This is a genomic window from Arthrobacter glacialis, assembly GCF_002909415.1.
Lineage (GTDB): Bacteria > Actinomycetota > Actinomycetes > Actinomycetales > Micrococcaceae > Specibacter > Specibacter glacialis.
Genome location: NZ_PPXB01000002.1, coordinates 230687 through 288357, shown reverse-complemented (window position 1 = coordinate 288357; position 57671 = coordinate 230687). Strand labels below are relative to the sequence as shown.

The 57671-nt window shown below is 56.8% G+C and carries 45 protein-coding genes and 4 pseudogenes (2 of these 49 running past the window's edge); 14 read left to right on the top strand and 35 right to left on the bottom strand.

Features of this window, described 5'->3' with window-relative positions:
- The 3 genes from CVS28_RS03230 to pssD all read right to left on the bottom strand — a co-directional run.
- Nucleotides 1-394, bottom strand: the beginning of a protein-coding gene (locus CVS28_RS03230) for a sulfite exporter TauE/SafE family protein (RefSeq protein WP_103464424.1). Its footprint begins 545 nt before the window's first position; only the first 394 of its 939 coding nucleotides appear in the window; it begins with the start codon at nt 392-394; its stop codon lies off the left edge, out of view.
- Between the two features lie 190 nt (nt 395-584).
- On the bottom strand, nt 585-1154 hold the full coding sequence (locus tag CVS28_RS03225; protein WP_103480614.1) for a glycosyltransferase: 570 nt from the start codon (nt 1152-1154) through the stop codon (nt 585-587).
- Complete coding sequence (pssD, locus tag CVS28_RS03220) at nt 1151-1591, bottom strand: PssD/Cps14F family polysaccharide biosynthesis glycosyltransferase (protein ID WP_103464425.1); 441 nt, start codon at nt 1589-1591, stop codon at nt 1151-1153. The genes CVS28_RS03225 and pssD overlap by 4 nt, the downstream gene beginning before the upstream one ends.
- An 805-nt stretch (nt 1592-2396) precedes the next feature.
- On the opposite strand from pssD, the gene CVS28_RS03210 reads away from it, so the two are divergent.
- The 4 genes from CVS28_RS03210 (at nt 2397) to cysN (ending at nt 7053) form a co-directional block, all read left to right on the top strand.
- Complete coding sequence (locus CVS28_RS03210; protein WP_103464289.1) at nt 2397-3989, top strand: sugar transferase; 1593 nt, start codon at nt 2397-2399, stop codon at nt 3987-3989.
- A gap of 72 nt (nt 3990-4061) precedes the next feature.
- Entirely contained in the window at nt 4062-4886 is an 825-nt protein-coding gene (locus tag CVS28_RS03205; RefSeq protein ID WP_103480612.1) for a 3'(2'),5'-bisphosphate nucleotidase CysQ, read from the top strand.
- Nucleotides 4883-5803, top strand: a complete 921-nt coding sequence (gene cysD, locus CVS28_RS03200; protein WP_103480611.1) for a sulfate adenylyltransferase subunit CysD — start codon at nt 4883-4885, stop codon at nt 5801-5803. Before CVS28_RS03205 ends, cysD begins: the two co-directional genes overlap by 4 nt.
- Complete coding sequence (gene cysN / locus CVS28_RS03195; RefSeq protein WP_103480610.1) at nt 5803-7053, top strand: sulfate adenylyltransferase subunit CysN; 1251 nt, start codon at nt 5803-5805, stop codon at nt 7051-7053. The genes cysD and cysN overlap by 1 nt, the downstream gene beginning before the upstream one ends.
- A 141-nt stretch (nt 7054-7194) precedes the next feature.
- Here cysN and CVS28_RS19350 read toward each other — a convergent pair whose 3' ends face one another.
- The 5 genes from CVS28_RS19350 to CVS28_RS03170 all read right to left on the bottom strand — a co-directional run bounded on the left by CVS28_RS19350 (nt 7195) and on the right by CVS28_RS03170 (nt 14134).
- A complete protein-coding gene (locus tag CVS28_RS19350) occupies nt 7195-7905 on the bottom strand; it encodes a hypothetical protein (RefSeq protein WP_133159034.1) in 711 nt (236 codons plus the stop codon).
- A 112-nt stretch (nt 7906-8017) separates the two neighbouring features.
- Nucleotides 8018-9046 carry a hypothetical protein gene (locus CVS28_RS03185; RefSeq protein WP_103480609.1) on the bottom strand — a complete coding sequence of 343 codons (1029 nt, stop codon included), beginning with the start codon at nt 9044-9046 and terminating at the stop codon, nt 8018-8020.
- Nucleotides 9047-9201: 155 nt separating this feature from the next.
- Nucleotides 9202-10761, bottom strand: coding sequence for a CBM96 family carbohydrate-binding protein (locus CVS28_RS03180; protein ID WP_165788042.1), 1560 nt, complete (start codon nt 10759-10761; stop codon nt 9202-9204).
- A 226-nt stretch (nt 10762-10987) separates the two neighbouring features.
- Nucleotides 10988-12547, bottom strand: a complete 1560-nt coding sequence (locus CVS28_RS03175) for a lipopolysaccharide biosynthesis protein (RefSeq protein WP_103480607.1) — start codon at nt 12545-12547, stop codon at nt 10988-10990.
- A gap of 6 nt (nt 12548-12553) precedes the next feature.
- On the bottom strand, nt 12554-14134 hold the full coding sequence (locus CVS28_RS03170; RefSeq protein ID WP_103464297.1) for a hypothetical protein: 1581 nt from the start codon (nt 14132-14134) through the stop codon (nt 12554-12556).
- A 271-nt stretch (nt 14135-14405) separates the two neighbouring features.
- Between CVS28_RS03170 and CVS28_RS03165 the strand changes: the two genes are divergently transcribed.
- On the top strand, nt 14406-15383 hold the full coding sequence (locus CVS28_RS03165; RefSeq protein ID WP_103480606.1) for a sulfotransferase: 978 nt from the start codon (nt 14406-14408) through the stop codon (nt 15381-15383).
- Nucleotides 15384-15603: 220 nt separating this feature from the next.
- Here the strand turns inward: CVS28_RS03165 and CVS28_RS03160 are convergent, their stop codons facing one another.
- The 5 genes from CVS28_RS03160 to CVS28_RS03140 form a co-directional block, all read right to left on the bottom strand.
- Nucleotides 15604-16539, bottom strand: a complete 936-nt coding sequence (locus tag CVS28_RS03160) for a glycosyltransferase family 2 protein (protein WP_165788041.1) — start codon at nt 16537-16539, stop codon at nt 15604-15606.
- Nucleotides 16511-17407 (bottom strand): Wzz/FepE/Etk N-terminal domain-containing protein, encoded by an 897-nt coding sequence (locus tag CVS28_RS03155; protein WP_103480605.1) that lies wholly within the window; start codon nt 17405-17407, stop codon nt 16511-16513. The genes CVS28_RS03160 and CVS28_RS03155 overlap by 29 nt, the downstream gene beginning before the upstream one ends.
- Nucleotides 17404-18264 carry a sulfotransferase family protein gene (locus CVS28_RS03150; protein WP_133159033.1) on the bottom strand — a complete coding sequence of 287 codons (861 nt, stop codon included), beginning with the start codon at nt 18262-18264 and terminating at the stop codon, nt 17404-17406. Before CVS28_RS03150 ends, CVS28_RS03155 begins: the two co-directional genes overlap by 4 nt.
- 8 nt (nt 18265-18272) lie before the next feature.
- A complete protein-coding gene (locus tag CVS28_RS03145; RefSeq protein ID WP_103480604.1) occupies nt 18273-19370 on the bottom strand; it encodes a hypothetical protein in 1098 nt (365 codons plus the stop codon).
- Nucleotides 19371-19510: 140 nt separating this feature from the next.
- Nucleotides 19511-20758 carry a hypothetical protein gene (locus CVS28_RS03140; RefSeq protein ID WP_133159032.1) on the bottom strand — a complete coding sequence of 416 codons (1248 nt, stop codon included), beginning with the start codon at nt 20756-20758 and terminating at the stop codon, nt 19511-19513.
- A 644-nt stretch (nt 20759-21402) separates the two neighbouring features.
- Here CVS28_RS03140 and CVS28_RS03135 point away from each other — a divergent pair.
- The 3 genes from CVS28_RS03135 to sufU all read left to right on the top strand — a co-directional run bounded on the left by CVS28_RS03135 (nt 21403) and on the right by sufU (nt 27006).
- Nucleotides 21403-25050 (top strand): PKD domain-containing protein, encoded by a 3648-nt coding sequence (locus CVS28_RS03135; protein WP_103480603.1) that lies wholly within the window; start codon nt 21403-21405, stop codon nt 25048-25050.
- Between the two features lie 172 nt (nt 25051-25222).
- On the top strand, nt 25223-26539 hold the full coding sequence (locus CVS28_RS03130; protein WP_243399664.1) for a SufS family cysteine desulfurase: 1317 nt from the start codon (nt 25223-25225) through the stop codon (nt 26537-26539).
- A 5-nt stretch (nt 26540-26544) separates the two neighbouring features.
- Entirely contained in the window at nt 26545-27006 is a 462-nt protein-coding gene (sufU, locus tag CVS28_RS03125; RefSeq protein WP_103464304.1) for a Fe-S cluster assembly sulfur transfer protein SufU, read from the top strand.
- Nucleotides 27007-27088: 82 nt separating this feature from the next.
- Here sufU and CVS28_RS03120 read toward each other — a convergent pair whose 3' ends face one another.
- The 19 genes and pseudogenes from CVS28_RS03120 to CVS28_RS03040 form a co-directional block, all read right to left on the bottom strand.
- Nucleotides 27089-27691 (bottom strand): LPXTG cell wall anchor domain-containing protein, encoded by a 603-nt coding sequence (locus tag CVS28_RS03120; RefSeq protein ID WP_103480602.1) that lies wholly within the window; start codon nt 27689-27691, stop codon nt 27089-27091.
- Nucleotides 27692-27869: 178 nt separating this feature from the next.
- Nucleotides 27870-29765, bottom strand: a complete 1896-nt coding sequence (locus CVS28_RS20085; RefSeq protein ID WP_243399663.1) for a DUF4012 domain-containing protein — start codon at nt 29763-29765, stop codon at nt 27870-27872.
- Nucleotides 29766-29855: 90 nt separating this feature from the next.
- Nucleotides 29856-31280, bottom strand: a complete 1425-nt coding sequence (locus CVS28_RS03110; RefSeq protein ID WP_103480601.1) for a sugar transferase — start codon at nt 31278-31280, stop codon at nt 29856-29858.
- A gap of 91 nt (nt 31281-31371) precedes the next feature.
- Nucleotides 31372-32847 (bottom strand): tyrosine-protein kinase domain-containing protein, encoded by a 1476-nt coding sequence (locus CVS28_RS03105; protein ID WP_103480682.1) that lies wholly within the window; start codon nt 32845-32847, stop codon nt 31372-31374.
- Nucleotides 32848-33571: 724 nt separating this feature from the next.
- Nucleotides 33572-33751: pseudogene (locus tag CVS28_RS20380) on the bottom strand (transposase); the annotation flags it as partial.
- Nucleotides 33752-34149: 398 nt separating this feature from the next.
- Entirely contained in the window at nt 34150-35637 is a 1488-nt protein-coding gene (locus CVS28_RS03100) for an O-antigen ligase family protein (RefSeq protein ID WP_103480600.1), read from the bottom strand.
- 317 nt (nt 35638-35954) lie between these two features.
- Entirely contained in the window at nt 35955-37073 is a 1119-nt protein-coding gene (locus tag CVS28_RS03095; RefSeq protein ID WP_103480599.1) for a glycosyltransferase, read from the bottom strand.
- Between the two features lie 481 nt (nt 37074-37554).
- Nucleotides 37555-37663, bottom strand: a pseudogene (locus CVS28_RS20375) (DapH/DapD/GlmU-related protein); the annotation flags it as partial.
- Nucleotides 37664-37979: 316 nt separating this feature from the next.
- On the bottom strand, nt 37980-39191 hold the full coding sequence (locus CVS28_RS03085) for a hypothetical protein (protein WP_103480597.1): 1212 nt from the start codon (nt 39189-39191) through the stop codon (nt 37980-37982).
- A gap of 18 nt (nt 39192-39209) precedes the next feature.
- Nucleotides 39210-40361, bottom strand: a complete 1152-nt coding sequence (locus CVS28_RS03080; RefSeq protein ID WP_165788040.1) for a glycosyltransferase family 4 protein — start codon at nt 40359-40361, stop codon at nt 39210-39212.
- Nucleotides 40362-40434: 73 nt separating this feature from the next.
- Nucleotides 40435-41421 (bottom strand): glycosyltransferase, encoded by a 987-nt coding sequence (locus tag CVS28_RS03075; RefSeq protein WP_103480595.1) that lies wholly within the window; start codon nt 41419-41421, stop codon nt 40435-40437.
- Nucleotides 41418-41591 (bottom strand): annotated as a pseudogene (locus CVS28_RS20370) (DapH/DapD/GlmU-related protein); the annotation flags it as partial. The pseudogene CVS28_RS20370 and the gene CVS28_RS03075, both read right to left, overlap by 4 nt.
- Nucleotides 41592-41672: 81 nt before the next feature.
- Nucleotides 41673-42005: pseudogene (locus CVS28_RS20365) on the bottom strand (hypothetical protein); the annotation flags it as partial.
- Nucleotides 42006-42126: 121 nt separating this feature from the next.
- Complete coding sequence (locus CVS28_RS03065) at nt 42127-43122, bottom strand: glycosyltransferase (protein ID WP_165788039.1); 996 nt, start codon at nt 43120-43122, stop codon at nt 42127-42129.
- A gap of 123 nt (nt 43123-43245) precedes the next feature.
- On the bottom strand, nt 43246-44097 hold the full coding sequence (gene rfbA / locus CVS28_RS03060) for a glucose-1-phosphate thymidylyltransferase RfbA (protein ID WP_103480592.1): 852 nt from the start codon (nt 44095-44097) through the stop codon (nt 43246-43248).
- 988 nt (nt 44098-45085) lie between these two features.
- Nucleotides 45086-45652 carry an arsenate reductase/protein-tyrosine-phosphatase family protein gene (locus CVS28_RS03055; protein WP_103480591.1) on the bottom strand — a complete coding sequence of 189 codons (567 nt, stop codon included), beginning with the start codon at nt 45650-45652 and terminating at the stop codon, nt 45086-45088.
- Entirely contained in the window at nt 45649-46107 is a 459-nt protein-coding gene (locus CVS28_RS03050) for a VanZ family protein (RefSeq protein ID WP_133159029.1), read from the bottom strand. Before CVS28_RS03050 ends, CVS28_RS03055 begins: the two co-directional genes overlap by 4 nt.
- A gap of 9 nt (nt 46108-46116) precedes the next feature.
- Nucleotides 46117-46485 (bottom strand): hypothetical protein, encoded by a 369-nt coding sequence (locus tag CVS28_RS03045; RefSeq protein ID WP_103464322.1) that lies wholly within the window; start codon nt 46483-46485, stop codon nt 46117-46119.
- A gap of 522 nt (nt 46486-47007) precedes the next feature.
- Nucleotides 47008-48654: a sensor histidine kinase gene (locus tag CVS28_RS03040; protein ID WP_165788038.1), complete on the bottom strand. Its 1647-nt coding sequence runs from the start codon at nt 48652-48654 to the stop codon at nt 47008-47010.
- 427 nt (nt 48655-49081) lie between these two features.
- On the opposite strand from CVS28_RS03040, the gene CVS28_RS03035 reads away from it, so the two are divergent.
- The 5 genes from CVS28_RS03035 (at nt 49082) to CVS28_RS03015 (ending at nt 52836) form a co-directional block, all read left to right on the top strand.
- A complete protein-coding gene (locus CVS28_RS03035; RefSeq protein WP_243399662.1) occupies nt 49082-49627 on the top strand; it encodes an alternate-type signal peptide domain-containing protein in 546 nt (181 codons plus the stop codon).
- Between the two features lie 84 nt (nt 49628-49711).
- Entirely contained in the window at nt 49712-50305 is a 594-nt protein-coding gene (locus CVS28_RS03030; RefSeq protein WP_103480588.1) for a hypothetical protein, read from the top strand.
- An 11-nt stretch (nt 50306-50316) separates the two neighbouring features.
- Nucleotides 50317-50925, top strand: a complete 609-nt coding sequence (locus tag CVS28_RS03025) for a signal peptidase I (protein WP_103464326.1) — start codon at nt 50317-50319, stop codon at nt 50923-50925.
- Nucleotides 50918-51826, top strand: a complete 909-nt coding sequence (locus tag CVS28_RS03020) for a hypothetical protein (RefSeq protein ID WP_103480587.1) — start codon at nt 50918-50920, stop codon at nt 51824-51826. Before CVS28_RS03025 ends, CVS28_RS03020 begins: the two co-directional genes overlap by 8 nt.
- On the top strand, nt 51823-52836 hold the full coding sequence (locus tag CVS28_RS03015) for a hypothetical protein (protein WP_103480586.1): 1014 nt from the start codon (nt 51823-51825) through the stop codon (nt 52834-52836). Before CVS28_RS03020 ends, CVS28_RS03015 begins: the two co-directional genes overlap by 4 nt.
- Here CVS28_RS03015 and CVS28_RS03010 read toward each other — a convergent pair.
- Nucleotides 52805-54532: a sensor histidine kinase gene (locus tag CVS28_RS03010; RefSeq protein WP_103480585.1), complete on the bottom strand. Its 1728-nt coding sequence runs from the start codon at nt 54530-54532 to the stop codon at nt 52805-52807. The two genes, CVS28_RS03015 and CVS28_RS03010, sit on opposite strands and share 32 nt — an antisense overlap.
- Nucleotides 54533-54740: 208 nt before the next feature.
- On the opposite strand from CVS28_RS03010, the gene CVS28_RS03005 reads away from it, so the two are divergent.
- A complete protein-coding gene (locus tag CVS28_RS03005) occupies nt 54741-55547 on the top strand; it encodes a response regulator transcription factor (protein WP_103480584.1) in 807 nt (268 codons plus the stop codon).
- A gap of 116 nt (nt 55548-55663) precedes the next feature.
- On the opposite strand, the gene CVS28_RS03000 is transcribed toward CVS28_RS03005, so the two are convergent.
- Both CVS28_RS03000 and nhaA read right to left on the bottom strand, forming a co-directional pair.
- Entirely contained in the window at nt 55664-57322 is a 1659-nt protein-coding gene (locus CVS28_RS03000; RefSeq protein WP_243399661.1) for a sensor histidine kinase, read from the bottom strand.
- 123 nt (nt 57323-57445) lie between these two features.
- Nucleotides 57446-57671, bottom strand: partial view of a Na+/H+ antiporter NhaA gene (gene nhaA / locus CVS28_RS02995; RefSeq protein WP_103480583.1) — the 3' end only. Its footprint extends 1082 nt past the window's final position; 226 of the gene's 1308 nt are visible here — the last part of the coding sequence; its start codon lies off the right edge, out of view; its stop codon occupies nt 57446-57448.

The window sequence follows — 57671 nt, the reverse complement described above, 5'->3', positions numbered from 1 at the left end:
GCTTGGCCCGCTCAGCCATCTTTAGATACGAGCGAAAGACCATGAGGGTGGCCGACACCAACAAGGCCACCCCCAGCGCCATGCGGACAGCATCCTGGACGTGCTCTCCAGGGCCCATCCACTTCAGAATCAGGACTCCGCAGAACGCCGCAGGTACAGATCCCAGAACCAGCCACTTGACCACTTGGAGGTTGATGGTTCTCCTGCGCCAGTGCACCCATGAGCCGATGGGTTTCATGACAGCGCTTGCAACGAGGTCACTCGACACTGCTGCCAGGGGGGGAATACCGAAAATGAGGACCAGAGCGGGTGTCATGAGCGCGCCTCCGCCCATTCCCGTGAGCCCAACGACCACGGCAACCATAAACGCCACTGCAACTACAGATAGGTCCATGCCCACAGATTCTGCCACTGTGCGAGACTCTTGGACACGCGTAATTGGACCGCCCACTACGTGGTGTATCCGCAAATATCCCAGTAGCCGGACGAGGAAAGCCCGTCAAGGACCCCAGGCATGTGACATCCAGAGCTGACTGCGCACTCCAGGCAGGAAACCCACCGCCCCAGTCGAACAGTAGGTGCAGTCAGTGATGAGCCAGAAGTTGCCGCATCCGTCGAAGGGCCATGTGGTCGGCGGGGTGGTCCAAGCCGGCTATGGCCGCACCCAACAGATTGGCGGATGCTGCCGGCGTTGACAAGCGTGGTGCCGTTCGCATGCTTTCTGGATGGCTCATGGCAAGATTCAGCGCTCGCATGAGTTCTTCCTCGGACTCAGCGGCAATGGCCTCACCGTGGCTGGCCATGGTCCTGGTGAATGCCACCTGATGGCCGTCCACCACCTCATTGAGCCTCGGCAGCCGGGGCACGGCGATCGGTAAGTGCCCCACGGAGCGTGCGTCGAGAATTGAGCCCGGCCCCCCTTGGACCAGGACGATCTTCGCGCTGGCATAGAGCTGCAGGAGGTCCTCGCGTGGCATGCGCAACACACCACGCGCCAATTCGGGGGCCTTGCTCGCGCCGTGCTGAATCAAGCAGGTGGGGTGGTCGGTGCGGGAATCAAGCCAGTCCTCAACCCAGTCAATGAGGCGGTCAAACTTATGGTGGTCGGTGCCCACGGACACCACCAGGGCCGGGTACTCGCCGTCGTACTTCACAGGATGGGCCCAATGTTGATGGCCTCAGGGTAATAGCGCAGTTGCTCTTCCCACTGAACACAGAAAACGTCGGACATCGGGTAGCAGAGCCGGCCGCTCAGGGTGGGCATGGTGATCCGGTCGAAACACTCTATATAAACGGTGCGTATATGCAGCAGGCGGGCAACTACGAAGAAGGGCACACTGACGCCGGCCCCCGTGCTGACAAGAACATCAGGACGCTTTCCGCGCAATGTGGGCCAGGCTAGAAAAAAGTTCCGGATCGCGTTGGGCAGGTTCCTTGTTGTGGGAAAGTAGCACCACGTGACGTCCTCGTCGCTCAGGGCGGACTCCACTTCCGGGCGACGAAAAGTCACCCATGACCTGTCCATATCTTTCCACCAGCTATCCAACGGCAACAGCTGGGCCAGATGGCCGCCTGCCGATGCAACAAACATGACTTTCACTTGGTTCTCCGTCCATTGGCAGTGAATGAGGGTGATGACATGAAGCCTAGAGTCGAGTCCCGACGAAGGCACGAGTACCGAATACCTAACTTGGCGTTATCAGTACTTGCTCCGGGCTAGTAGTCGGCAGCACCGTAGTCGAGGCGAAAGGTCAAGTAGTCGCCAGGAGAATCCCCGTAATAGCTACGCGTGCAGTAGGGGAACGGGCTTTCTAACCTTGTATTAGTAGGCAAATTTGGGATTCAGAGATTGATTCGGCTCAGATGCCCTACTTAAGTAGTTGACGTCGTGCCTCTTTCGCCAGTTGAAGGATACGACGGCGTCGGCGCCCAAAGCGGAGCCGGCGGCGAAGGCGTTGTCTGAGACCACAACGTCACCCCCAGTCGCCGTCGGCTCCTTGCGCGTCTGGATGGCCCACCACGTAGCCGGACTCCACCGAATCAAGTACTTGCTACTCGTGTGCAAATAAAGACTGTTCAATATGCTGAAGTCAGATACTCAGATTTTCCACGTAGTGCAAATGATGAATTGTCTACTCAATGCGGATGAACAATGGTGGAAATCTCGAGAATATTTTTTTGGTCTCGTCGGAAGAGTGAAGGGGGAATGACATGCGGGAACAAAACGGCGCCTTCCCACGGAGGCTGCTGCACTCCCAGCGCCGCCCCGGCAGCCCTGCGACGCTGGCCCGTCCCAGTCACTGCCGGCCCTCTCGATTCATTCAAGGAAGTCTTTGCAGTGATTGCAGTGGGGGCCATTCCGCGTCAGATTCAACCGGCAGTGGGGACTAATCGACATGAAACCCTTGGGACATAGTGGGCAAAACGGTGGTATTCGGAAACTTGTAGGCGACACTTCCGTATCTGGAATCGGCTCGCTGCCGGTTACCTTTGGTCAAGGCAGAGGCGTCAAAGCCGTAATGTCGGTGCCACCACATGGTCCAGCGAAGCTACGTCGCCGTCACGAGAGCTCGGAAGACTATGCGTTGCCCTGGGCGCGGAAATATCGCATCAAACTGCGAATAACAGACACCATACTGGTGGTGCTGTGCGTTTTCCTGAGTTCAGACGCCATTGCGGAAAGCCTAGATATTGCCTCTGAAAGACTGCTACAGGCCAATATTGGCGTTGCTTCGGTATGGCTGCTAACGCTGTGGCTCTGGAGAACGCGTGATCCTCGGTTGGTGGGGGTTGGCCCGGGCGAGTACAAGAAGATGATTAGCGCGAGTACAGCCGCGTTTGGCTGGCTCGCCGTCTTGTTTCTCCTTTATGGAGCGCACCGAATGTCAGTAGCTTTCCTGATTACCATGCCTGTGGGAACCATCGCGCTCCTCATCGGGAGGTGGGGCTGGCGCCGCTGGCTGACCCGCCAGCGGGCGTACGGACACTATCTGTCCCGCGTCATTGTGCTGGGCGACAGGGAAGACGTGACGTATGTGGTGGAGCAGATCCACAAGAAGTCCGGAGCCGCCTATGAAGTGGTTGGCGTGGCCCTTGAAGATCCTGGTGCGGACAGGAGCATGAACGTTGGCCAGAACAGGATCCCGATCGTGGCCAGCCTGGACAACATTTGCGACGCCGTGATCGAGCACAATGCCGACGCAGTTATTGTCGCCGGACAAGTGACCCGCGGCGGCAGTTATCTCCGCGAACTGGGCTGGAAACTTGAAGAAAGTGCCACCGAACTGGTGGTTGCGCTGGCGTTGACAAATGTTGCCGGCCCACGCATCCAGATGCGTCCGGTTGAGGGTTTGCCGCTGATGCACGTGGACCTGCCACAATTCACCGGGTACAAACACCTGCTGAAGCGGTCCTTGGACATAGTCGCATCCGCGATGGCGCTGCTGCTATTGTCACCGATTCTGGTGGTGCTGGCCATCATGATTCGAAAAGACAGCCCCGGGCCGGTGATTTTCCGCCAAGACAGGGTTGGGCGCGACGGCGGAATCTTTGAAATGTATAAGTTCAGGTCCATGGTGGCCAACGCCGAGGAGGTCTTGGCCACGTTGGCGGATCAAAACGAAGGTAGCGGGCCGCTGTTTAAGATTCACAATGATCCCCGCATTACCAAGGTGGGTGCCTGGATGAGGCGCTATTCGCTGGACGAACTGCCGCAGCTGATGAACGTCCTGAAAGGGCAAATGTCACTGGTTGGTCCGCGGCCGCCGCTTTCAACCGAAGTGGAAAACTATGACGGACATACTTACCGCCGGCTATACATCAAGCCAGGCATCACTGGTTTGTGGCAGGTCAGCGGCCGCTCGGATTTGAGCTGGAAAGAGAGCGTCCGCATGGATCTCTACTACGTCGAAAACTGGTCCATGACGGGCGATTTCATGATCATGTGGCGAACTCTTCACGTGATGCGGGACCATGTTGGCGCCTATTGACCGCATGGCTGCAAACACGGTCTGTGCACAATTTCTTGCCAACGATCCATAACAAATTCTGGGGGAGTTAGTATGAACGGATTCAGCCTTTCAGGAGTTCAAGCCGATCAACAATTGGCTCGAGCTCTGGCCGAACAGGCAGGTCAAATGTTGCTCAGATTGCAATCTGAGGCGGTTCGTGACCACGTCCCTGCACATACGCTCAAGGATTTGGGCGACGCGAGCTCAGAAAAAATGCTCAGCACCTGGCTGCATGAGGCCCGGCCAGCAGATGCCATCTTGTCCGAGGAAGCACAGGACAGTTCACGACGCCTAGGGGCGTCCCGAGTGTGGATCATTGACCCCCTGGATGGCACAAAAGAGTTTTCCGAGGGGCGCTCGGACTGGGCGGTCCATGTTGCTCTTTGGAACTCCGGTGAGCTTACTGCCGGCGCAGTGGCCCTTCCCGGTTTGGGCACCGTGCTTGACAGCGGCACGCCCCTGCCGGAGCGTCGGGACCCCAGCAAGCCATTTCGGCTGGCGGTATCGCGGAGCCGGCCTTCGCCCCTGGCCGAGGCTTTGGCCAGCATCATGAACGCCGAACTGGTACCCATGGGATCTGCAGGCTACAAGGCCGGCGCCGTCATTCGCGGCGAGGCCGACGCCTACCTGCACAGTGGCGGCCAGTACGAATGGGATTCAGCCGCACCCGTTGCGGTAGCAATGTCGCTGGGCTTCCACGCCAGCAGAATTGATGGAACACCGCTGTGCTACAACCAGCCGGATCCGTACCTGCCTGATTTGCTTCTTTGCCATCAGGAAAATGCAGGTGAAATGTTGGAGTCCATTGATCTTCTCTTGAAAACCAACAACACTCGACCAAACGGTCTCTTTATGGACGGGATGTATCAACGATGAACAAATCCGAATCGGGCGGCAGCTATTCCCTCAGCCAGCTTCAGGCGCTGGAGTCCGAGGCCATCTTCATCATCAGGGAGGTGGTTGCCGAGTTGGAGCACCCCGCCCTGATGTTCTCAGGCGGCAAAGATTCCATTGTCATGCTGCACCTGGCAGCTAAGGCCTTTGCCCCGGCCCGGATCCCCTTCCCCGTCCTGCACATTGACACCGGCCACAATTTTGCCGAGGTTCTTCAGGTCCGCGATCAACTGGTGGCTGAGCTTGGCGTGAACCTTGTTGTTGGCTCCGTTCAAGATGCGATCGACCGCGGTCTGGTGCAGGAGGAGCCCAGCGGCTCCCGCAACAGGCTGCAGACCCGGGTCCTGTTGGATACCGCCGAAAAGTACGGCTACAACGCCTTGATGGGCGGGGCACGCAGGGATGAGGAGAAGGCGCGGGCCAAGGAGAGAATTTTTTCTTTCCGTGATGATTTTGGCCAATGGGACCCGAAGAATCAGCGGCCGGAACTCTGGAACCTGTTCAACACCAGGGTTCACCTCGGCGAAAGCATCAGGGTCTTTCCCATCTCCAATTGGACGGAGCTGGATATCTGGAGCTACATCGCGCAGGAGGGCATCACGGTGCCATCAATCTACTATGCGCACGTTCGAGAAGTCTTTGAACGCAACGGGATGCTCTTCGGCGTCCATGAGGTGTGCCAACCACATGCCAATGAGCCCACGTTTATGGAAACCGTCAGATACAGGACAGTGGGCGATGCCAGCTTGACCGCTGCCGTGCGCTCCGAAGCTGTCACGGCCCAGGAAATTGTCGTGGAAGTCGCGGCCACTCGAATCACCGAGCGCGGGGCCACGCGTGGGGATGACCAAGTCAGCGAAGCTGCCATGGAAGACCGGAAGAAGGAGGGGTACTTTTAATGGATCTTTTGAGATTTGCCACGGCAGGATCAGTTGACGACGGCAAGAGCACGCTCATCGGGCGAATGCTGTACGACTCGAAATCAATCTTTTCAGACCAACTCGAGTCGATTGAGAAGACCAGCCGCGAGCGTGGCGATGAATATACGGATCTGGCCCTGTTGACGGACGGCCTGCGGGCTGAGCGGGAACAAGGAATCACCATTGACGTGGCGTACAGGTACTTTTCAACTCCCAAGCGGAAATTCATTATCGCCGATACTCCAGGCCATATTCAGTACACCCGCAATATGGTGACGGGTGCATCCACTGCTGACGCCGCAATTGTCTTGGTTGATGCCCGCAAAGGACTGAGTGAACAAAGCCGCCGCCACACATTCCTGGTGTCACTGCTGCAGGTTCCGCACCTCATTCTGGCCATCAACAAGATGGACTTGGTGGACTGGTCCGAGGAGGTCTATGAGTCGATTAGAAGCGAATTCGTGGACTTTGCGGCAAAACTGGACATTTCTGACCTGACAGTCATCCCAGTGTCCGCACTGCAAGGCGACAATGTGGTGGACGCCTCCGCGAACATGCCCTGGTACAAGGGCTCCACCCTGCTTCACCATTTGGAGACTGTGCACATAGCAAGCGACCGCAATCTGGTTGATGTGCGCTTTCCGGTCCAGTACGTGATCCGGCCGCACCAGAGCAGTCATCACGACTACCGCGGCTATGCCGGCCAGGTATGCGGGGGAGTGCTGCGGGTGGGCGATGAGGTGGTGGTGCTTCCCAGTGGAATGCCCACCAGAATCGCAGCCATCTACGCTCCCAGTGGCCCGGTAGAGTCCGCATTTGCGCCGATGTCGGTGACGATTTGCCTTGAGGACGACGTCGATGTGTCGAGGGGGGACATGATCTGCCGGCAAAACAACAGGCCAACCGTAGCGCAGGACATCGATGCCATGATCTGTTGGATGGGAAGCACCCCACTTCAGCCGGGACAGCGTTTAGCCATCAAGCACACCACACGAAACGCCAGGGCACTGGTTCAGGAACTGCAGTATGAGCTCAACATCAACACCCTGCACAGGAATTCTGCCGCTGTTGACTTGAAGCTCAACGAAATCGGCCGGGTCCGTCTGCGCACCACCATGCCGTTGCTGGCAGATGAATACCGCAGGAACCGCCAAACCGGCGGGTTTGTGCTCATCGATGAGGCCAACAACAACACCGTTGCCGCTGGCATGATCGTCAACGCAAACTAGCCCGTTTCGCACAAGTGAGTGGCCCGCATCATGCGGGCCACTCACTTGCGTGCCGGGTGTTTGGGCCCTAGGTTCCTTGGGGCTCAGGCACTGACGCGCCGGCGGGATTCTGTCACCGGCTTGAGGTTCGGCTTTCCTTCTCTACCAGTGCCATTCCCAGCCGTAGGAACCCTCAAAACCACCCACCACAAAAGCCGCGGAACCGGCCCCTGCTGGAACATCCAAAATGATCATGCCGGATTGGCTCTTGTCCGGGTCAATAGGGGACTCCAAGAGCTCCGACGACTTCACACATCCTGTGCTGTTGCCAATGGGGTCCAGGAGCTTTTTTCCTGCGGAGTCCCAGCCCCGAAATTCATTGCTGGTTATGGCCAGGCTGGGCCATCCTGATTCGGCAAAGTTTGAGCTGGTGGTGACATCTATGGTCAATGCCACGAATTGGCCGTTGATGCTGGGGAACGCCGAGGGCTCGGTGCACTTAAAATTAGTCTGGATTTTAGTTGCCGTCAGCGTCGCATACTTCTCACCCGTTGCCGCCCCGAAAATACCTGCTTGGCCCACCTGCTGTGACTCGTTTCCGCGGGTGTTCAGGTCTATTGAAGACAGTGGCGAGTCACTAGTTGGGGCCGGTGCCGGTGCCGGTGCCGGATCCGGCGTTCCTGCCGAGGCGCTTGCTGAGGGGCTCGGATCAGCCGTGGTCGCCGGTGGGGAGGCGGGCGTCGTGGCAGACGGCGACGTGCTGCTTGAGCCTGTAGTGGAGGGCCGCGCTGAGCCTTGCCCGCCATTCGGCGTACATCCAGTGGCAAGGATTAGCGCTGTGGACGCCCCAATAACAAGCAGTAGTTTATTCATGGAATTCTCCGATGAGGTTTACTCGTGGCAACTCGTTGATCCGTCTGCCTTGATACTAGCCGAAGGGAAGCGCCTTAGGTAGGGGTCCGCGGAGGGGCTGATTTGACCCGGTTCACAAGCCCCCACGAAGCTTGTCCCTGCAGGTCGGGGAGGAGAAAAAGAGGCCATTGTTGGCGAACTTTCTAAACGCCGCATTTACCTCTGAGTTGGCGTTGATGGCGGTGTCATCAATGGCCCAATCACGCCCGCCATCATGGAGTCCGGAGCGGTTCCAATAGACCAATGCGCGCAGTTTAGGAAACTTGGCCAAATCCTTGGCGGCCGATGCGTAAAAGTCCTCCACATAGGGCGCCGTCAAGGCAGAGTTCTCAACTCCCCATTCGGCGATCATCTGGGGAGTGTCCGGATATTTCATGGCTGCCCATGCATAAAAGCCAGGCCAGGAACCACTGGGCTGATTGACCAACTGGGCCATGCCGGGCGTTGCCGCGGGGTCAAACATATACGTGTCCTGGGCAATCCAGTCCACAACATCTCCGCCGGGATGCAAGTCCTCGAACCAGGGCATGCTTGCCCATTTTGCCGTGCCGGAGTAGTTCAAGACTATGACGGCCTGATGGTGCGGATTGGATCGGATCACCCGGACAACATGGGAGAAGAAGTCACGAAAATCAGCCGCCGTTTGTCCTGAGCCCGGGGCCGGGTCCACAAAACGTTCAAACTCCGCGTTGAGAGACAAAAAATATGGTTGCGAATACGCTTCGCCCAGGTGCTGGGCCAAGCGGTACAGATAGGCATCCGCCGCGCCATCAGCCACCTCGCGCCACGTCAAACCGTCTGGACGCCAGTTGTGGAAGGGTATCAGCGGTTCCCCGGGCCTCGTGGCCATGTCAAATTCGGCGGGGCTTGGAAAGAGCTTGTCCTGCCCGAGTTCGTAGTAGTGGACAATCTCCATCTTGCGCCCTGCATCTGCCTCGAACTCCCGCAAGGCCTCAGCAGGAGTCTGCTCGGGGTTCAAAGGCGCAGCCGCCACACCAAAGAGCACATTGCATTCATTGGTCACGCCGATGCTCGGCAGGCTGAGCGCCAACCCAGCCACCAAGACAACTACGGCCACAAAGGCGGTTTGTGGTTTCTTCATTGCTCCTCCCGGCTAACGCCACCCCCGGTCTACCCACCCTAGGAGAATCTTGGAAACAATGTAAGGGTCCGGCGGCCATTGCCGCTACCAAAGAAATGACAAGGGCGCCGCAACACAATGTGTTGCGGCGCCCTTGTCGTATGGTGCAGGAACGTTTACTTGAAGTAGCTGTTCCGGGCCTGATTCAGCAAGTCACTGGAGATGTAGCTCTTGAAAGCTGCCAGTGAGGAGGGTTTCGAGGTGATGTTCGTGATGCCAACAGGCAGTTTGGTGCCTGAGGGCTCGTAACCCGTTGAGTCCCAGTAGACCAGTGCCTTGAGTTTGGGGAACTGGGTCAACTGATCGCCCGCGGTGTTGAAGAAATCGCGCTTGTAATCCGGGTAGGTGACATCTTCATCAACACCCCATTCGCCAAGCATTTGGGGCTTGCTGGGGTGGTTCGTGGCAGCCCAGTTGTAGAAACCGGGCCACGCCGTGGGATTGCTGGTGCGGTTCACCATTCCGGCGAAGTCGGTCAACCAGACCGGCGGCTTGCCGAACGCGTAGGGATCCTGTGCAATCCAGTCCACTACGTCATCGCCGGGGTACAGGTCGTTGAACCAGGACATGGTGCCCCACTTCTCGATACCCGTGTAGTTCATGACAGTGATGGCGTTGGTGCCGCCGTTGGCACGCAGGACCTGCGTGGTGTGCCTGAAGAAGTCACGGAAGTCGGTGGCTGTCTGGCCGGAACCAGCGGTCTGGTTTACTTCGTCTTCCATCTCAGCGTTCAATGAAAGGAAGAACTTCTTGGACGCGTTGGCCTTCATGTAGGCACCCAGTGACTTCAAGTAGGAATCAGCAGCGCCATCGGCAACCTGACGCCAGGTCAGCCCGGACGGCTTCCAGTTGTAGAACAAGATGCGATTCTTGTCGGTCTCGTCCTGGCGGTTCAGCTCCCCGGCATTGGGGAACATGGCACTCTGGCCACGCTTGTAGTAGTGCGTGATGTCCATGGTGCGGCCGGCGTCTTTTTCAAAACGAGTCTGGGCTGCTTCCCACGATTCGCCACCTTCAGGGTTTCCAGCGGCGCCAAACCAGGTGCCACAGCTCGGCACAAGCTTCACGGACACGGTGCAATCGGTGCCCGGCGTGGTAGGCGGAACTTCCGGCGTCGTGGGGGGAACCTCTGGCGTTGTTGAGGTACCAGTGACCTCCAAGGTGGGGCGCTGGCCATCTGAGGCCTCACGGGAAGCGATGCGGCTGATGCCAGCGCCTTCACGTGCCAAGCCGATTGAGAGAGTGCCATCGGTGCTGCTCAAACCTGTCAGTGACAGGGTCAGCGCTTGGGCGCCGGAGGTGACCGCGGTGGTGCCCACCGTTTTGATGCCCACAGGGGCGTTGGCGAAGCTGACAGCTGCCTCGGTCCAGTTGTTTGATTCCAGCTGCGTGGCCTTGAGCGTTCCGGCCGTGCCACCAGTCATGGTCAGTTTCAAGTTCAAGGTGTCAGTGGCGTTGATGGTGCCCAGGTTGGTGAACTTGAGGTAGCCGTACTTGAGATCGCTGTTGTCAGTGCCAATGGCGATCTTTGTGGTGGATCCATAGTTCTTGGACGGCAGCGTGTTCACTGTGTAGGAATCTGCTGACGCAGTTGCTGCACCGGCGGCCTGTGCAGGCAGCACCGAGGAGATAACTCCGATTCCGCCCAAGAGGGCGGTGGTTGCGACCGTGGCCACAAGCTTTTTTGTAGCCGAGAACTTTCGGCTGGAACTCACATGGCGTGAGCTGAGTGAAAGACTTGACGAAGATTGGTTCGTCATACGTTGAACTCCAATTCGGCTGCTAGATTGGCCCCAGCCACCAAGCTAACCGCAATAATAGTTACATAACCGTTACAAGAGCCTAGTCGAAAGTCATGGATCACGTAAATTGGACGTGAGGCGCCTGTTGCTGTATGGCTGGCTATGTTTTCGGTGAAATCATGCGCCTTTTCACGCCAAGAAGCCCAGCGTAAAAGAGGCATGAGATGCCCAGAATCGACGCCTGAAAAGGGATCTGGGCGGGCAAAAGGATCCGCCCCAGAACTGGCAGCAGAAGAAAAATCACAGTGGTGGCGAAGATCATGAACACCGCAGCACGGGAGACCGGTGTAACGTGCACTGATTTCCGGACTTGGAAGAAGCACATGATGTTTCGCAGACAGATGGCGCCCGCCCAAGCCGTGGCAGCTCCAAAAATTCCCCAGTGGGGCACCAACAGCAAGCAGCCCACCACATCAAACGCCAAGGCAGTGGTGGTGTTGACCAATGACTGGGTGCTCCGCCCTGCCATGTTCAAGAGGGTGTCCACGGGGCCCATGGCCGTCGAGAAGAGCATGGCGAGCGCCAGAATGCGCAGCGCCGAAGATCCTTCCTCATAATCAGGGCCGAAGAGCGTGCCCAGCACAACATCGGCGAACACAAACGCGGTCAAATGGATGGGCCAGGTCAGTGCCACGGACCAGAGCGTCAACTTTTGGGCAACCCTGCGCGTTCCAGCAATATTCGCATTGGCCAGCAAGCGGGCCAATTGCGGCTCGCTGACTTGCTGGATGGCCGTGTTTGCCAGCTGACCCAAAACCAGGAATCGGGTAACCGCAGTGTAGATCGCCGCCTCAGCCGGCCCGGCAAGGATGGTGACTAGGGCAATGTCCGCGCGTTGCAAGGCCACCAGGGCCATGCGGGATAGCCCTCGGGGAATGGTGAACCGCCAAAATTCGCCTCGAGCTGCGCGATCCGTGGAGCGTGCTCCCTTCCCGAGTATCCCGGGCCGTTTGCGGGCAATGTGTGCAACGGCGGCTGCGGCACAAACCAGGGACACCACATACGGCCCCGTCCACGCGACAGCCAGCCACAATAAATCTGCATGGTTCAAGGCGGCAGCAAGAACGGCACCGAGCTGAACGAGCGGGCGCACCAGGCGTTCAATGAAGATGGTGGGGCCCATATGGGAGAACCCGCGCGTAATGGCCAGCATCAGCTCGTAACCGGCGGCAACTGGCAAGGCCACGGCAAAGACCACCACCATGCCCATGGTCTGCTCCGAAGCCGGTCCACCACGGAGCAGCTCGGCGAGTGGCCTGGAGAAGACGACGGCGGCCACCACGAGCAAGGTGGCCGCACAGAGCGAAACGGTGACGCCGTTTCTGACCAGGTGTCGGTTAACCGAGGTATGGTTCCGGGCCGTGTTCCACGCTAGAAAGCGCACCAACCCTTGATCAACTCCCAATTGGGAAACTGCCACGGCAATCAAAAAGATGGACGACACAGCGAAAAAGAGTCCCGCCGTTTCCGGATCCCAGCGCCGGGAAATCAGGACAATGAGGGCGAATCCGACGATGGCCGAGAGGCCTGACCCCAAAAGGTTGGCACCGCCGGAGCGCGCGATCCGTTTCAGGGATCTTCCGGCATCCTGCTGGTGTTGATCTTGGTGCGGCGGCAGCTGGGTTGGCGAAATTTGTTGCCGGTCAGCGGAATCACTCACAAGATTCTAGCCGCGGCGCTCGTGAACCACTTCAAGGGACGCGCTCCCTGCAGCGTCATCCGCGGACTGCGGCGTGTCCGTGGGCCCCTCAGCGGCGTCCGTAGCTGCCGCCGCTGGGCGGCGCCGCAGGCGTATTGCCTTCCGGCTAGGCCGCTTGTAGAGGATGGCTCCGGCAAGCTCAACGTGGATCTGGAGTAGGGTCCCCTTGGCCCGGGCCAGGTCCGCAACCGAAGCGGTGCCGCCGTCTACAACCAACAGAACTTCACGGGCATGGCGTGCCATGGCAATCCCGGCACCAGAGTCAAGTGAAGGGCCTGCAACGATGACCAGTGCCTTCTCGCTGAGGGCTTTAAACACTGTTGTCAACCGTGGGCCTTGGACCAGCGTGGCCAAGAGCTCGGCTTGGGTGCCGACAGGCAAGGTGGAATGGTTGCCATCGGTTTTCAGCAGGTCCCAACAGTCCGCCAGGGGTGCGTCTCCAGCAAGAATATCCGTGAGCCCCAGAACCTTGGCCCCCGTACCTGTTTCGCCGCCGTCGCTTTCAGCGGTGCCCACAACCACTGTGGTGGTGCCGATTTCATCGAAGGCTGCTGCCAGCCCTGACGCAATGGAGAATGTGTCCGTCCCGGCTGGCGTACCGGCAAGAAACAAGACATTCTTTTTACTGGGCTCGGAGGCGGCAATCACGTTTGCCACTTGCCGCAAGCCCTCCATGTCCACAACGGGTGCGTCCTTTGAGCTCCAGCGTCTAATGCTCCCCCTAAAGGGCTCGACGCCGGCTGAGACTATGTCTTCGGGCTCACGGATCTTTTGGTCGAGGTTCTCCCGGGCCAAGACAACCATTACGGCAAAGGCTGCCGCCACCAAAACGATGGCCAGGGCAATGAGTAGCGGGTTGACGCCATCCTTCGTCACGGGCAGGCTGGCCGGGCTGATGATGTCCCCTGGCGTGATCGAGGTGGCGTTGGCTCCGGTCTGATCCACATTGACCGTGGCCAAATGTGTTGCATAGAGGGTGACCTGCTGCTGGAGGTCCAGTATTTGGGCCTGATCAACATTGAGAATTTTGGCGGCGTTTAGACGGTTGGAGGCCTCGGCCAGGAGCTGCTCGATTGAGGTCTGTTGCTGCTTGCGCAATTCTGTCTGTGCGGCCACAACTCTCGCAGCGCGATCCCTGCGATAGGCGAGGTAGGCCTCGGCAAGAGCCTGCGCGCCGGCCTGCGCTAGTCTGGCGTTCGGCTGGGTGTAGGTGATTTGCACCACTGTGGAGTTGGATGGCACCTCGGTGAGGATGTCACTGCGCATTTCAGGTCCCAGCGCGGTGCCGGTTGAGGCACCAATCGCTACGGCTGCTTCGATGACAGCATCCGTGTACACCAGGCCGGCCTCAGTGGTGAGGGCGGCCAACTGTTCGGTGCGGGACGCTGGTGTGGTCGGTGAAAAGGGGTTTCCAGACAGCGGATCCAGGAAAACTATGCTCGTGGAAGAATAGGCCGGTTTGCCCTGCGCAAGGAACCCTATGGCGACAAGAACGCCGATGGTCAAAACGGCTACAGCGGAAATCCAGTGATGCTGTATTGCCCTCACGAAGAAGCTTTGACGCGGTGCTAGCTCATTCAACATTGTTCACCTTGGATTGAATAACCGTGGCTTGAAACGCAGTAGTGCTGTATTGCCCATCATTGCATAGGGGGTCTGGAAATGCGTAGCATTATTGGGCAAATTGTCGGAAAATCCTTCACCTCACCAACAGTTCCCCAAATTGTCCAGTTGAGCGGATCGCAGCGTCTTGACATGTAATGGAAGACTGTCGTTATGAGTTTGAGCCACAAGCCCACAACGTGGTGGAGGTAGCTACATGAACCATTCGTCAACGTCACCGGCCTCTGGCACTGGCGGTGCAAGAAATCGGCCAAACATCTTGATGCTCGGAGGGTTTGGCCGGAGCGGTTCAACCCTCTTGGAACGGTGCCTGGCCGAATCCCGGGGCGTTGTTGGCTTAGGTGAGGTGCTGCATCTGTGGGAGAGGGGACTGCGCGATGACGAACTTTGCGGTTGTTCCCTGCCCTTTTCGCAGTGCCCGTTTTGGCTCGACGTTGGCGAGCGTGCCTACGGCGGATGGGATCACGTCGACGTTGAGCAGGCCGTTGGCGATCGCACCACAGTGGTTCGGAACAGGTACCTGCTCGAATTGATCACTGGTCTGACTCCGGCGAACCGCAGGGTTCGCCGTGATCGGTTGCTGGGCCGGGTCAATGCCCTCTACGACGCGGTCGTGGAAACCTCGGCTGCCCGCCTGATAGTTGATTCAAGCAAGCACCCGGCCTATGCCTATTTATTGCGACGCGCAGCCATCAATCTTAAATGCGTTTTGGTGGTGCGGGACCCACGCGGAGTGGCCTATTCCTGGTCCAAGGTGGTCACCCGTCCCGAAACGGGATCTGCGGGAGAAATAATGCCACGCTATTCCACTGTTTCTGCGGTGGCAAACTGGACACTTTATGGTGTGTTGTTTCATGCCCTCAACCTTTTCAATGTGGATGTTAAGACTGTTCACTACGAAGATTTCATGGCCTCCCCGCGCCAGGTGGTGGATGATATTTTGCGGTTCGCCGGGCTGGAACCGGGGGCCGGGGACACCGAGCACATCCAAAAAAGTGAGGTGCACTTGTCAGCCCACCACACTGTTGCGGGGAATCCGATGAGGATGCGCACTGGAACGCTCCAGATCAAGGCGGACTCGGCATGGATGGTCTCCATGCCGCCGAGGGATCGGCGTGTTGCCGGAATTCTTAGCTTTCCGCTCCGCCTGGCCTACGGGCTACGCCGCAACTAGCGGTGTGTCTCAGTTTTGTGTGATGGGTTGCGAGGGTCAGTGCCGCTGCACTCAAGTAGTCCATGGGATAACAGTCCTGCCGGGTTCCTCGCGTTGCTTTAGGGGAGCCGGTGGCCGCTGGCATTTATCTGGACGAAGACCGCCGTGGAGATCCTCGAATCACTGGGAAGACTATTAAAACGAATTAACGGCGCGGGACACTAACGCCGCAGACGGACCGCTAAATGCCGCGCCCCCTGCGGTTGAGTGTCCTGACCACAAAGCTGGGTTTCACCAGATGCAGGGCCACGGCCATGGCAATGTACCCTCGCGGTTCCTTGGCGCTTAGGCGGATGGACCGGAATGCTGTCTTCATGGCGTTTCGGCGCTGGTTGCCCAGGGCAGCCAGCGCAAAGGCCCGCTGGCCTTCCATCCAGGCAGTACCGTTGCGGTTTGCCGCAAGGCTGGGATGTTTGACCATGAGGTACTCCAGGCCGTCCGCCATGGCCTGCCACTTTTGGGAAAAGTATGAGCCCTGCGGATGCCACAAGACGTCAGTGGTGACCTGGGGGAGTATCACCACCACCCCCGCCGCGCACGCACGCATCAAGTAGTCGTAGTCCTCCCCATACCCGTAGGGCAGGGCCTCATCCACTAGCCCCACCTTGGTGAGCAAAGGCTCGCGGGCAAACAGGTACGTGGACGGGTGGGCGCCTGTGAGCCGGCTACCGGACAGTGCTTGGGCTGTAACCACGTGGGCGTCGGGGATGCGGACATGTGCCCTGTCCCCGAAATGGACCTCAATGCCGCCAACGCAGCCTATTGCCTGGTGGGCGGCAAGCATGGCCAGCTGCCCTTCCAGTTTGCCGGCCCGCCAAGTGTCATCGTCATCGCAGAAGGCGACGATCGGGGCAGTCGCTGCCAGCAGGCCCGTGTTCCGGGCTCCCGGGAGTCCCGGGGTGCGTGAGTTTCCGCAAACTCTCAATTCCCTCGACGGCGTGGAAAACTCCAGTTCGGAGAGCTGCGGACTGGCATCGAACACCACGGTGATGCGTATGTGGCCCGAATATGTCTGATCCACTATGGACTGGATGGTTTTCTTGAGAAGTTCCAGGCGGTCATGGGTTGCAACAATTACGTCCACCCGGTCAGGGGTGGCCACTGGTGAATTTGGCACGGAGGTCCTTTCGGCGGTTGCTGCGAGGAACAAGGTGTGCAGCGGCGTGGGTGCGGTGGAATCTGCTCGCATAGGCCGCCAGGCAGCCCAGAAGCATTCCGACGGCGGCAGAGGAGGCAAGACTGATGACGAACCCGGGGCGGGTGCTTGAGGTGGGCAGCGTGCCGGCGTGAACAATGTAGCCGGCGGCCGGTTCGATCACGCTGAGGGAGATCAGCTCGGCTTGCAAATCGGACTGCAACTGGGTCAAGGCCCGGTTTGACCCATCAAAGGACACACCCTGTAGCTGTCCCGAGGCGGTGGAAACGTCCAAGGACGCCGTAACAGCATTGAGCTGGGCCCTAATGGCCTGGATCCGAGCTTCCTGGGCGATGTTCATCGATTTCTGCCGGGCGTCCATGAAATTACGGGCAAGCACCGAGACCGCAGACAGTGCTTGCTGGGGAGTTTGGGCTGAAACGTTCAGTTGGAGAATGCGGGAGTTGATCAGTGGGGAGATGGACAAGTCCTCCAGCAAGCCGCTTGAACGGCCCGGGTAGTTGAGGTCGCGCGCCGTTTGGCCCAGGACCTGGTCAGAGAGCAGCACCTGCACGGCCGAATCGATGGAAACGTCCTGCGGGTCTTTTCCCGCAGTCGACAAATTGGTGGTTGCCACCACCACAATGTCTGTCCTGGCCTTGAATTTTGCCGGCACAATAAACTGCGCCGCCGTGCCCCCCACCAGGCACACCAGAAAGACGGAGCCAATGATGCGCCAATGCGCGCGGACAAACTGCACGTAGTCACTGAAATACAGGTTCTTGGACTTCTGCCTCGGAGGGGCGCTGCCGCGGTGCAGATGCTCCAGCGGTGGGGACGGGGCGGTCATCGACGCCAACTCGGAACATGGCCCAGCAGCTTGGTGAGCTGCACGTCGTCGTCCTGGAATTGCTCACGAAGCCTGTCCTTCAGACTGGCCGGCATGGCGTCGCTGGGCCTGGCGTTGGCGCGGATGACGTCGGCGGGCCGCCAGGGCGAGATGCCAAGATAGTCCGTCAAGGCCGGCCAGTGGGGCAACCCCGGCACAAGGAAGTCGTCGGCGTCAATGACCATGACCCGTTCACGTCCCATGATGGAAAAGGCCCTCTCCAGTTGCACGGCATACCTGCCTCGGGCCACATAGGCATGGTGCTGGTGTGAAAATGACTGGTAACCGGGGTCCGTGACAATACGTTCTTCTTCGTGGCGCAGCCTGCCACCTTCGGCCTTGAGCGCGTCCTCGAACGTCAAGTCCTCGAATCCGCGCATTGTTTCCTGCTTGTAGGCGGAGAAGGCTCGCTCAACAGGATCCCGCAAAAGCACCAGCAGCTTGACCTCGGGGAGTTGGGCGGCGATGCGTGAAATTGCCAGTGGGTGGAAGAGGTAGTACGGGCTTCCCTCGCCGGTGATGCGTGGTGGGCGGCGATAGGCAGTGTTGAGGGGAAAATGCCCCAGATAATAGTTTGGCCCGCGGCGGAAGCGCTCTGCCGTATCAAAGTAGTGGATGCCTTTATTAAGGGCTGGCGGTTGAACTTGCGGGTGTTGGGCCAGCATGCGAAAAATACTGGTAGTGGCGCATCGTTGGGCGCCGGCAATGATGAACGTGGGTTTCATGCGCATGGGGGCGCTGAGCTGGCCCACGGCGGTCACCACCGAACGTGCCCCGCCGCGGGCAGTCTGGCGAATTGTTTGGGTGATGGTTTCCATGGTCGGTCTCATTTCTTCTGGCGTCCCAGCAAAGAATTCCGTTGTAATTGGTCCTCTATGAGGTCATGGTGCCAATCTGCCAAGGCACGCACAGGAGCACCCTCAGGGGAGAGGCCGTCCACCGTGAATCGTGTGGCTATGGTCAGTAGGTAGCCGATCAGAATTGCCCGGATCTGCTGTGGATGCGGATGGACCAACAACGCCGACTTCGCCAAATTCTTGGCGACCGCGTCGGTGCTGACGCCCTCCAGGGTGCTGCGGGCAGCGGCGTGGTCACCGCGAAGGCGAAGTTTCTGGTGGGCTGTGTAGTGAACCACATCGATTCCGGCCGGCACCGGATCCGAATACCGCTCCCAATCCCAAATCATGGGCACCGACGCTGTGTGCGCCAGGTTCCAGGGGCCGAAGTCGCCGTGCCATGCACCAAAGGGAATCTCCACATCACCAAAAACCTGAAGATAGTGGTCAAGGAGAGCCGGGAGCCGATTCCCCGGCACAGTGTGAAGGGGAGCAAGCTGCTGCTCCAGCATGGCCAGCCACGGACTTCCTGCTATGGGTGAGTGGTCCACCGGGGCGCTTTGCATGATTGCTGCGGCAGCCTCATGGGGGATGCTTCCTTGGCGGCGCTTGTCGGGTCGCAACGCGCTCATCAGCAGCACGCTGTTGCCCCGCCATGATCCCGCGTGAAGGGTGCGGGGGAGCGTAAATGCTTCCCTCGTTGCCCCCGCCAACTGGTCTAAAACCACGGATTCCCTGTTGACGAGCTGATTGGTCAGCGCATTCAAGCCAATCTTTGCGAATCCCACTTCGGCGCCGGAGGGTGAATGTACATTCAGGATCGGTTTGCGATTGGCTCGCGCCGATCCCACTGTTAAGGACAGGAGCACTGGATGCCCCAGCACCCCGGCCAAGTAGTCGGCAATTGAGTCCGGAGCGTCTGCACTTTTATGCAGCGTCAACCCATAAGGCATGGTGAAGGGCCCCAATCCTGCGGCCAGAATTGCTGACAGGAGTTGTCTGGGTGCCGCAGTGCGGAACGTGTCACCGGCGCTTGGCCGGACCAAGGCGTCTGCGGCTGCCGAGCGGTGGCCAGCAGACACCAGCATTCGTGGATGCCGGCGCCCCGGGACAAGTCGGAAAGACTGCGCGCCCGAAGTTACCCTTGCGACTGCCACTTCTGTCTGTGGAAACAGGCATTCGAGGGTTTGCACCAGATCCTCAAGCATGGGGGTTGACCGCTGTCTAGTCATGGGACTGCCTCGGCCGTTGCAAGCTGGGCTGCCACGAGCTGTGTTTTCTTCTCCTGCTCATAGCGCCAGACCAGCCCAAGGGTGATCATCAGGATCATCAGGGGTGAACCGATGAGGTCATAGACGGGGAGCACGCAAAAGAAGAAGACCACTGGATACAGCAACGGTGTGGCCCACGAATCGCTCCGTGTAATGACGGGGACGGTGCGCCGGAGCATGAAGGCACAAAAGAGACCCGCGCCCAGAAATCCTGTGCAAAAGATCAGGAACCAAAAAGACCCCTGGGTGCCCAGTTGCGGTGGCGAACACTGGTGGCAGTCCGCGGTGGCGCCTGATGCAATGGAAAAAAAGTTTCCCTGACGGCTTCGCGTTGCACCAAAGCCAATAAGCGGCGAGTACTGGAGGACAGTTTCCATCGTGATGCCGGCAAGGTTGGAGCGTCCTTCGTTGCTGTGGGGGTTCTCCAAACGAGTTTGGATGGTCTCCCACAGCGGAGTAACTAACAGCCCAATGTACAAGACGATGGCCGTGGCGCCCGCACCTACAACGGCAAACCACCTGCCAGTAATGGCCATGCGCACCACGATGACCAGTGCCATGACTCCCAATCCTGCCCAGAGCCCCCTGTTGAGGGAAAAAATCACCGGCGGGATTGCTGCGAGAAGAACAAGGACAAAGGCAATTCTGTGCCCCGCATGGCGGGTGTATCTATAGGTCATTAAGTAGAAGGGAAGCAGCAGGCCAAAATTTGCGCCCCACGAATTCGCATACTCAAAGGGAGCCTTGGGCCGGGGATCGGGGTATCCCAAGATGTCTTGAATCTGCGCCAAACCAGGGTGGATGAGCGAGTTGAGGAACACGTTGGAACGCAGGGATCGCGGCAGAATCATCTCTAGGAAAGATGGGAATTCGTACTGCCACAGAAATTGGCCTGCATACCCGCCAATGACTGTCAGGATGAACAGCCACCCCATGAGGAATATGAGCCATTTGCGGGGGAACTGCTTTTCAGAAGTGTTGCCGATGAAGAGCAGCACAACGGTCACGGCGCCAAACCACAGAGCCCGGTAGGCCCACGGAAGAATGCGGGCAATACCGGATTCGGCCACCAGCCCGGGGACAGGCGTCCACAGCACCAGGAAACCGATGAGAATCACGGCCAGAAACAGGAGCCAGAAACCGAACCCGCTCGGGACAAGGATCTTGCGTTGGCGCAACAAATAGTAGCCCAGGGGAATAGACATGATCAGGAACCCCAATACGCCAAGTCCCAGTGCCCACCAGAGAGGGAATCCTGCGATGAACACGATGAGAGGCAAAGAAGGGGTGTGGAAAGCGTGGACCAAAACGTCTCTCAGCCGGCCCCTGCGCCCACGCCCGTGGGGCCCGGGGGGCACGGTTGCCGACGCCTGCCCAGGCCGATTCATCGACGGTGTTCCCAAGATGCGCCCCAACACTTCCAGTAGAAAAGCGGTCCACAATTGCTGCTCTGATCGACAGCTTAGTAGCGATGGAATCATTCGGGGAGGGGTGAACCATGAAACGGCCATAGACAAGTAGCCCAGGCGCAGGAACAAGTAGCCTGCCCAGGCTGGCTACACCGGGAATGGGGCCAACTGATCAAGCCAACAGTCCACACCAAGGTAAGAGCAGATACGTCAGGAATAGCGAAATATGCCGGTGCCCAGTAGTAAGGGATCGGGACACAAGTAATTTTGTCCTAACTCCTAGTATTGGAAGGCTCAAAGGAGTGTTCCCACCGGCGTTGATTGAACGTAATAATGATGCATCCGAGTCTTTTCTCGGTCTCAGAAGTCTCAAAATCATGTGGAGCCGGGCTCACAGAGTGCTGTGGGGATGACTCGTATCTCAAGAATGAGGAATATCCATGCGAAGATACATAGCAGTCTTTGCGGCGGTCCTGATGGTGGCCGGATTGGGATTTACAGTTCCCAATATGGCGGCAGCATCAGAAGCGACCCTTACAACAGTAGTCAGATCAACTCCGGTAAATTACACTCCCAATGTCTTGGACGGCACGGTCTTCTCGATCGCCCAAGTCGGCAATACGATCGTGTTGGGCGGGCAATTTACCCAGGTTCAAGCCAGCACCGGCGGCGCCGTGCTCTCTCGCAACAACATAGTTGCGTTCAACAAGGACACAGGCGCAATCAGCACCACGTTTGTTCCGCAATTCAACTCGACTGTCCGCAGCGTGGTTGCATCAGCTGACGGCAACAGCGTTTACGTGGGTGGCCAATTTGGCACGCTCAACGGCGCATCAGTGACCAAGGTGACTCGACTGGCCATCAGCAACGGGGCAAAAGTTGCGGGATTCAATCCCGGGCTCATTGATGCCGTGGTCCATGACATGAAATTGGTGGGCACGCGGCTGTTCATTGGCGGCGAGTTCACCGCTATTAACAACGTGCCTCGAAGCAGTCTGGCAGAGCTGGATCCGGCAACTGGGGCGCTGCGCGCCAACGTCAACATCGCCTTTGCCGGCACCCACCTGGGTGGAACAACCTTTGTGCACAAATTCGATGTCAGCCCCAACGGGGCCACCATGGTGGTCACCGGAAACTTCCGCACCATGAATGGGCTCGATCGGGTTCAGGTGGGCATGGTTGACTTGACCACAAATCCGGCCACCGTGGCAAACTGGGCAACCGATCAGTGGAAGCCGAACTGCTACTCCGTCTTCGCCTACTATCTCAACGACCTGGACTTTTCCCCCGACGGGAATTCCTTTGTCCTGGGATCCATGGGTGGCTATGGCAGTGGACCACCCAGCCTGTGTGACACCATGTCACGCTGGGAGACCAACGCGACAGGTGCTGCAGTGACGCCCACATGGGTTAACTACACAGGTGGTGACAGCATCTACGCTCTGGAAAACACGGGCAGCACAGTCTACTTCGGCGGGCACAACCGTTGGGTTAACAACCCGTTCGCCGCCGATAGGGCGGGACAGGGCGCTGTGGAACGCGAGGGCATTGGCGCCCTCAATTCCGTCAACGGCATGCCCATCGATTGGAACCCGGGACGAGACCGCGGACGCGGCGTCTTTGACATGATGGCCACCTCGCAGGGACTGTGGGTTGGTTCGGACACCGACAGGATTGCCCGTTACTTGTACCGGGCCCGGATTGCGATGTTCCCGGTGGCTGGCGGGACTACCATCCCCACAGCCAGTGCACCGGCGTTGCCGGTGGATGTCATGCAAAGCGGTTCGTTGAACGCACCCTTGGACGCCCGTTACCTGTACCGGGTGAACGCCGGTGGCGAGACCATCCCCACCCTTGATGGCGGAATGGACTGGATCGGTGACACAGCACCTCCGGGAAGCAATTACCGAAACACCGGCAATGCCGCCGCGTACGACACGGTAGGCTCCAGAACCGCCGCAGTGCCGGCAACAACACCGACGTCGATCTTCTCCACGGAGCGGTGGGACGCCCAGGGCAACCCGGAACTGATGTGGTCCTTCCCTGTACCGGCTGGCAAGCACGTCCAGGTGAGGCTTTACCTCTCCGACCGTTGCAGCTGCACCACAGCGAACGGTTCACGTGTCTTCTCCATGAGGGTCGACGGGCAGATGGCGTTCCAGAACTACGACGTCAACGCCTCCGTTGGTCACAATGTTGGAACCATGCTGTCCAGGGACATCACCAGCGACGGAAATGTGAACATTGAGTTCAACCACGTGGTGGAAAACCCGCTCGTCAACGGCTTGGAGATTGTTGATTTGGATGCAGCCGCACCGCCTCCGGGCCAAACGGACCAGATGAAGACCTTGTACTTCGATGGGACAACCGGTTCGGGCAGCACCGCGGCCGTGACGGGCAGCGTTCCATGGGACAACGTCCGCGGCGGATTCGTGGCCAACGGCAACCTGTATCTGGCCACCGCAACGGGCGAGTTCCAGCAGCGTTCCTTCAACGGCACCCAGATCGGCGCACCCACAGCACTGAACCTGTACGGTCTGACCAATTTTGCGGCAGACATGCAGTCGATGACGGGCATGTTCTACTCCAACGGCAGGATTTACTACACGCTGACGGGCCAGAGCAACCTCTACATGCGGTACTTCGATTTGAGTAGCCAAATAGTTGGCTCGCAACGGTTCACGATTGTGGGCCCAACGGGTGGCATGAGCTGGACAAACGTCAGGGGCATGTTCCTGGCCGGCAGTCAGCTGTACTGGGCCTCCGCCGATGGGAATCTCAACGCCATGAACTGGGCAGACTCGGTTGGAAACGGTGCCGTCAGTGGCACGTCAACCGTTGTCAGTGGTCCGGGGTTGGACGGCACCAATTGGGCCGCGAAATCCTTGATTGACAAGGTGGGAACAGGTTCTGTTATTCCCCCGCCCAATCAGGCACCCACAGCCGCCTTTGCGTCCACGTGTACTGGCTTGGCCTGTTCATTCAACGGTGCTGGATCAACGGATTCGGACGGCACCGTGGCAGGATATGCCTGGACCAGCTCGGATGGCGGCACAGGAACGGGTGCAACGTTTGCCCGTACCTTTGCGGCCCCCGGGACGTACACGGTGACCTTGACAGTGACGGATGACGACGGTGCGACTGGGACGGTAAGTCACGATGTGACGGTGGCGCAACTGCCACCACCCAATGTGGCACCTGTGGCGTCATTTACCAGTGACTGCACGTTCCTGGCATGCACCTTTGACGGTTCCGGTTCAAGCGACAGCGATGGCACGGTCAGCAGTTATGCCTGGGTCTTGCCTGCTGGAGCGACGGCAACGGGGGCAGTGACCACTTACACGTTCGCTGCCGCCGGAACCTATCCGGTCAATTTGACGGTCACCGACAACCAGGGTGCCACCGGGGCTATCACCACCAACGTCACCGTGGCTGCGGATCCCAATCCGCCGGTGACCAATCCGGTCGCGTTTGTGGCCTCGGCCGCAAGCTCGGCCACGGGATCGGCCAACACCCACACGTTGACCATTCCGGCCTCTGTACAAGCAGGCGATGTTCTGGTGGCTGCGTTCAGCACCAACTCCGGCACCGTCGCAGTGACGGGGCCGGCAGGATGGGATTCGTTTGCCAATGCGGCCACAACCTCGATGCGCGGCGTGTTCTACTCTAAGGTGGCCGTCGCGGCAGACGCGGGGTCCGTCATGACGGTGGGCACAGCGGCTTATGGACGCGGCACCTTGGTGGTCAGCGCTTACCGGAACGCCACGGTTGCCGCAGCATCATTTGCCCTGCAACCGGAAACCGTGAGCAGGGCGGCGCACACAACGCCCACCCTGGCTGCAGCCACTGGTTCCTGGGGACTGTCCTACTGGGCTGACAAGACGGCCGCCACCACCAGCTGGGTTGCGCCGGCCGGGGACAGCGTCCGCCAAACCGGTGCCGGCACAGGCGCCGGGCACATGAGCTGGTTGCTGACGGACAGCAATGCTCCGCTTTCGGGATCCACTGCGGGTGGCTTGGGGGCGACGGCAAACAGTGCGTCTTCCGCTGCAGTCATGGGGACGGTGGTGATTGCCCGGGCTCCGTAGCCAACCTAGTTGTTAGCCTTCAGGCCCTGCCGATTGGAATCGGCAGGGCCTGAAGTGCGTCTGGTCACGGATGAGACGGGGCACGGTGCAGACGTGCGAAAATAGAAGAATAGAAACGTGGCGTATTTATGTCCCACGTTTGCGGCACCGGCTAAGGAGCAGATAGTTGCCAGTGGCATCACATGCACATCCCATCCACCCATCCGCTCAGGCCTTGGGTGATGACGAAGTTCTGCGCATTCGCAATGACTTCCCCATCCTGGAGACGGAAGTCAACGGCCAGCCGCTGGTGTACCTTGACTCCGGTGCCACCTCACAGAATCCGCTCAGCGTCATGGAGGCGGAGCAGGAATACTACGAGCAGCGCAACTCCGCCGTGCACCGCGGTGCCCACACCTTGGCCGTAGCTGCCACGGATGTTTTTGAGGACGCCCGCAGCACGGTTGCCGCGTTTATTGGCGCCGATGACAACGAGCTGGTGTGGACCCAAAATGCCACCGCCGGGCTGAACCTGATTGCGTACTCCTTTGGCAACGCCAGCGTGGGCAAGGTTTCCGCCGCGGCCCAAAAGTTTGCCCTGGCCGTGGGGGATGAGGTGCTGGTGACAGAAATGGAGCACCACGCCAACTTGATCCCCTGGCAGGAGCTGTGCCGCCGCACGGGCGCCACCTTGCGCTTCATTCCCATTCACGACGACGGCACCCTGGATATGGATGCCGCCGCGGCGCTCATTGGGGCAAAAACCAAGGTCCTGGCCTTCACCCACGTTTCCAACGTCACCGGGGTCATCAACCCCGTGGCCCAGCTGAGCGCCATGGCACACGAGGTGGACGCGCTGGTGGTTCTGGACGCGTGCCAGTCCGCCCCGCACCTTCCCTTGGACGTGAAGGCGCTGGATGTTGACTTTGCCGTTTTCTCAGGCCACAAGATGCTGGCTCCTACAGGCATTGGCGGTGTTTATGGGCGTGCGGAACTGCTCGACGCCATGCCGCCGTTCCTCACCGGCGGTTCCATGATCACCACTGTCACTATGGAAGAAGCTGGCTATTTGCCGGCCCCGCAGCGTTTTGAAGCGGGCACACAGCCCATTTCTCAGGCCGCGGCCTTGGCTGCAGCCACCAACTACCTGCGCGAAACCGGTATGGAGCGCATCCATGAGTGGGAAGCGGCACTGGGCCAGCGCATGGTGCGCGGGCTGGAAGCCATCGAAGGCATCAGAGTCTTGGGTCCGGCGTCGGGCATTCCGAGGGCAGGCCTGGCCTCCTTCGAGGTGGAAGGCGTCCACGCACATGACGTGGGCCAGTACCTTGACGCCGCCGGGATCGCCGTCCGGGTGGGCCACCACTGTGCCCAGCCACTGCACCGGCGCTTGGGCTTGAACGCCTCGACCCGCGCCAGCACCTATTTGTACAACACCACAGCAGAAGTTGACGCGTTCCTGGCCGCTGTGGCCGGGGTGCGCGGCTACTTCGGCGTGAACGGAGCATAAGCAACATGAGTTCGTTGGATTCGCTGTATCAGCAAATCATTTTGGAGCAGTCCAAGGCCCGGTATGGCGCCGACCTGCCGAATGAGCACTTGCAGGGATTGCACCTGCCCGAGAATGTGGGGCAGTGCCACCAGCTCAACCCGGTCTGTGGAGACGAGATCACGCTGCGTCTTGAAACTGCTGATGATGTTGTGTCCGGGATTCATTGGGCGGGGGACGGGTGCGCTATTTCCATGGCGTCGGCCTCCATTCTCAGCGAAATGGTGGTAGGCCTGGAACGAGCCGAGGTTCATTCCTTGATTGAGAGCTTCCGTGAGGTGATGCGTTCTCGCGGGAAACTGCAGGCCGACGAGGAAATTCTGGGCGATGCTGCAGCACTCTCAGGTGTGTCCAAATTCCCGGCCAGGGTCAAGTGCGCCATGCTGGCCTGGGTTGCGGCCGAGGACGCGCTGAACCAGACCAGTTAGTTCAAGTTAAACAGGAAGGCCCGGAGCCAATGGCTCCGGGCCTTCCTGCTTTCCGGGCGAACCCGGAAATGTGTACTTCTAGTTACGCGCTCTGTCGGCTGCGGCGGCGTGAAACCACCACGGTGCCAACACCGGCTGCAAGTGCGCCGGCGCCAACGAGTGACCAGATCACAACACTGGTGTCAATACCGGTGTTGGCCAGGCCGCCCTTTTCGGCGTTTGCAACGTTGTTGCCCGCGCCGGAACCGGCGTTAAGGCTGGTGACAACCTTGACTACCTGAGAGGCCTGGTTACCGGAAACGCGGCCAACGGCCGTCAGGGTGTAGGTGCCCGTGGCGTTCAAGGTGACGGGAGTCGAGAATGTTCCGGCAGCCGTTGCCACGGTGGTGAAGGTTGACGGAGCCACTGCCTTGACGATGAGCGGCTTGGACATGGAAACGCCTCCGCCGAGTGAGCCAATGGCTCCGCCGGCAACGGCGCTGGTCTGGGTGACAGTGACGTCGATGGTCTCACCCGGTGCGAAGCCCGAGCCAGCGAATGTCAGGGCCTGGCCCGGTACCACTGTGGTTTCTGAGACCGTGGCCGAGCCTTCGGCGGGGTAGTTAGGTGCAGCCTGAGCTGCAACCGCTCCCGCGGAGAGAGTTAGAATGCCGGCAAGTGCCAGGCTGGCGAGTGTTTTTTTCATTGAGTGTTCCCCACTTAGAATTCTTGCGAAATGACAATATTTCCCCGATTAGGCATAGAGCCTATTTGAGGCTATCAGCAGTTTGTGGCAGTAACCAAGTTCGTTGGATTTAATGTTTTTTCTTAATCTTGCCGTTACGAACTGTTTACAATCTGAACTTTTTGCGCTGCAGAATTGCCTATTGCGCCGGCGTTGTGCAGTTGTTCGCGGCCTCAGCCGGGAGGATCACATCCGCAAGGTCTTGCACGGTGGGTGTGACATCGAGGTGAGCTGGGCTTGACTGGACCACCTTGGCAAAGTCGAGCTCCACTGTAGTGGTTTGCCCGGGGGCCAAGTCCACTCGGATCACGCCCACGGGGCGCTCATCGTGACTAAAGGAACCTACAGGTGTGGACTTGCCATTCACGCGGGCAGCCTGTGTCCGCGCCTGAGCAGGCCCGTATGCTACTACATTGGTGGCTACGTGGCCACGGGTGACGCCATAAACGCCGTCGCCTGTGACATATTTGGGCAGGGACGTGGCGGCATCGGCAGGAGCCGTATTGGTTAGCGTGATGCGGGCAGTGTACTGCCCGTATCCACCGGCGGAACATTGCTGCACAAGCTGGACGGTTCTTTTAACGTAGTAGTCCATTTTGGCCCCAGTGCCGTCATTGAAATAGACGCCAAATGCGGCCGGTGCAACACTGGGCCCGGAAATGGCTCCTCCAATTCGCTGTGAGTCCAAAAGCTTTTGTTCTTCAGCTCGGGTGGACCAAATCTTAATCCTGTTTTCTTCGACGCCTTTACCTAGCGCGGTGATCAGCTTTTCCCCGGACGTTTTTCCGGATGAAACCTCTGCGAAGACTTTTTTTGCAACTTCGGCGAAGTAAGCGTCCTGCAGCGTTGGGTCCTCAATATTCGCGTACACGTCTGAGAGCAATGCCTTGACAAGGTTTTCGCTGGTTAGTTTGGTGGGCAGGCCACCAATGTCCGCACCTTCGGGAATGGCGGAGCCAACATCAACGGGACCCGTTGCTTCCAGCACAAACGCTAGGGCGGACGGATCCAGAGCTATGACTCCGTCTATCACATCGCCGGGGTGCCGCTGTTGCCACATGGTGCGTGCAGTAGTGGCAGCTGTGGGGAAGTCTGGAGTCATGTTCACGTTCTGCATGTAACTGCCCAGTCGGTTGGTGTAGATGGCCTCTTGGGCGTCATCGACCTCAATCGCAGGCTCAAAAACACCCGTACCCGTGGATGAGTCTTGGCCAGTAAGCTCGATTTGCCCTTGGTCGGTGTGGAGAACAGCCAGAGCACTTGAGATACCACCGGTGGCGCGAATTTCGGCACTGTTTTGGATGAGTAACAAGTAGTTCCGGGCATCGGCACTTCCTAACATTGCCGGCAGAAGGCGCACAGTGCTGGATGCGACATTAAGCGTGCCCCGCAGGTCACTGAGCTGCTGTTCAGCTGTAGATAGTGGTTCAGCAATCTGCGGTACCAGTTTGCTCTTGTCAATGTCCGCAAGCCTGTCATAGGAGAGCTGGACCGTGTTGGCTGCAGAAACCACATTTGGTGCTGCTGAATTGATGGCCTCGAGTCCAACCGCGCCATCAGCTGGTGTGAGCGCGTTCCAATCTAGTGACTGAAAAGTGCCTAGCAGCGGCTTGGCGGCAAGTTGAATAAGATCATCCGCTGTTACGGATACGGTTGTTGCCGCTACAAAGTTGGGCCCAATCCATGGGAGAGCTCCAGCAGCCTTCCACAATGGGTCTGTACCAGCCGACTTAGCGGAGGCGGTGTGGCCAGCTAGGCTTTCCACTGTTGCCGCGGCGCCGGTGTCGTCACCGGCTGTGAGTTGCTTCTTCAATTGCGGCAACAGCTCAGTGGTGGCTTGCAGATTGTCCCTGATGACTCCTGCCTGAAACCCTAGCCAGGCGGCTGAGCCACCGAGCACCAGGGCGAAGAGGGCTGCGCCAAATCCGGCTGCAATCCAGCGACGACGGAGGTCGCCTACCCGTTTTGACTGCCGTGAACGCAGCCGGCGAGGTTCTGCGGACGGAGCTGAACTGGGATCGGTGGGGTCGGTCATGGTTGGGCCCTTCCAACGGAGAATGGTTGTGCGTTGAGTGCGATGCGTTTAGCCTTGTTGATTGCATGCCTAGGGCCAGAAGACACTATTTTAGTAGGCGCCATCGCGCTTGATAACAGCTTTCGCCGTGCGGAAGAGTATGACTAAATCTCCGGCCAATGACCAATTCTCCACATAGTAAAGGTCAAGCCGCACCGAATCCTGCCACGACAAGTTGGAACGCCCGCTGACTTGCCACAGGCCAGTCAAGCCTGGTTTGACCAAGAGCCGGCGGCGTACATGTTCTTCGTAGGCATCCACCTCAACTGCCAACGGTGGGCGCGGGCCAACCAAGCTCATGGTACCCAAAAAGACGTTCAGGAGTTGGGGGAGCTCATCCAAACTGAACTTGCGTAGTGTTGCACCGACTTTTGTGACACGCGGGTCAACTTTCAGTTTGAACAGGAGGCCGCTTCCTTCGTTTTTTTCCTGCAAGACGGTGAGCTGTTGTTCCGCGTCTACAACCATGGATCGGAACTTATGCATGATGAAGGGCGCGCCAAGGATACCCACCCGTTCTTGCCGGAAAAAGACCGGACCGGGGTTTTCTGTCTTGATGCAAATGGCAATGATTAGCATGACGGGGGAGAAAACTGCGAGCAGGAGCGATGATGCCGTGATATCAAATGCCCGTTTCGCTACCCTCTTTCCGCCTTCAAGCTTGGGGGTGGTTACGTGAATCAGTGGCAACCCAGCGACCGGTTGAGTATGAATACGTGGTCCGGCAATATCAGTGAGAGCCGGCGCGACAATGAGACCAATGTTTGATGCAGCGAGCTCCCATCCCAACTGACGCATTGTCACTGGACTGAAGTGCAGGCCAGCAGTGAGCGCAACGGTGTCAGCTCCACTTGCCCTGACGGCCGCCAGAATATCGGCCGTATCTTGTTGGCCTCTGTATACAGGAAAATCAAGAGTGCCATCGAATAGCTCATTGTCAGTGTCTTGGAGGTAAGCGCCGACAGGAGAATAGCCTGATTGTGGGAACCGGCGGAGGGCTTCAATCAAATGAGCTGCCGCCCTCGAACCACCCACGAGGAGAACATGTGCCGTACTTCTACCTTTAATCCGCTCCAGTCCCAGATGCTGACGCAGGATCCATCGACCAGTGATCAAACCTAGTACGCCGATCGGGAAAGCGATTCCTACGTAGCTTCTGGCCAATTCCATCTGGAATGCATAAGACACGATAGCTAAAGCTCCGAATAGCCATAGAGCGGAAGCAAAGACCCTCTTGTATTCCTCGGACCCGCTGCCAAGTATCCGTGGTTCTCGGCTTCCCCAAGCTCCCAACATCATCCACCATACACAGGGCAGCAATACTGTGATGATCACGTACGGAGCACCAGCTACATGGGCGTTGTCGTCTAAGCCAAAACGGATCAAATGTGCTCCCACAACAGCCCAGACCACTACTGAGGCATCGACGAAGCCAATTCGGCGAGCATAGTTTGATCGCCAGTTTTCGGAGCTCAAATTTTCCCCAAACTAAGAATTAAGTATTGTCGACAAGACCAGCAACATTCTGCATCGTCAACATTCACCAACACTCCCACCAGGGACCGGGCTATTGAGCGCGTCGTGAGGTCCTACCTTGAAGAATGTCGTCGAAGGCGTCCCGAGTAGCTACTTCGACTACAGGATTGGTCTCAATGGCGTGATCGGATACGCGTGTCACTGGCTTCGAAGATTCCGATGAATAGCCGTAGTAACTGTACGAATAGGCGTCAGGACCCTTGGTGGGAACGCGGTTCAATACGACACCAAGGACGTCAGCGTCCACCAGCTGCAGAGTTGAAATGGCCTTTTCTATCTGAGGACGTTTGGCGGTGTGGCAACCGACGACCAGCAATACGCCACCGACCTGCTGTGCCAGAACTGCGGAATCAGTGACGGGCAACAGCGGGGGGGCATCAATAATGACGGCGTCGAATGCCTGCTCGAGCCTATCGATCAGAAGTTTCATCTCGACTGAACCGAGCAATTCGCTGGGATTGGGCGGAATGCGTCCCGAAGTTAGAACGTGGAGTTCATTTTTCCCCCAAGGCTGCATAAGATCTTGGACATCTGCCTGACCAATCAGGGCCGTCGTCAAGCCAGCCTGACCTTCAAGTCCCAGGTATTTTGCCACCATCGGGCGCCGTAAATCGGCATCAACCAGTGCAACTGATTGGCCAGATTCTGCGATGGCAATAGCTAGGTTGGTAGCGGTGCTGCTCTTTCCTTCTCCCGGAAGGGACGACGTGACCAATACAGTCTTACTTTTGTGGCTGACGTGGGCAAATTGGAGGTTCGTTCTCAGTTGCCTGAAGGACTCAGCGCGTTGGCTGTGTGCCGAACCATTGGAGACCAAGGGATTCTTTGTGGCATCTGCATCAAAAGCGATTCCCCCGAGGACCGGGGAGCTGGTTAGCGGTGCCAGGTCCCTCTCGCTCCGTACACGAGAGTCCAGGGTAGTCCTGAGCAAAGCAGCAACAATGCCGAGTGCCAAGCCTGCCATGAGACCCACAACCAAGTAGATCTTCATGTTTGGGGATGAGGGCGCCAAGGGCGCCGATGCTGGGGTGACAACCGAAATTTTCACAGGAGAGTCACCGCCATTTGTCGGCATTTCAAGCCTATCAACCGCAACTATGAGGCTATTGGCAACTGCCTGCGCAATGGCCGCAGCTTGAACGGGTGACCTATCTTCGACCGCAATCGATATCAGGACAGTGGAGAGGTCAGATGAAGCCGTTACCCTTTTCGCGAGTTGCTGCGGCGTGGTGTCCAGCCCCAATGTGGCTATGACCGGCTCGAGGACTGTAGGTGTAAGCGCCGTCTTCACATATGAGGACACCCGAGCCTGAATGAAGGAGTTTCCCGTTTGAAGGTCTTGCACCGATCCGGAAGATTGCGTCGCCACAAATAGTTGCGTCGCTGCTCTATAGACTGGCTTCGTCATGATGGCTGTGAAACCTCCGACCAGTAATCCGACAAGAACGAGCGTAACGATAACAATCCAGTTTCGACGCAAAATAAGCAGATATTGCCGCAGTTCCAAGAGCCGTTTCCCCCGTGTATATGGTGCAGCAGGAACGACGCCAGGCGGCGATCTGAACCGATTCTTCTGCATTTCTGATCCTATTGTAGCGGCTGGGACAACGCATGCGATTCTGCGCCGATGCCCACCATGAGTACATGGATAGGGCGGAGCGTTTTTCATATGGATTGCTCAAATAATTGAGGGCATCAGGATACTTTGGGATGTGGCCAGGAGACATTATTTGTTGCGCGACGTTATTTGAGCGCAAGGATGGCCCGAAATGTGATTTGACTACTGCGGACGAGTTTCAGAGAAAGACACGGGCGAGACTCTCGGCAGGTCTGCCTGCTGTTGGTTGCTCCAGCCTGTGTTCACGGTGTGGGGCGGCAACGTCATATCGAGGAATACTCATCAAGGCAGACTGGGATGCCCGCATTGAGGCCTATGCTTCGTCCAGTGAATTCGATGATCAGAAGACAGTGTATCTTGTAGGCGCTTTGATGTTGTTGGCGGTGATCTTGGTACCCAAGATTCCCTCTCGTTGGCGGGGTCCTGTGCAAGTTTCGCATCTTTCAAGGAGCCGGTGGGCACCAGGACGCGCAATTGTTTTCACCTCCCAGGCTGCCTTGAGGTTTCCCGGTTGGGTTGTGGGTGACGAAGACGATCTCCAGCCGGGTGCGGGCTTTGTCTGAGAGGGTGTCGCCAGCTCGTAGGAACAGCATCGGGTGCGCCCAAGCAGGGTCTAACGCCCGACTCCGCCGGGCATGAACCTGAGCGATAGTTGTTGGCCTACCTCGGTCAAGGCTTGGTTGGCCAGGGAGACCAGATGGGAATCAATTACTGCAACGGCCTTGCGGGGCAGCCATATCCTCACGGCGTTATGGAAGGCGGCTGAGAGGTCAAGTGCTACGAAGTGAACACCGAGGCGCCATGGGGCGCTTGATCAGCCTGGCATCGGAGCACGTTCGGTCACGGCCACTGACGACTCCGAGGACTTGACCGATATCAAGGTCAACGGTGGTCGTCATCAACGGTTCGAATCGTATCCAGGCGCATGGTGTCTGGGGCTTTGAAGTAGCGCACGGCGCGGTAGCAGTGATTGTCAACTCCCAACATTCCTGGCCTGAGAATATCTACGTTGGGTAGCTTGAGTGGGCTAGGTTCATTCACTGCGGCACGAACCATGCACCACGATACAGCGCAACCGGAAGTGGTCTCCGACATGGCCCGCCCCAGCGGATCACCGCTTCACTAAACAAACTCATGCAGCACCATCTCACCCACACGGTAGGCCGTTTTGGTCTTCCACTTGGGGACTGCCTACTTCGAGACTTGCAAACCAACGGGGTATATTGGGGGTCTGGTGCTGGGCGTCACATTCGCCGGAGTCGAACCATATTTCGTTCCTTCAGTCATCCTCGTCCTGCTGGTGATACAAGTATCTTGGGCTGGATTTTTTGTCTGAGTAGATACGGGGATCGCAGCGCAGGAGTCCACCGAAGCAACATTCGAGTCTAATGTTTCACTCGAAGGCCTTAGATCAAGAGCAACGACCACAAAGAGCCCTACGGTCGCCGCCCAGGAAAGCACGTCAAAGCCGAAGAACATCATCACCAAGGCGATGAATGCGACCCAGCTATGAATTCCCCGTCGATGCCATGCCAAGCCAAGAAATATCATGAAAATGATCATTCCAACCATGCCGGTCGCCATTAGTACCGACACGAACTGGTTGTCGAGAGTGAAGAAATTATCATTGACAAAATAGCCGTCCAAGTAATTTTGCTGCGCACTTCCCCAACCAGTTCCAAACAGGGACTCGCCCAAAGGGCGGCTGAAAATCAGGTTAGGGATGCCCAGAATTGTGTTGATTCGGTGCCCGGAATTCAATGCGCCGATCCCGCTACTTATGGTGTTGAATACCTGCTGATCAGTCGTAACATAAACGATGCCTAGGACAGCCAACGCACCCTTCATGAAGTGGGCTGGGACAGATCGCTTCGCTGCGTATGGCAGAAGCAGGCAGATTGCGGCAGTAATGTAAACACTCATGCTTCCGGTTGCGAAAACGCCGACGAGCAAAACTGCCAAGACTGGCACCTTAGCTATCTGCTTCTCCCAGCGTGTCGCCATCAGAAGGCCAATCGCTACCAAGAGCACCGTTCCGGCTGCGATTGGGTGACCTACAGTTCCCGCCGCGCGATAGCTTCCTTCAATGAGCGGGTGCCCCCATCCAGTGGGATCTCCGAACATCCAGCCTTTTAGGACGAACGTTTCATAAGTCAAGAGTGTGGCCTCGACGGAAGCCAGGACGATGAGACCTCCCCGGATGACGCCCTTGTCGGCCGTGGTTAGGGGAGAACTAGCGACAACGCCGACGAGCAGGCCGAAAATCCCTACAGATATGGCAAGCAATGGAATTTCTGGTAAGAATAGGGCGCCAGCTATACCGATGATTGTCACAATGGCGAACAATCCGAATACCCGATTCGATATGATCCTTCGCATCGCGAACATAGCGCACGCTAGGAGCCATGCTGTGCCGACAGCGATGCCGGTAAAGAACGGTACCCCCATGCCAGTAGGCGAGATTAATACCACCGACACAATCGCACCGAGTACGCCATTGCCCAGGGCGCACTCGCGGCCGGCCCGTATTGTGAGGGTTGTCAGTATCGCTACAACGACCAGGATAGAGACCACTTGGGGGAACCGGATGCCTGAAATGGTCAGTGTGGCTACGGCTAGAGCAGCCGCTCCATACCATAGCCAGTCACGCAATTCCATGTTCCCCAGGGTTTTAAGCATGAACAGAGGATACCCCGAACATCAGCACTTAATTGATCCGATCGGGTGTCCGGAGATGCTTCTCGTCCAATCAGAGTTCAGTATACGGTGGGTTATGGGATCCCATTTATGCCTCTAGCCTGTCAAACTCTCCGAGAACGTTCACGGCAGGACGGATGGGCGGAGGGTGAAATCCCATCCGACCACCCGTACTGCCGCCAAACACGCGAAACGCACCAAAATCAACTCACTGCCCTCGAATTTGAAATAGCCATAAGTGCCCATCTGTCATGCAAATTCCCCATCAACCACCGAAAGTCCCATATAACTTCAGTAGATCAGAATTTGAGATGGCGATGGCCGGATTCCACGGCAGTTTCCAGTAGCTGTTCGTAAGAAGCACAGACAGACTCCCAGCTATAGATGGCACGAGATCTTTCAAATGCAAGTCGACCCAAATTTATTCGCAATTTCTGATCGTTAAGTACCTTCAAGCAAGCTTCTGCAATACTGGCACCATTGGGTTCGACGTACAGCGCAGCGTCATCAAGAACTTCCAAGTTATAAACTGTATTCCTCGCGACGATCGGGGTTGAACAGGCCATCGCCTGAACGAGTGCGGGATTAGTACCACCAACACTGTGCCCATGGAAGTAGACGCCAGCGTTCACCCACAATCCATGTAGATAATCATCATCGCTCACATGTCCCAGCCACGTAACTCGGTGCTCCGTATTCACGAGTTGTCGGACCCGGTCCTCGATAGCGTCAGGATACCCTGACGTGCCCACGAGAACTACGTCATGTGTTTGCGCAATGACTTTAGCGGCGTCCAAAAACGAATCGATAGAGTTTTCCGGAACAAACCTCGCAACGAGCAGAGCATATCCTCCCGGGGTAACAATAGTTGGCGTGGTCACATCACGAGGAACATCGCCGCCGTAGGGGATAAATTCAAGCTTTCGATGTGTTTTTGCCTCCCAAATTCTGCGTATCTCCCTGGCATCAGCAATTAAGTGGTTAGAAAAAGTAGCGGTGAATCGTGCGCCTAACCGAAAAAGCTTTCTGGCATTTTTGCCCCACTTGGCGCGTTCCCACTCAATTCCATCGACATTGACGACAGTGGGTATCCCACGCATTTTGAGTAGGGGCAGCCAGAAACCGTTCGCCACATTCATGACCAAGACAACATCGGGTTTCTGCCTTATTGCCGCCATAGCCGAAGTGAAACCGTATGAGAGTGTGCTCAGGTGTTTTGTCTCGATACCTCGGGTCATAATGGACTTGACTCCATAGTGACGTTCGGGGTCAGTCCGGAGGACTCCGTCCGGACGACCATACACAGTCACGTCCCAACCAGCCTCGACCAGATAGGGAGCAAGTTTCCGGACGGCCGTCTCGAAGCCCCCGTAGTAGCTCGGATATCCACGAGTGCCCAAAATTGCGACTGACTTCACTTTAAAAACTCCATATTCATTGTCAATTGGCAAAAACTTAATTCAAATAGGGCACGTTGTTAGAGAATTTAAATTATATTCACAGTGCATGAGATAGCTACTATTATTGGCTTTCTTCAATCGAGTCACGGAGGTAGCCGAAATTAGCGAAAAAACGGGAATCGTTTGCGTTATTTGAAACTAAGATCGCCACATTTTCCTGATCAAATAGCCATCAGATACTAAGTGATCGTTTAGCACTTCGAGATATGAATTTCTTTTATCAAAGCTAGTTATCACTCTATGGACGCACTAGCTATGAATGCACGTAGACTTCTAGGTGCAGCCTGCCATAGGAAAAGTGACAATTTCCGGTTGGTGCGGGCCGTATAGTAGACGCTCTTTAACCGAGGCTACTCACATTAGCCTAGCAACTCTAGGTCTGCGAGCAAAGGTCTCATTCTCCTGGCAGGGACACCTGCATGAAGCTCATTGGCTGGTATGGATTTAGTTACCACCGAACCTGCCCCTACGACTGCCCCGTCCCCTATTTTTACTCCTGGCAAGATCGTTACATTTGCGCCAATCCAAACACCGTTTCCGATATGAATAGGATATGCCTCCTCAGCTCCCGCACGTTGCTCAGGGGGTCCAATCTGATGACTCCCTGTAACCATAGTCACATTCATTCCAACTCTGACACGTTGGCCGATACTAATTGTATCTGCTGCATCAAAAAAGCACCCGTAATTTATGAAAGTATCGCGTCCAATATTAATGTTCTTTCCACCAAAGAAACACCGCGGGGATATGTGCGATGGTTCTATTCCTTTCATCCCAAGAAGTCGCAGTACCTGCCAACGGACCCTTCCGGGAATGAAATCAGAAGAACAGAAGCCATTTATCACGACGTCACGAACTGTCCGTTCAAGTTCTCTCTTCAACGAGGGACGACCCTTCTCTTAGATCCAAATCTTCATCATTTCGAATTATCAATACTAGTCCAACTAGCAGCTTAAGGCAGCCACTTATCGTTAGCCCCCAAATAACTCCTGTCAAACCGAATAGCAATACAAGGGTCACCTGAAGCGACAAGTCAATCATCGTCAGTATTAGTCTCAGTCGATGCGGTTTTGACGGAGGCACCGTCAGACGCCACCGTAGTAGTCCGGTGTCGAGGACTAAGCTGCCGAGCATTGAAGCGCCAACCGGCAACAGAAAGGGGGCCGTAAGGGAGATAGTTGGTGCGATTTTCAGTCCGCTTTCGCCAATCAGCCAAGCACCGCCTGCGAATGTTGCCAAACCGGCCGCGCACGCCAAGGTCCAGATAGTTAGCAGGCTTTTGGTGCTCGGCTGGACAACCGGACGTACTTCAGTCACTTTCCGCAAAACTAAAGGAAATAGACCCTGGATAATCATGAATACAGGCGCGAATACCAGAGAATAAGTCAGGCGGATACCAGCAGTAGCCGACGAAGCTGCGACGACATAAAGAATAAGTATGCCTAGCTGGCTGGCGATTGCTGAGTATAGAGATTCCGCCGACATTCTCATGGATGTCCCCACGACGGTTTTACTAGCCATATTAGACTTGCGATTGCCGACAAGTATCCATCCAATTATAGTTACCGCTACGAGGGCAATGCACCATGTCTCCACAGGGTGACCTTTCGCGACCCACCAGCCAATTCCAATGAAAAGCGAATAGGCAAAAGCAGCAGAAAATGCCTTAGCTTGCTCACCTCTGATGATTAGGCTGTAGTGCGGAATATCTGCCATAACTATAAGGAATGCGATCAGACTGAATGTCCAATACTGGGAAAATTCGCCCGCAATCGCGTACCATGCCATGACGAATGCAGAAGAAGAGACGGCGGCAACCATTGACGCTTTGAATGAGATTCGGCTAGAAAACCAATCCAAAGTCGACGAGCCATCACGAGTTCGGCTAATCAGTCGAGAGTCAACGGCATAGGCCCTAGCAACGGCGGCCCCGACAACGCCCGCAGAGGAAGCGATTGTAGACGCCGCGAAGCTATCAACGGATAGCGAGAAGGCTGTCCAAATGTTTGCGAGGAAGAAAGCCGCCGACCACGCACCCTGATCCATCAGGCGGACCGTAACGACTTTCATCGACATTCTAAATTCTGATGACTGTCAATATCCATTAGATTTCCCGACTACCGATTCAAGAAGTTCATGTTCAAGATCGACAAACCTTTGGTAAGTCCACAAATCGGTTGAAATCCGAGGCAGGTTCATCGCCGCCGACAAGGTACGGGCAATCGATCTCGCATCAGTTTCTAACGCCGAAACAGCGAAGCCAGACGTCTCTGCCGCCTGGAGCACAACGGCCGCTCCCGTCTGTTCAAAACAGACCACGGGAACGCCCAGCGTCGTAGCCTCACCGACGACTCCGGAAGCGCCTTCCCGAGCTGAAGGATGGAACACGACGTCAGTGTTTCTCATATGCTCAATCACTTGTGACCTTGGTATTTGACCGGTAAATAGGACTCTCTGTTCGACGCCAAACTTCGTTGCCACTGGAAGGAGATAATTCTCTTGGCCAGGACCTGGTTTCCCGATGATGATCAATCTGGCGTCCGCAAGTTCTGGAGAAGCAAGTGCTGCAATGGCCAGCTCAAATCGCTTCAAATAGATAAGGTTTCCAATGCAGAGTATGGTGCGGTGACCGGAATCCGGCCCAAGTTCCGATGTCTGTGAAGTGTCACTGATTATAGTCAGCGATTCATCCACAATAACATTGGGAAAAACTCTCGTGTCACGGTTCCTATTACTCAGTTGCCTAGAAAGTTCCGATGACTGTGTGAGTACCAAATTAATTTTTCGGCTATTAATAGCGGCTAATCGTCGGCTGAGAAAACTCCGTGTCTTCTGCACAATGTAGTTGAATTTCCATGATCCCCAGCGTGGGCTCACGCGATAAACATCGGCATTGCCCGACGATCCAACAGGCCCCCAGATCTTCAACGTCGAATTACTGAGAACAGATATGGGTGTCGGAAGGAGCTCACTGGCAAATGTCACATGGTGGGCAAGCACTACTTGGTTAGATTGAGCAAGTTTTCTCAGCCGATTTTTGACCTGGATATTCCAGACCAAATATTCGAATCTTGTCAGGCGCGGATCAAGTAGAAATCTCAAAAAACTGGGTAACTGCACTCCAACAATCTCGATAGGGGGCTTGTCAATCCAATTTTGCATAGTAATGTCGCATGATCTCTGGTTCATGAACGCAATAACATCACAATTATCAATGGTCTCCGATGCTGTGGCCAAGGCGTTCACGAAGTGCCATCCGATTGTCGGTTCGCTGGGTAACCGAGGATCACATGCGAAGGCCGCAATAACGGCGACGCGCCTATTCATTTCGATCCTGACCATTGGAAGATTTCCGAATGGATCGCAATACGTCAACGGCGTAGATACGGAATTTGCGGGACTCAACTGACCATGACTCTCCTTCTATTCCCCTAACTTTTCGGCTGCGTATGCCGTAGTGCACCGAGCGGCTGAACAGACCAACCGAAACAACCAGGCACCAAACAGAACTAAGTAGCGGACTTCCGTTCATTCTCCATCTGTAGAAGTCATGGAGATTAACGACCCAGTCAGAGTTTACGGAATAGCTTTCCGTTGAATCGCTTCCTCCGACATAGTGGGACGCATGTAAGTCAGAATACAAAGTGACTTTCTCGTCCGAAGCCCGGACTTTCCAACATAAATCAATATCCTCCGCGTACATAAACCATCGATCCGTTAGGCCGCCGATGTTTTTCCAAGTCAGCCGTGGAATAAGGAGAACTGCTCCTGTAACCCAGTCAGCCGGTAACCGGTCCGGTTCGTTTGTCCTCGGAATAAAGTAATGGCCCTCCAGTTGCTTTGAAATTGACGATGCTCTGGATGCGCCGGAAAAGTGGAGCAACATTCTCCAAATAGTTGGAAATCGTCCTGCCGAGTGGATTGCCAGTCTACCGTTTGGCTGAAGAATTACAGGAGCAGAAACTCCGCCTATTTCGTCATTTCGTCTGGCCAATTCAAGAACTGTTTCTGCCGTGACCTGTGCGTCGGGGTTCAAAAGAAGTAATTTATGCCCACGTGCTTCGTTTGCAGCAATATTCATTGCTGCGCCAAATCCCAGATTAGTTGAATTCGTGATGATCTTGGCAGAAGGAAAGCGTTTCCTGAGAGAAGAAACCGTATTGTCTTGTGAATCATTATCAACAACTATTATTTCAGAGTCAGGCATATCGATCAATGGGCCAAGTGACAGCTCCAATAGATTTTCACTGTTGTAAGTCACCATTAAGATGGATACATAGATATGTTGCTGCTTTTCAGTATTCATACCAATGATCGACTCCTAATAAGTTTAGCTGGAACGCCACCGACAATCGACTGAGGCGGAACATCTGAATTGACCACCGAGCCGGCGCCAACTATCGAGCCCTTACCGATGCGTACCCCTGCCAGGACCGTGACGTTTGCACCGATCCAACAGTCGTCTTCGATTACTATTTGGGACCTGATGGGTTGCTGAATTCTTATCGGAGATTCCAAGTCGCTGTGTCCATGGTTTTCGCTAACTATGACAACATTAGGCCCGAGGAGACAATCTCTCCCAATTTTGACCCCGCCTTGGCCCCATATTATGTTGGAGGCGCCAATAGATGTGTTCGAGCCTATCTGGATGCCGACACCGGGTTCTGCGATGACACCGCTGGCAGAAACTAGCGCAAAACGACCAACCGTAACCCTGTCGCCAAAAGTTACACCGTCAGTTGAGTTGGCATCTATACGGCAGTAATCGTCCAGAGAAACACCATTTCCCACTTTGAACCGACTCTGACCAATGATTTGAACACCTTTGCCGCGAAAATGGCTCGTCGTTAAACTTAAGTAGATTCGACCGCGTAAGTTTCCGCGTACCATTTCGACAGTCTTTCTAAGACCGAGGTCAACAAGCGCGGAAAGTTGCACTTCGTCGGAAATTTCACGGTGCCGCAGCTTTACGTATGCCGATCTAAGTGTTGCGTCCACTACACTTTTCAATTTAGGCTTTCTCTAATTCGGCTCGAAGTCGTTGAACAACAGAAGGCCACTTGAATCTCTCGTCAATTCTTGCCGGGGTGGGAGTACTCGATTCTACTATCTTTGCAATTGATACTGCAATTTGATCTATGGAAGTTGGGTCGACATATTCGCATCCGTCGCCGAGGTTTTCGTGCATGACATCGATGTCGGACACTAGAACGGTTGCCCCAAATGACGAGGCCTCAATCGGGGGCAGCCCAAAACCTTCGTCCAGACTTAGGAAGCAGAACAAGAGACAATTTTCATATAGCCAGCGAAGTTCGGCGTTCGAAAGGTAACCCGTGAATAATACTGATCCGTCTTGTATGGCTTGTTGAGTACCGGCTGGCCAATTTTCAATGGAGCCCGATCTCTCGCCAACGATAACCAAAGGATTCTTTGGAGTGATTTTCTTTGATTTTAGTGCGCCAAGAATGGTATTTGAAATATTTTTCCGAATATTGAGACGACCAACTGTCAATATGAATGATCTATTCGTTAAATTGAAAGATGGCCTCAAGGGTGTTGCTTGATTGAGCTCGGACGAGATACCCAGACCTATAGGTGCGCCAAGCTTTAGCCGGGGATTGTGGCGAAGTATTCTATGCGTTTCGGTTATCGTAGTGGTCACTACTCGCGTTCTTAGCTTCGCCATCATCGGGATCAGAGCGCAATAGATGAGTTCTATTCTCGTGAACCAACTTGGATTTGACTGGAACAATACGTCGTGAACTAGTGTGACACTACTTCCTTGGAGGGGACCAAAATTTTGCGCTAAAATGACGTCACATTTATGCCTGCGTGCAAGAATGGGAAGCTCAAGTCCATTGATGAGCGGATGTAACCTTAATTTTGTGGGGACTATTGAATCGAACCTTGAAACTGAACTAAGAGTGTCGATATTTTTCCGCGGTACGGCAACTAGCAATTCATCCGATGGGTGAGTTCTCTTCCATTCTTGGATAATTTCGTTCACGACCATACGGCCTGATGGAGGGCCATTGTGCAGCCAATATCCGTCTATAAGTATCTTCACTGCGTCCTTTTGCCGTGCATATTCAGGCGACTACTGGGTATTAGGAGCTTCTTCCTGCGAGTCTCATAACCCGAGGTTCAGTCCGTATCCACTCTTCATTAGGGGTTCCGCGATTCTGCGAAGATCGTCCTCTGTGATGTATCCCATTTTCAGGGCTACTTCTTCAGGTGAGCCAATTTTTTGGCCTTGGCGGGCTTCTATTGTCCTAATGTAGTTGGAGGCGTCGTTCAAGGAGTCGAATGTCCCTGTATCTAGCCACGCGGTTCCACGAGGAAGGACCGACACCTGCAATTGGCCCTGTTGAAGGTAGATTCGGTTGATGTCCGTTATTTCAAGTTCTCCACGAGGGGAAGGGCGTAGCGCGCGCGCTATCTCGACCACTTGATTGTCGTAGAAGTAGAGCCCGGGCACGGCAAAATTGGATTTGGGGTGGCTGGGCTTTTCTTCCAGTGAGATCGCTTTACCATTGTCGTCGAACTCAACGACGCCGTAAGCGCTTGCATCTGCTACGTGGTAGCCGAAGACTGCTGCGCCTTCGATTGTATTCAGCCTTTGGAGTTGCATCCCTAGCCCTGCACCATAGAAGATATTGTCACCAAGAACGAGTGCAACTCCACCTCCACCGATGTGGTGTTCGCCGATAAGGAATGCTTGTGCTAAGCCATCGGGTGACTTTTGGACGGCATACGACAGATTCACTCCCCAGAGTGCTCCGTCACCGAGTAGACGGCGAAATTGTTCTGAATCCTGGGGCGTCGTGATGATCAGAATGTCTCGGATCCCTGCAAGCATCAACGTCGATATTGGGTAGTAAATCATCGGCTTGTCGTAGACTGGGACAAGTTGTTTGCTTATGCCCAACGTAATTGGGTGCAGACGAGAGCCGGTACCACCGGCGAGGATTATGCCCTTCATTATACTATCATTGGGGCAGATTGTGTTTAATCCAAATCCGGAGTTTGAGAATAGGTACGGGATACTAAATTCTTGCCACGCAAACAGTTGCTGTCTCTAGAATACGCTTGCCGCGGTGCGGGTCGTCCGGTTTCTGACAGTTACGCCGGAAGTCGGCATCTGGCGCTAGCGGCTTGGTTCGTCTCGCCGCCAGAGTTTTCGTGTTCCGAAGTGACCGTCTCACGATATTTGCGCCCTATTTCCCGAGCCATCGATACTTCCGAGTAGGTGCCCTTTCTGGTCGGGAGTGCGTGGAGGGACGTTGCTGTCGCGTCGTAGCGAATGTATGGCGTCGGTGCAGGCAACTGCATGGTTCAGTGTGATATCCGTTACCTTATCGGCTGGAGTTCGGGGCGCAGGGATTTTCGCGTCGACTAACCCAATGACGGCAGCTCTTTCAGGGCACATACAACGGCAGGCTGAGTCTCTTGATTGGCTAGTGCTGGCGTCATTGAATTGAATTTGCACGAGTATTATCAGGAGATTCGACGGTTAGTAAGTGGAGTACGTTGGCACTAATCTTTTGACCTGCAAGAGATTTTCGTCGTTGGTATTGGGTAAGAATCGCCGCGACCAGATGCCATAGCCTCTGTGCTAACCAGTCTGGACTTCCAGCGGGGCAGGAATTCTGAGACATTTTTTGGCGGAGTTCGGGGGCGCTAGGTCATCAAGGTTTGGCAAACGCCTGGTCGTGGAGCCCCTATGCCACAAGCAGGGCGTAGACGGGTGGGCCAAAGTAGGTACAGACCCTTCAGGGACGTGTCGGAGGTAGCTTGTGGCTGCACATTTACTTCCAGAATCGGAACAGATGCCTCGTGAATGACTGCCTAGCGATGGCATTCACGTGCTGGAGAGCTGTCATCAGTGCATTGCCAATTGTCTAGGGCCCAGGTCCATGGAACACTGCTCCTGCCACGGTCCTGTGGCCGAGGGTGCAGCGGCCTAGGATTCAGCCCTTCCAGTCGTTGAGCGATTGGATGGCCGGAGTGAGATCTCGGCGCATCTGCTCATAGACATCGTCTGAACGGCGGTAGGGATCCACCACGTCGTCGTCCTCCGGAGACGATCGGAACTGGCTGCGTGCACGCAGGGCGAGCGGAATCATGGCCTCCCATCTTTCAGCAGCTCCCATGCCCTGGGGTGTTTCAATCTGCGGCAGAATGCGGGCCAGTTCTCGAAGAGTGAAGGTCTTTTTTAGCAGTGCCGGGCGCATCTCGACAATGCGACTGCGATGGGCCCGGGTCAATGCGATGACCAAGTCCTGTTCGGCCAAGATGGCCGGGGTTAGTTGTCGAGCAGCAAAATTGTCGGTAGCCGCACCCATGACTCGGATGAAACCCTCCACATGGGGCTCGATGGCGTGGCCAACAAGGGCCCCGGTGCCTGCACTGCTTACCTCAAATGCTCCTGGAGAGACTTGGTCGAGGCCATGCTGAAGAAGCCGCTCGGCCATGGGGGAGCGGCAGATATTGCCGGTGCACACCGTGAGGATTCTGAACGGGGGAGGAGTGGTCATGATCCGGATTTTCCTTCTTGGGTCTCGACAGCCTCGACCAACGAACGCCGGTGGGCAAGGGTGTAGATCGCGGCGCCGACGCCGGCACCCAACGTATTTGCCAGTACATCCAATACTGATGGGAATCTGGCCGCCAGAAACAGCGACTGCCCAAGTTCTATACTGCACGATGTTAGGAATCCGATGCCGAGGCCCAGCCAGGCTTTCTTGGTCCACACCGAAGCAATGATGCCCATGGGCACAAAGAGCAGGACATTGGCGGAAAACTCAATCTGCGCATAGTCAATGAATGCAGGCATGCCATGACGATGGAGCCAATCAATGACCTGATGGAGTACTCCAGCGGCTGGCTGATCCACGGGTGTGGGCCAAAAAACAATGAGTGACAGCGCCACCAAGTAGGCAGCCATCAGGCTTACTGCAAGGCGGTGGAGGGCTTGGTGGGTGCTGGTCACATATAGACGTTACGCCACATTGACGTAGCTGGCCGTCAACTGGCCCGCAGTTTGGTTCCCGCACTTTCGCAATGCCGCAAGTTTTTTGGCTGCGGCAGCGTTGCAATCCATTTCGAGAACCCTGATGAGGTCGCTGGTCAGCTCTCCGAGCCGGGCTGCTCCCACCATCAAGCTGGAACTACGGAGACTCAGTGCTGCGTCCAAGGCGTCTTCCCTATGGCCAGCGGTGACAGCCTCGTGAATCCGCACAAAACGTCCGGGCCACATGTCAACGTAGCGGCACACAAAGTTACGGCACAGTGTGGTCTCGCCGTCGAGGGATTCCTCAAGGGAGTGCAGAGTGGCGCTACAGACAAGTGGCAATGCGGTGACTGTCATCCTCTGTTCGTGCCTCCTGCCGTGTGTCGTGTTTGAGTCCAAGTGAACTTGATTTCCTCTTCAACACTATCGGCAGCTTGCAGGAATTCGATGGGTTTTTGCAGAAAATACTGGAACTTGACCAAACCTTATACAAAAGGACAGGGCTTGGTGTTCGAGTCGACCCTGAATGCATCAGTTTGGGCCGTATTTTCGCGTAATTGTACTGATTTTGAGCTTGGGTTGAATTTCCTGCTGGGCTGTGGGTGGATCGCGAATATTGTGCTTTTCTTGTGGCAATCTTCCGGATACAGGGTGCCATTTCTTGAGGTGCATCCTCCATAGTTGTTGTCAGCGGAAGCCTACTTGCTGGGAAGAATCGGCTGAACGTTCGGCCTGGCGCCGGCAATGGCCACCAGACAAGTCATGGCTCTGGATTGGCAAGTCCCCCTAGACAGGTGGTGTGTTGACTCCCCCCTCAACACACCACCACCCCTTTATGCATGAGGTCACAGCTGATGCGGTGGTCTGGAAGTGGACAGGCTACTGCGCGGCGTCAAACACGGATTTACGTTGCACGCCACGCCCCGGGATTCCGCTGCCAAGAGACAAACACCCCGGCAGTACAAACCCGATGGTGGTTCCCGCGCCTGGCTCACTGCTCAAGCTAATGGTGCCGCCATGTTTGGCGACAATGGTTCGCGATATCATCAGCCCCAAACCGATTCCCGGTATGGATCTGGCCATTGCGGATCTGGCCCGGAAGAACTTGGTAAAAGCCTCAGCTTGTTCCTCCGAGTTCATGCCCATGCCCGTGTCCCGAACCTCGCACCACAAGTCCGTGCCCTCGGCCCATGCTCTGACGGTGATGGTTCCGCCGTCGGGGGAGTACTTGACCGCATTGGAGACGAAGTTATCCAGTACCTGCCCAATCCGCCTGACATCGATGAAGACCTCCAACGGCCCCTGCATCTCCGTGACCAGGCCCAGCTTGTTTAGCTCGGCCGCCGGCGCTGCCGAGGACACACTTTCCGAGACTAGTGTGGCAAAATCCGTCCGGCTCAGCTGCAGCGTCAGTGAATCTGTGGTCAGCAGGTCGGAGACCAAGGAACTGAGACGGTCCACATTGCGTGAAGCAATGTTCAAGTAGCCGCGAACCTCAGCAGGCAGTTGCTCCTGTTCGTCCAAGGCCATTTCCAAGTAGCCCTGGATGGACGTCAACGGAGTGCGGAATTCGTGCGAAACGTTCGCCACGAAATCATTTTTGGCCTCCAGTGCTGCCATCATCTCGGTGATGTCATGGAAAGCTATCACTGCACCGTCGAAGTTGCCTTTCTCATCCAGGATGGGCCGTGCGGCGGTGGAGACTGCCCTCGCCTGGTCTCCTGTTCCCAGCCACACCTGATAATTGGTGAAAGCCTCGCCCCGGATGGCCCGGCGCACGGGGCGTTCCTCCGCAGCCAGCAAAGTGACAGCGTCCACTGAGAAAACCACCAGCTCGCTTTCCTCCGGGTCTGGAATGTGCTCAGGAACTGCATGGTCGTGCAGAGCCCTTTGGGTGGCATTCATCAGCATGTCATTGCCCGCTGCGTCCACCACCACCACACCAACAGCAACCGTGTCCACCACTGTTGCCAGCAGCCGCTCCCGTTGCTGGCTGGCATCTAATGCGGCCCGCAACTCAACATCCTTGGCTTCCAGCGCTTTCCGCTGAACGTTCACGGTATTGGTCACGGCAACTACAGTGATGGCGTAGGCCAGCACCACCAGCGGGAAAAGTAGAGGCTTGGCCAACTGCTCTGGGGTGAAACCGGTGGGCGAAGTTAGAACCGGAAACCACACAATAAGCAAGGCTGCTGTCACACTGACCACGATTGAAGTACGTTTTGCCAGGCCCGATGAAGCCAGCCAAAAGACCGGGAAAAAAATCAGGAGGCCAACGGCCGTTAGGAACTGCTGGTTACCGCCGCGGAACAGCCCAATGGCCACAAAGTCCAAATAGGGGAGGACAAGAAACGCGCCCCGTGGCAGCTTCTGCCATGGGACAGCGATTGCCGCGACAAACAATAGGGCGTGCAATGCCAAGGCCGCTATGAACAGCGGTTCCCCAAACGACGTGGGATACACCAGTACAGCGATACATACGGCAACAACCATGACCAGCGTCAACGGCAACTGAGTTAGGAACACCCGCCTACGCAAAGGATGGAGCCAACCCAGAAACCGCACGGATTTCTGCTGCTTGCCGAGGTGGGGCATAAGTACTTCCATCCGTCGAGGTCACGATGTGGCGCATTCGCTTGCGTCCGGCAACAACTGAAGTACTTGTGGTGAGCCGGCAGAGAGCACCGCCGCACAAGTCGTCAGGCAAGAAGCTGTTGGTTTAGATAATCTCACATTCGGCAGTTTGCGGAGTCTAGTGACCTGCATGTTCGTTGGGCGGATACTTCCTGAGTATTTCTTGAGCTTGAGGGAACCCACACAATGTGCCTGAATGCTTGAGCTTTTCTTGTTGTAATCTTCCGGGTTTTTGATGCCTTTTCTTGCGTTGGGGGCTGCATTGTTGAACCCATCGGCAGGAAAGCTTGCTGAGTGAACTTGAACAAGGGGTCTGACAATGAACAAGATGGCTAAGGGCGCAATTGCTACTGCTGTAGGCGTTATTCTGCTAGCTGGCGGTGGCGGTACGTTGGCTACTTGGAACCAGGCCCAGAATTCCTCCATGGGTTCGGTTGTTTCCGGTGACTTGAACCTGGTTCCGGTTTCTGCCGGTGCGTGGACTGACAAGGCCGGTAAGGCCATCACGAACATTGCCGCGTACAAGGTGGTTCCCGGTGAAACTTTGACCTACACCCAGCAGCTGGATGTGACGTTGAGCGGTGACTTGATGGCGGCCACATTGAAGGTTACCGGCGAGACCGTGAACAACGGGTTTGCTGCGAACGCTGTTGTTTCCACAACGGCCCTGAAGAACGCCACCGATGGTGCGGTTCTGCCGACCACCACACTCCGTGCTGCCGATACTGGCAAGGTTACTGCCACCACCACGTTCGCGTTCAAGGAAACAACCGCGAATCGTGAATCAGTGAACGCCAACTACAACTTCGGCGCTATCGGCTACGAACTCAAGCAGCTGGCCCCGGCCGGCAGCAACGGCCTCTAACCACACAGCACCACAGACCCCCTGTGGGTGGTGTATTGGGCCACCAACCAATACACCACCACCCCCCTCCCAACGGAAGCAGCCATGAAAAGCACCCGCGCACTGAAAGCCACCGGCCTTGTGCTGGTTGCCGTGGTGCTGGGACTGCTCACTGTGCAGGGGAGCTATGCGCTGTGGAACAAATTTGCTGGGGCAAACGCCGGAACCGTCCAGGCCGCTGATTTTCGAATCAGCCTCACGGATACCAAAACCGGCGATTTCACTGACATGACTCTGGCCAACGGCACAGCGGCAACGTTTGCCTTAAGCACCACACCTACGGGGGCCGTGGTCCCCGGACAAAGCACCTACGCCGGTGTCCAGCTGGGCAACGTGACCAACGCCGGAGGGGACTTCACCGTGAGGGCCACTACGGCAGTCCCCGTCATCGACAACAACGCGGTATCCGCGCTTGCACCCTACATGCAGGTCAAGGTGGTTGCTGCAACAGCACTCTCGCAGTGCTCCCAAGCCGCACTCTACGAGTCAGCTTCATCCAACGGCACCGCCACAGTGGACATTGCCAAGACCGCAACCGGTGTGTTTTGCTTCCAGATCACCCTGGCCGCCAGCATGCCGGTGAATCTCAGCGGACAAACCGCAGCCATTGCCGTCCCGATCACTGTCAACCAACTCTAAGAGGGTCCACCATGTCTGTTATCAGCCCCGTCACCAGCGATGTTTCATCTCTGAACTCTGAGCCGGCCGGCAAGGTACGTCCCCGCGGAATCCTTCACTCGATTGGCAGCTGGAGCGCCTACGTGGTCCTCCTCCTCGCAGCAGTCAGCGCCTTGATCATGATCGTGGCGCCCATGGCCACCGGCTCGCAAACATACACCGTGCTGACCAACTCCATGGCACCCAAGTACGCGCCCGGAACTTTCCTGGTGGTCAAGCCCACAGAGTTCTCCTCTCTCCGCGTAGGTGATGTCATCACCTTCCAAATTGAATCAGGCAAGCCCGGTGTCATCTCCCACCGCATCACCTCGGTGGGATCCACCCAAACCGGAGAACGGGTTTTCACCACCAAAGGAGACAACAACTCCCTGGAAGACGCTGCCACCGTCCAAGAAGTGCAGATCAAGGGCAAACTGCTATACGCAGTACCCTATGTAGGCTTCGCCGCCCATGCTGTGGGCGAGCAGAGGGGCAAGCTGCTTCCCATCATCGCCGTTGGATTCATCTCCCTGGGTGCCTTGAGTATGGTCCGGGGTGCCGTGGAGAAGAAGCGCGGCAAGCATGAAAAAGACAATGACTAGAAAAGTCCCGCTGCGCAGCCTCGACGGCTCCGCACGCATGGCCGTCGTGGCCATAGTGGCAAGCATTGCCATGGGAACACTGCTGGCAGGACCTGCCGCAGGCGCCGAGAACAAGAATGATCTGCTTCAGCTAAGCCGCGACGGTGTCCAATTCGCCACTGACGCGATTCCAACCATGTTTAGGAGCACAAAAGGTTATGTTCCAGGAGAATCAAGGCCAGGACTCATTTGGGTTCGCAACGCCGGCAAAGACAGCGCGCACTTCACCCTCGCTGTGCACAACACCAACAACCCAGACACCAGCGCAGGGATTGCTGGCGCATCAATTCTGCCCCAGCATCTGCGCCTGCAAGCGCAAGCCTCAGGCCGCGTCACCACAGCCAACGCTCTGCCAACTCCCGGCACCTGCACCCCGGTCATCGATGGTTGGACGCTGGCCGCAGGCGAAGTACTGCCCCTGACCCTTGACCTGGGCCTGTCACTGCAAGCTCCCAACTCCACCCGAAACCAAAACGCCGACTTCACCCTGACTTTTGTCCTGCAGGAACGTGGTGCCGGTCAGCTTGTAGGACCGTGCGCTGGGGGCCCGGGCAACCTGGCCGCAGGCGGCGCAGTGATTTCACTGCCCATCAGCGGCGGCACAGCGGCAACAAGGACGCCTGGCACAGTAGTTGTGCCAGGTGGTGTGCAAGAACCCATCGGCTCCGACGTCGGCACAGATCTGGACCCCCTGCAGCAAGGTGTCCAGCCCTCACCGGAAGCGTCGCAGGCATTGCCGCTGTTGCGCCAGCTGCAAAGTAATGTGGAAGCCACCGACTACAACCCATGGCCATGGATTGTCGTCATCAGCGCATGCGTGTACGTATTCACCTCAGTTCGGAAACGGAGCAAGACTAGATGAGCTCAGCAGGCCCTCAGCAACCAGAGCTGAAGACGGGCGGCGGCACTAAGCGCGCCCTTGGCAGGCTGCGCAAGCTTCCCGGGTTCACCACTGCAGCAGTGGCGTTTGTTCTCATCGTGTTGCTGGGTGGTGGCGGTGCCGCCGTTGCCAAATGGAATCAAAGCGCCACAGTTTCCATGGGCATCACCGCAGGTGCTGCGCCAGCACCGAGCCCCACACCTACTCCTTCTCCAAGCCCGACGCCGACACCCACTCCCAGCGCAACGCCCCCTCCGAACAACCAAGGAAATATTGTTGCCAACCCAGTCATTGCAGCGCGACCAGGACTCATGGATCCCACCAAGGTTGAGTGCGATGCCAACGGAAATTCCGGAAAATACGCTGTCAGTTGGCCAGCTGATGTTTCCGGCAACATCAGCTACGTGGCTTCAGTGAGTGTCAGTGATAAGAACTATGGTGCACCGCAATCACAAAATGTGTCCGTTAACAAGGCCACTTTCAATCTTAGCAACACCGACGCCGCCTATGGCCTGTACATCCTTCGGATTCAGCCGATGAATGGCACTGTTGCCGGTGACCCTATCTACCGGACTATTCAGCATGAAAAAAGGACGCAGCAATGCGGCTATGCCAGCCCGAATGACCGGTCCCCGCTGGGCAGCTTCTCAGTCAACGCAGTCCCTGCAAGTTCGGTGAAGACCAACAATGTTCTCAATGTCAGTTGGACGGCACTGGCCACAGGAACCGACTACAAGGTGTCAATCGTGTCCGTGGACACAGCGTCCAGTTTTGGTGCTGAGTTCACCACCCGGTCCACAGGTGCCACACTGACTTTTCCGGCGTACAAACTGGATGGTTCAGGCAACCCAACCAACGGCGGCGCTTACAACGGCGAATATTTGCTGCGAATCATACCGATGAACGGGACCCAGGCGGGCGATCCAGTCTATAAAAAGGTCTTCTACAAGGCCTATGAATTTAGGGTTGAGAATTACCAGTACCAGTACTAACAAGTTCTGAACTGACTACACACCCCGGAATCACAAAACTCATGGTGGTTCCCTGACCCTGTTCACTGGACACAGTTAGGGTGCCGCCATGGTTTTCGATGATGGTCTTGGAAATCATCAGGCCCAAGCCAATGCCTGGGATACCGCGTTCCCTGGCTTGTCCGGCCCTGAAGAACTTCTGGAATAGCCCGGCCTGATCTGCCGGACTCATGCCCAGGCCGGTGTCGCTGACCTGGCAGTGTAGATCTGTTCCGTCAGCGCACGCGCGCACCGTGAGGGTGCCGCCGTCGGGCGAGTACTTCACAGCGTTGGACACCAGGTTGTCCAAGACTTGGCCAATCCGGCCGGCGTCGATCATGGCCATCAATGGTTGTTGGCACTCCGACTCCACTGCCACACCATTGGCTGCGGCAGCCGGCGCAGCGGTGCCCAGGGAATCTGCAATGAGCTTATCGACGCAGGCAGGGGCTCGATCAATACTCATGGTGGTGGTAGCCAACAAATCTGTCACCAGCCCATTGAGACGGACGGCATTGCGGTCGGCAATGGTCAAATAGTTGATAACTTCCGCGGGCGCCAACCCGGGCGATTCAAGGGCCAGGGCCACATAAGATTGGATGGCCGTCAGGGGAGTACGGAACTCGTGGGAAACATTCGCCACGAAGTCGTCTTTGGCGGCGAGGGCTTCCACCATGTCGGTGACATCGTGGAACGCGATGACGGCGCCGTCGGAAGTCCCATCATCACTGACGATGGTGCGGGCAGTGGTTGACAGGGCCCTGGCCTGCTCGCCGGCACCAATCCAGATCTGGTAGTTGGTGAACGATTCGCCATCAATGGCACGACGGACCGGGCGGGCATAGGCCGGTAACGGAACCCGGTCGACGCCGAATATCAACAGTTCGCTTTCCTGCGGGTCACTGATATCCGGCGGCACACCCAAAGCATGAATGGCCTCCTGGGTGGAGTTCATGAGACGGTCGTTGCCGTCCGCATCCACCACGACAACGCCCACACCCACTGTGTCCACAATGGTTTCCAACAGCCGCTCGCGCTGCCGGCTGTCCACCAAATCCTTGCGCCTTAGCGAATCCTGGGCCACCAGAGCATCGCGCTGCCTGTCCATGCTGGTGGTCAGGACCACCATGGCAATGGCGAAAGCCAGCATCATGAAGGGAATCAGCAGCGGCCGCACCAACTGTTCCACTGACACGGGGCCGGGGGCATTGAATTCCGGAATCCAAACGATCAGCAGGCTTGCCAGTGTGCTGGAAACGATTGCCGTCTTGGGGGCAAGCCCGGAGGCACACAGCCAGAAGACGGGGAACAAGGCGATCATGCCGGCAGAATTCAGCAGTGCGTTGGTACCTTCGCGGAACAAGGCCACGGCAACAAAGTCAAGGTAAGGAATCAGAAGAAACGATCCCCGCGGCATTTTCTCCCACTGGACGGTTCCGGCAACTGCCAGCAAACCCACGCTCATGACCAACGAGGCCACGAGTTCCCCGCTGGCGAAGAGGGACGGTTGCAAAAATACTACGAGTGCTGCTGCCAAGATCATGGTCAGCGTGAACGGAAGCTGGGCCAGAAACATGCGGGTCCGGGGGGATCGCTCATAAAAGTAGCGCCGGATGAGCCGATTTCCAGCGGTTTCAGTCAAATTTTCAGGGATGATCGTCAAAATTGCTTCCGTCATTAAGTTATGTCTGCCAAGAATCTCGAGGTGCTAGTCACGTTGGGCCGGTGCGTCGGCAAGGTGCCCAGTATGTCATGCTGCCCTGCGAAGGTGTTGTAGGGCGACGCCAGAGACGATGTCATAATGTAAGTACTAATGGGCCTGGGGGCTCTAAGACGTTGTAACAAGCACGTTTCTTATTGGTCTTTGTAAGTTTAGTGAGGGAAAGATGGACAATCCTCGTGTGGCAGTCATCGTTGAAGATGACCAGGATATCCGCGAGCTGATCAGTGTAATTCTCATTCAGGCTGGATTTGAGGTGTACTCAGCCAGCAATGGGGCGGACGGGGTTGAGGCCGTCAAAAAGTATAATCCGGCCATAGTCACGCTCGATTTGGGCTTGCCTGACATGGACGGTTTTGAAGTGGCTAGGCGCGTGCGGCTTTTCAGCGACACCTACATCATCATGCTGACCGGGCGTGCAGACGAGATGGATACCCTGCTGGGGTTGGAAACCGGTGCCGACGACTACCTCACTAAACCGTTCCGGCCCCGTGAGCTGCGCGCCAGGATCAGCGCGATGATGCGCCGACCCCGTGCTGGCGGCACCGATGCCGCTGTGGCAGAATCCGCCTCTGCGGAGGCTGCAGCAGAGCCAGCTGCCAATGCCGAGACTCTCCACGAAGGGGCGGCGCCGGAGGCCGAGCCCGCTGCCGGAACCAAGTCAGTCAACGGCCTGGTCCTTAACGACGGCGACCGCACAGCGGAAGTGGACGGCACCGAACTGGATCTGACCCGCACCGAGTTTGACCTGCTTCATGCCCTAGTAGACGGCGGCAAGCAGGTGCGCAGCAAGTCGGACTTGGTGCGCTGGCTGCGCGGGGAAGAATACGACGTGGGCACCTACATCAGCGACGCCGACGAACGCACCATCGAGGTGCACATGACAAACCTGCGCCGAAAAATGGGCGACAACCCCCGCGATCCGCGCTGGATCAAGACTGTGCGCGGAGTGGGCTACCGACTGGTTCACTAAGCTGGGGCCACTCGGCAACCCTTGCAATGCCCGTAGGGCCCTGGACCAGTTTGGTTCAGGGCCCTAAGGCTTTTTGCCCCAGGTTTTGCCCGGTTGCCTTTTGCCCCGCGGATGTCTCAGACGAGGACCAATACGCACTCAGGCAACACCATGCGCATGGTGGTCCCAACGTTGCGTTCGCTTTGAATCGAGATGTGACCGCCGTGGTTGGCCACAATGGTCTTGGTGATCAGCAGCCCCAGCCCCAGACCGGGGATGGATCGCTCCAAGGCAGGGTCTGCACGGAAGAACTTGGTGAACGCCTGGGCCTGCTCGGCACTGCTCATGCCCATGCCGGTATCCTGAACCTCGCACACCACATCCGCGCCGTCGTTCCACGCGCGCACCGTGACGGTTCCGCCGTCGGGCGAGTATTTGATGGCATTGGAGATGAGATTGTCCAGCGCCTGGCCGATCCGGCCGCCGTCGACCATGGCCCGCAGCTGACCGGGGACATCCAGGATCAACTCCACCCCATTCTTTTCTGCCATGGGTCTGGCGGAGGCCACACTCTCGGCGATGAGGGCGGAAACATCCGCCATGGCGGGGCTGACTTCCATGGCGTCAGTGGTCAGGAGGTCTGAGACCAGCCTGTTGAGGCGGAGCGCGTTGCGCTGGGTGATGCCTACGAATGTGCTCAGGTCCTGGGGGAGGCGGTCCGATTCATCGGCGATCATGGCCAGGTAGCCAAGGATGGAGGTCAGTGGCGTGCGGAACTCGTGCGAAACGTTGGCTACGAAGTCATCCTTCGCGGCCAGGGCTGCCATGGTTTCTGTGTTGTCGTGGAAGGCAATGACGGCGCCGGCTGAACTGCCGTCCTCATTGCGCATGGTGCGTGCAGTGGTGGAGATGGCCCGGCTATTCTCGCCCTCACCAATCCACATCTGGTAGTTAGTGAAGGATTCCCCCAGGATGGCGCGGCGGACGGGACGCTCATCCGCTGGCAGCAGGACCTTGCCGTACCCAAACAGCAGGAGGTCTTTTTCCTGTGGATTGGCAATGTCACCCGGCATGGCCCGGGAGTGAATTACCGTCTGGGTTGAATTCATCAACTGGTCATTGCCGCCCTCATCCACCACAACAATGCCCACAGCCACGGTATCCAGAACGGTTTCCAGCAACTGTTCCCGCTGCTTGCTTAGATTCAGTGCTGTTCTCAGCTTGGCATCCTTTTCCTCGATGGCCAGACGCTGGCTGTCCATGCTGGCCGTCATGATGACCACGGTGATGGAGAATGCCATCATCATGAACGGGAAGAGGAGCGGCTTGGCGAGCAACTCGGGAGTGATACGGGCTGGGCCCAGGATCAGCGGCACCCAGACAATCAATAACGTGCCCAATGTGCTGCTGACGACGGCTGTTTTGCGGGCCACCCCGGAGGCCGAAAGCCAGAAGACGGGGAACAACACCAGCAAGCCCACGGCGGTAATGAACTGTGCACTGCCGTGGCGGATGAACCCCACAGCAATGAAGTCCAGATACGGAATCAGCAAGAAGGAGCCCCGCGGCAGCTTGTCCCACGGCATCAAGCAACACAGAGCAAGAATGCCCGCCTGCAGCCACAAGCCAATGACAAAGTGGGGGTCACCCAAAGTCTTTGGGTAGTAAGCGGCCACCAGTGCCACTGTCAACATGACTGTCAGGGTAAGCGGCAACTGCGTGAGGATGACGCGCATCCGCAGGGATCGCTTGTAGAAATGTCGCTTCAGCAGGGTTTCAGACGCGGGGTTGGTCAATGTGCTTCCGATGCTGGGTCCAGTTAATGCACCGACATCGGTACACGCCAGTCTCTCACCCTTCGTGTCCACGCACACTTATGCCGCGCCGCCCGGCGGCGGCACGGCGCAAGTGCGTGCTAGCTACTTTATGGAGTCGCCTTGCTGGAACACATCCGGGATGCCATCGTGGTCATCATCGAGTTCCTCGAGCTCGGCCACCTTGCGGTAGTGCCTGTTGCGGCTGCGCAGCACCACGGACGCCAGCAGAGCCGCGAGCACGGATCCGGCCAAGATTGCCACCTTGGCGTGGGAGTAGTGGGGGCTGTCGGCGCCGAAGCTCAATTCACTAATGAGCAAGGACACCGTG

Excerpts from the sequence above, each read along its gene's own strand:
- CVS28_RS03075 (WP_103480595.1), bottom strand. The coding sequence starts at position 41,421 with ATGAATACTGAAAAGCAGCAACATATCTATGTATCCATCTTAATGGTG.
- CVS28_RS03015 (WP_103480586.1), top strand. The coding sequence starts at position 51,823 with ATGAGCTCAGCAGGCCCTCAGCAACCAGAGCTGAAGACGGGCGGCGGC.
- CVS28_RS03120 (WP_103480602.1), bottom strand. The coding sequence starts at position 27,691 with ATGAAAAAAACACTCGCCAGCCTGGCACTTGCCGGCATTCTAACTCTC.
- CVS28_RS20085 (WP_243399663.1), bottom strand. The coding sequence starts at position 29,765 with ATGACCGACCCCACCGATCCCAGTTCAGCTCCGTCCGCAGAACCTCGC.
- CVS28_RS19350 (WP_133159034.1), bottom strand. The coding sequence starts at position 7,905 with ATGAATAAACTACTGCTTGTTATTGGGGCGTCCACAGCGCTAATCCTT.
- CVS28_RS03085 (WP_103480597.1), bottom strand. The coding sequence starts at position 39,191 with ATGTCGATGAAAGTCGTTACGGTCCGCCTGATGGATCAGGGTGCGTGG.
- CVS28_RS03020 (WP_103480587.1), top strand. The coding sequence starts at position 50,918 with ATGACTAGAAAAGTCCCGCTGCGCAGCCTCGACGGCTCCGCACGCATG.
- CVS28_RS03025 (WP_103464326.1), top strand. The coding sequence starts at position 50,317 with ATGTCTGTTATCAGCCCCGTCACCAGCGATGTTTCATCTCTGAACTCT.
- CVS28_RS03010 (WP_103480585.1), bottom strand. The coding sequence starts at position 54,532 with ATGACGGAAGCAATTTTGACGATCATCCCTGAAAATTTGACTGAAACC.
- CVS28_RS03030 (WP_103480588.1), top strand. The coding sequence starts at position 49,712 with ATGAAAAGCACCCGCGCACTGAAAGCCACCGGCCTTGTGCTGGTTGCC.
- CVS28_RS03185 (WP_103480609.1), bottom strand. The coding sequence starts at position 9,046 with ATGAAGAAACCACAAACCGCCTTTGTGGCCGTAGTTGTCTTGGTGGCT.
- CVS28_RS03205 (WP_103480612.1), top strand. The coding sequence starts at position 4,062 with ATGAACGGATTCAGCCTTTCAGGAGTTCAAGCCGATCAACAATTGGCT.
- cysN (WP_103480610.1), top strand. The coding sequence starts at position 5,803 with ATGGATCTTTTGAGATTTGCCACGGCAGGATCAGTTGACGACGGCAAG.
- cysD (WP_103480611.1), top strand. The coding sequence starts at position 4,883 with ATGAACAAATCCGAATCGGGCGGCAGCTATTCCCTCAGCCAGCTTCAG.
- CVS28_RS03035 (WP_243399662.1), top strand. The coding sequence starts at position 49,082 with ATGAACAAGATGGCTAAGGGCGCAATTGCTACTGCTGTAGGCGTTATT.
- CVS28_RS03005 (WP_103480584.1), top strand. The coding sequence starts at position 54,741 with ATGGACAATCCTCGTGTGGCAGTCATCGTTGAAGATGACCAGGATATC.
- CVS28_RS03140 (WP_133159032.1), bottom strand. The coding sequence starts at position 20,758 with ATGTCTATTCCCCTGGGCTACTATTTGTTGCGCCAACGCAAGATCCTT.
- CVS28_RS03165 (WP_103480606.1), top strand. The coding sequence starts at position 14,406 with ATGAACCATTCGTCAACGTCACCGGCCTCTGGCACTGGCGGTGCAAGA.
- pssD (WP_103464425.1), bottom strand. The coding sequence starts at position 1,591 with ATGTTTGTTGCATCGGCAGGCGGCCATCTGGCCCAGCTGTTGCCGTTG.
- CVS28_RS03155 (WP_103480605.1), bottom strand. The coding sequence starts at position 17,407 with ATGACCGCCCCGTCCCCACCGCTGGAGCATCTGCACCGCGGCAGCGCC.
- rfbA (WP_103480592.1), bottom strand. The coding sequence starts at position 44,097 with ATGAAGGGCATAATCCTCGCCGGTGGTACCGGCTCTCGTCTGCACCCA.
- CVS28_RS03100 (WP_103480600.1), bottom strand. The coding sequence starts at position 35,637 with ATGCTTAAAACCCTGGGGAACATGGAATTGCGTGACTGGCTATGGTAT.
- CVS28_RS03135 (WP_103480603.1), top strand. The coding sequence starts at position 21,403 with ATGCGAAGATACATAGCAGTCTTTGCGGCGGTCCTGATGGTGGCCGGA.
- CVS28_RS03210 (WP_103464289.1), top strand. The coding sequence starts at position 2,397 with ATGAAACCCTTGGGACATAGTGGGCAAAACGGTGGTATTCGGAAACTT.
- CVS28_RS03150 (WP_133159033.1), bottom strand. The coding sequence starts at position 18,264 with ATGGAAACCATCACCCAAACAATTCGCCAGACTGCCCGCGGCGGGGCA.
- CVS28_RS03045 (WP_103464322.1), bottom strand. The coding sequence starts at position 46,485 with ATGACAGTCACCGCATTGCCACTTGTCTGTAGCGCCACTCTGCACTCC.
- CVS28_RS03055 (WP_103480591.1), bottom strand. The coding sequence starts at position 45,652 with ATGACCACTCCTCCCCCGTTCAGAATCCTCACGGTGTGCACCGGCAAT.
- sufU (WP_103464304.1), top strand. The coding sequence starts at position 26,545 with ATGAGTTCGTTGGATTCGCTGTATCAGCAAATCATTTTGGAGCAGTCC.
- CVS28_RS03145 (WP_103480604.1), bottom strand. The coding sequence starts at position 19,370 with ATGCTGGTGTCTGCTGGCCACCGCTCGGCAGCCGCAGACGCCTTGGTC.